Source organism: Trichloromonas sp. (assembly GCF_034006665.1).
GTDB lineage: Bacteria > Desulfobacterota > Desulfuromonadia > Desulfuromonadales > Trichloromonadaceae > Trichloromonas.
On record NZ_JAVESI010000016.1, the window covers coordinates 1 to 57,671 of the forward strand.

At 55.7% G+C, this 57,671-nt stretch carries 51 protein-coding genes (1 of these 51 running past the window's edge); 48 read left to right on the forward strand and 3 right to left on the reverse strand.

Annotated elements, in window-relative coordinates; all coding sequences use genetic code 11:
• The first annotated feature begins 141 nt into the window (after positions 1–141).
• From RBR25_RS08055 to RBR25_RS08290, 48 genes are all read left to right on the forward strand, one after another.
• Entirely contained in the window at positions 142–732 is a 591-nt protein-coding gene (locus RBR25_RS08055) for a toluene tolerance protein (RefSeq protein WP_432819035.1), read from the forward strand.
• Between the two features lie 20 nt (positions 733–752).
• A complete protein-coding gene (locus RBR25_RS08060; RefSeq protein ID WP_432819036.1) occupies positions 753–1,718 on the forward strand; it encodes a hypothetical protein in 966 nt (321 codons plus the stop codon).
• Positions 1,719–1,796: 78 nt separating this feature from the next.
• Positions 1,797–3,269: a bifunctional D-glycero-beta-D-manno-heptose-7-phosphate kinase/D-glycero-beta-D-manno-heptose 1-phosphate adenylyltransferase HldE gene (gene hldE, locus RBR25_RS08065; RefSeq protein WP_432819037.1), complete on the forward strand. Its 1,473-nt coding sequence runs from the start codon at positions 1,797–1,799 to the stop codon at positions 3,267–3,269.
• A gap of 5 nt (positions 3,270–3,274) precedes the next feature.
• Positions 3,275–3,610, forward strand: coding sequence for a nucleotidyltransferase domain-containing protein (locus RBR25_RS08070; RefSeq protein ID WP_432819038.1), 336 nt, complete (start codon positions 3,275–3,277; stop codon positions 3,608–3,610).
• The gene (locus RBR25_RS08075) at positions 3,597–3,746 is read left to right on the forward strand and encodes a hypothetical protein (RefSeq protein WP_432819039.1); all 150 of its coding nucleotides are present in this window, start codon (positions 3,597–3,599) and stop codon (positions 3,744–3,746) included. Before RBR25_RS08070 ends, RBR25_RS08075 begins: the two co-directional genes overlap by 14 nt.
• Entirely contained in the window at positions 3,743–4,090 is a 348-nt protein-coding gene (locus tag RBR25_RS08080; protein ID WP_432819040.1) for a four helix bundle protein, read from the forward strand. The genes RBR25_RS08075 and RBR25_RS08080 overlap by 4 nt, the downstream gene beginning before the upstream one ends.
• Positions 4,091–4,105: 15 nt before the next feature.
• On the forward strand, positions 4,106–4,723 hold the full coding sequence (gmhB, locus tag RBR25_RS08085; RefSeq protein ID WP_432819041.1) for a D-glycero-beta-D-manno-heptose 1,7-bisphosphate 7-phosphatase: 618 nt from the start codon (positions 4,106–4,108) through the stop codon (positions 4,721–4,723).
• Between the two features lie 102 nt (positions 4,724–4,825).
• A complete protein-coding gene (locus tag RBR25_RS08090; protein WP_432819042.1) occupies positions 4,826–5,131 on the forward strand; it encodes a nucleotidyltransferase domain-containing protein in 306 nt (101 codons plus the stop codon).
• Positions 5,128–5,610 carry a hypothetical protein gene (locus tag RBR25_RS08095; protein ID WP_432819043.1) on the forward strand — a complete coding sequence of 161 codons (483 nt, stop codon included), beginning with the start codon at positions 5,128–5,130 and terminating at the stop codon, positions 5,608–5,610. Before RBR25_RS08090 ends, RBR25_RS08095 begins: the two co-directional genes overlap by 4 nt.
• Before the next feature lie 195 nt (positions 5,611–5,805).
• Entirely contained in the window at positions 5,806–7,122 is a 1,317-nt protein-coding gene (locus RBR25_RS08100; RefSeq protein WP_432819044.1) for a nucleotide sugar dehydrogenase, read from the forward strand.
• Between the two features lie 179 nt (positions 7,123–7,301).
• A complete protein-coding gene (gene rfbB / locus RBR25_RS08105; RefSeq protein WP_432819045.1) occupies positions 7,302–8,357 on the forward strand; it encodes a dTDP-glucose 4,6-dehydratase in 1,056 nt (351 codons plus the stop codon).
• Positions 8,358–9,263 carry a dTDP-4-dehydrorhamnose reductase gene (gene rfbD / locus RBR25_RS08110; protein WP_432819046.1) on the forward strand — a complete coding sequence of 302 codons (906 nt, stop codon included), beginning with the start codon at positions 8,358–8,360 and terminating at the stop codon, positions 9,261–9,263.
• A 1-nt stretch (position 9,264) separates the two neighbouring features.
• The gene (gene rfbA, locus RBR25_RS08115; protein WP_432819047.1) at positions 9,265–10,149 is read left to right on the forward strand and encodes a glucose-1-phosphate thymidylyltransferase RfbA; all 885 of its coding nucleotides are present in this window, start codon (positions 9,265–9,267) and stop codon (positions 10,147–10,149) included.
• Positions 10,146–10,694, forward strand: a complete 549-nt coding sequence (gene rfbC, locus RBR25_RS08120; RefSeq protein WP_432819048.1) for a dTDP-4-dehydrorhamnose 3,5-epimerase — start codon at positions 10,146–10,148, stop codon at positions 10,692–10,694. Before rfbA ends, rfbC begins: the two co-directional genes overlap by 4 nt.
• Before the next feature lie 180 nt (positions 10,695–10,874).
• Complete coding sequence (locus RBR25_RS08125) at positions 10,875–12,548, forward strand: type I secretion system permease/ATPase (protein ID WP_432819049.1); 1,674 nt, start codon at positions 10,875–10,877, stop codon at positions 12,546–12,548.
• A gap of 96 nt (positions 12,549–12,644) precedes the next feature.
• A complete protein-coding gene (locus RBR25_RS08130) occupies positions 12,645–14,075 on the forward strand; it encodes an HlyD family type I secretion periplasmic adaptor subunit (protein ID WP_432819050.1) in 1,431 nt (476 codons plus the stop codon).
• Positions 14,076–14,088: 13 nt separating this feature from the next.
• Positions 14,089–15,399, forward strand: coding sequence for a TolC family protein (locus tag RBR25_RS08135; RefSeq protein WP_432819051.1), 1,311 nt, complete (start codon positions 14,089–14,091; stop codon positions 15,397–15,399).
• Positions 15,400–15,423: 24 nt separating this feature from the next.
• On the forward strand, positions 15,424–16,245 hold the full coding sequence (locus tag RBR25_RS08140; RefSeq protein ID WP_432819052.1) for an ABC transporter permease: 822 nt from the start codon (positions 15,424–15,426) through the stop codon (positions 16,243–16,245).
• Positions 16,235–17,476: an ABC transporter ATP-binding protein gene (locus RBR25_RS08145; RefSeq protein ID WP_432819053.1), complete on the forward strand. Its 1,242-nt coding sequence runs from the start codon at positions 16,235–16,237 to the stop codon at positions 17,474–17,476. Before RBR25_RS08140 ends, RBR25_RS08145 begins: the two co-directional genes overlap by 11 nt.
• Positions 17,477–17,481: 5 nt before the next feature.
• Complete coding sequence (locus RBR25_RS08150; RefSeq protein WP_432819054.1) at positions 17,482–18,366, forward strand: hypothetical protein; 885 nt, start codon at positions 17,482–17,484, stop codon at positions 18,364–18,366.
• Between the two features lies 1 nt (position 18,367).
• Complete coding sequence (locus RBR25_RS08155) at positions 18,368–18,961, forward strand: methyltransferase domain-containing protein (protein ID WP_432819055.1); 594 nt, start codon at positions 18,368–18,370, stop codon at positions 18,959–18,961.
• Positions 18,962–19,207: 246 nt separating this feature from the next.
• Complete coding sequence (locus tag RBR25_RS08160) at positions 19,208–20,143, forward strand: methyltransferase domain-containing protein (protein WP_432819056.1); 936 nt, start codon at positions 19,208–19,210, stop codon at positions 20,141–20,143.
• 67 nt (positions 20,144–20,210) lie between these two features.
• Positions 20,211–24,764, forward strand: a complete 4,554-nt coding sequence (locus RBR25_RS08165) for a glycoside hydrolase family 99-like domain-containing protein (RefSeq protein ID WP_432819057.1) — start codon at positions 20,211–20,213, stop codon at positions 24,762–24,764.
• A 161-nt stretch (positions 24,765–24,925) separates the two neighbouring features.
• Complete coding sequence (locus RBR25_RS08170; protein WP_432819058.1) at positions 24,926–25,864, forward strand: ABC transporter substrate-binding protein; 939 nt, start codon at positions 24,926–24,928, stop codon at positions 25,862–25,864.
• Positions 25,861–27,282: a sensor histidine kinase gene (locus RBR25_RS08175; RefSeq protein WP_432819059.1), complete on the forward strand. Its 1,422-nt coding sequence runs from the start codon at positions 25,861–25,863 to the stop codon at positions 27,280–27,282. Before RBR25_RS08170 ends, RBR25_RS08175 begins: the two co-directional genes overlap by 4 nt.
• A 6-nt stretch (positions 27,283–27,288) precedes the next feature.
• Entirely contained in the window at positions 27,289–28,695 is a 1,407-nt protein-coding gene (locus RBR25_RS08180; protein ID WP_432819060.1) for a sigma-54-dependent transcriptional regulator, read from the forward strand.
• The gene (locus RBR25_RS08185) at positions 28,685–30,679 is read left to right on the forward strand and encodes a TonB-dependent receptor plug domain-containing protein (RefSeq protein WP_432819061.1); all 1,995 of its coding nucleotides are present in this window, start codon (positions 28,685–28,687) and stop codon (positions 30,677–30,679) included. The genes RBR25_RS08180 and RBR25_RS08185 overlap by 11 nt, the downstream gene beginning before the upstream one ends.
• Positions 30,680–31,108: 429 nt before the next feature.
• Complete coding sequence (locus RBR25_RS08190) at positions 31,109–31,861, forward strand: CAP domain-containing protein (RefSeq protein WP_432819062.1); 753 nt, start codon at positions 31,109–31,111, stop codon at positions 31,859–31,861.
• A gap of 184 nt (positions 31,862–32,045) precedes the next feature.
• The gene (locus RBR25_RS08195; RefSeq protein WP_432819063.1) at positions 32,046–35,696 is read left to right on the forward strand and encodes a hypothetical protein; all 3,651 of its coding nucleotides are present in this window, start codon (positions 32,046–32,048) and stop codon (positions 35,694–35,696) included.
• A 106-nt stretch (positions 35,697–35,802) separates the two neighbouring features.
• Positions 35,803–39,633, forward strand: coding sequence for a beta strand repeat-containing protein (locus tag RBR25_RS08200; RefSeq protein WP_432819064.1), 3,831 nt, complete (start codon positions 35,803–35,805; stop codon positions 39,631–39,633).
• 188 nt (positions 39,634–39,821) lie between these two features.
• Positions 39,822–40,151: a hypothetical protein gene (locus tag RBR25_RS08205; protein WP_432819065.1), complete on the forward strand. Its 330-nt coding sequence runs from the start codon at positions 39,822–39,824 to the stop codon at positions 40,149–40,151.
• Between the two features lie 200 nt (positions 40,152–40,351).
• A complete protein-coding gene (locus tag RBR25_RS08210) occupies positions 40,352–40,513 on the forward strand; it encodes a hypothetical protein (RefSeq protein WP_432819066.1) in 162 nt (53 codons plus the stop codon).
• A 141-nt stretch (positions 40,514–40,654) separates the two neighbouring features.
• On the forward strand, positions 40,655–40,963 hold the full coding sequence (locus RBR25_RS08215) for a type II toxin-antitoxin system RelE/ParE family toxin (protein WP_432819067.1): 309 nt from the start codon (positions 40,655–40,657) through the stop codon (positions 40,961–40,963).
• Positions 40,947–41,252, forward strand: a complete 306-nt coding sequence (locus tag RBR25_RS08220) for an addiction module antidote protein (RefSeq protein WP_432819068.1) — start codon at positions 40,947–40,949, stop codon at positions 41,250–41,252. Before RBR25_RS08215 ends, RBR25_RS08220 begins: the two co-directional genes overlap by 17 nt.
• Positions 41,253–41,539: 287 nt before the next feature.
• Positions 41,540–41,809 carry a DUF4160 domain-containing protein gene (locus RBR25_RS08225; protein ID WP_432819069.1) on the forward strand — a complete coding sequence of 90 codons (270 nt, stop codon included), beginning with the start codon at positions 41,540–41,542 and terminating at the stop codon, positions 41,807–41,809.
• Positions 41,810–41,817: 8 nt separating this feature from the next.
• Complete coding sequence (locus tag RBR25_RS08230) at positions 41,818–42,099, forward strand: DUF2442 domain-containing protein (protein WP_432819070.1); 282 nt, start codon at positions 41,818–41,820, stop codon at positions 42,097–42,099.
• Between the two features lie 2 nt (positions 42,100–42,101).
• A complete protein-coding gene (locus RBR25_RS08235) occupies positions 42,102–43,142 on the forward strand; it encodes a transposase (protein ID WP_432819071.1) in 1,041 nt (346 codons plus the stop codon).
• A 302-nt stretch (positions 43,143–43,444) separates the two neighbouring features.
• Positions 43,445–44,605, forward strand: coding sequence for a tyrosine-type recombinase/integrase (locus tag RBR25_RS08240; RefSeq protein WP_432819072.1), 1,161 nt, complete (start codon positions 43,445–43,447; stop codon positions 44,603–44,605).
• A gap of 468 nt (positions 44,606–45,073) precedes the next feature.
• Positions 45,074–46,330, forward strand: coding sequence for a MerR family transcriptional regulator (locus RBR25_RS08245; protein WP_432819073.1), 1,257 nt, complete (start codon positions 45,074–45,076; stop codon positions 46,328–46,330).
• 596 nt (positions 46,331–46,926) lie between these two features.
• Positions 46,927–47,202 (forward strand): hypothetical protein, encoded by a 276-nt coding sequence (locus RBR25_RS08250; protein ID WP_432819074.1) that lies wholly within the window; start codon positions 46,927–46,929, stop codon positions 47,200–47,202.
• A 230-nt stretch (positions 47,203–47,432) separates the two neighbouring features.
• Positions 47,433–47,756: a hypothetical protein gene (locus RBR25_RS08255; protein ID WP_432819075.1), complete on the forward strand. Its 324-nt coding sequence runs from the start codon at positions 47,433–47,435 to the stop codon at positions 47,754–47,756.
• Positions 47,753–48,097 carry an HGGxSTG domain-containing protein gene (locus tag RBR25_RS08260; RefSeq protein ID WP_432819076.1) on the forward strand — a complete coding sequence of 115 codons (345 nt, stop codon included), beginning with the start codon at positions 47,753–47,755 and terminating at the stop codon, positions 48,095–48,097. The genes RBR25_RS08255 and RBR25_RS08260 overlap by 4 nt, the downstream gene beginning before the upstream one ends.
• Positions 48,094–48,471 (forward strand): hypothetical protein, encoded by a 378-nt coding sequence (locus RBR25_RS08265; RefSeq protein WP_432819077.1) that lies wholly within the window; start codon positions 48,094–48,096, stop codon positions 48,469–48,471. The genes RBR25_RS08260 and RBR25_RS08265 overlap by 4 nt, the downstream gene beginning before the upstream one ends.
• A 115-nt stretch (positions 48,472–48,586) precedes the next feature.
• Positions 48,587–48,904 (forward strand): hypothetical protein, encoded by a 318-nt coding sequence (locus RBR25_RS08270; RefSeq protein ID WP_432819078.1) that lies wholly within the window; start codon positions 48,587–48,589, stop codon positions 48,902–48,904.
• Positions 48,905–49,520: 616 nt separating this feature from the next.
• Positions 49,521–50,069 carry a hypothetical protein gene (locus tag RBR25_RS08275; protein WP_432819079.1) on the forward strand — a complete coding sequence of 183 codons (549 nt, stop codon included), beginning with the start codon at positions 49,521–49,523 and terminating at the stop codon, positions 50,067–50,069.
• 1 nt (position 50,070) lies between these two features.
• On the forward strand, positions 50,071–51,786 hold the full coding sequence (locus RBR25_RS08280) for a DNA polymerase (protein ID WP_432819080.1): 1,716 nt from the start codon (positions 50,071–50,073) through the stop codon (positions 51,784–51,786).
• Between the two features lie 112 nt (positions 51,787–51,898).
• Positions 51,899–52,246 (forward strand): hypothetical protein, encoded by a 348-nt coding sequence (locus RBR25_RS08285; protein WP_432819081.1) that lies wholly within the window; start codon positions 51,899–51,901, stop codon positions 52,244–52,246.
• A 224-nt stretch (positions 52,247–52,470) separates the two neighbouring features.
• Positions 52,471–53,625, forward strand: coding sequence for a tyrosine-type recombinase/integrase (locus RBR25_RS08290; protein ID WP_432819082.1), 1,155 nt, complete (start codon positions 52,471–52,473; stop codon positions 53,623–53,625).
• A gap of 211 nt (positions 53,626–53,836) precedes the next feature.
• On the opposite strand, the gene RBR25_RS08295 is transcribed toward RBR25_RS08290, so the two are convergent.
• The 3 genes from RBR25_RS08295 to RBR25_RS08305 form a co-directional block, all read right to left on the reverse strand.
• Positions 53,837–55,564 carry a hypothetical protein gene (locus RBR25_RS08295; RefSeq protein ID WP_432819083.1) on the reverse strand — a complete coding sequence of 576 codons (1,728 nt, stop codon included), beginning with the start codon at positions 55,562–55,564 and terminating at the stop codon, positions 53,837–53,839.
• 237 nt (positions 55,565–55,801) lie between these two features.
• Positions 55,802–57,379, reverse strand: coding sequence for an ATP-binding protein (locus tag RBR25_RS08300; RefSeq protein ID WP_432819084.1), 1,578 nt, complete (start codon positions 57,377–57,379; stop codon positions 55,802–55,804).
• Between the two features lie 61 nt (positions 57,380–57,440).
• Positions 57,441–57,671 carry the final stretch of a DUF3150 domain-containing protein gene (locus RBR25_RS08305; protein WP_432819085.1) on the reverse strand. Its footprint extends 720 nt past the window's final position, so the window shows 231 of its 951 coding nt (coding positions 721–951); the start codon falls outside the window, past its right edge — the gene reads right to left on this strand; the stop codon is at positions 57,441–57,443.

The window sequence follows — 57,671 nt, forward strand, 5'->3', positions numbered from 1 at the left end:
GTTTCATAAAATTCACCCGCCAAGTGAGTTTTCGACGGGCTAGATGGTAGCATAAATAACAAAGAAAATCAATAGCTTATCTGCATTCGCTGAAATTCTTCTGATTGTGATCTTACGGATTCAGGCTACGGTGAAAAAGTATTGATTGCCCCTAATGGCCATTACATCAAGATCTTTCGTACCAAGAAGCGTCTGTCGACGGCGGTTCTCCGCCCTTATGCCCTGCGTTTTTGTAAAAATGCCGAAACGCTTGCCCGTCTGGGCATTCCCACAGTCCAGGTTCATTCCGTCTCCTATTGTCCCGAGAATCGCCGCCATCTGGTGACATATCGCCCCCTGCCGGGGGAAACCTTGCGGGGGGCGCTGAAGAAGGGGGAAGGACAGGATGGTTTGCTCGCAGCTTTCGCGCGCTTTCTCGCCAAACTGCATCGGCGCGGGATCTATTTCCGTTCCATCCATTTCGGAAATGTCATCATCCAGCCCGATTCGGACGAACCGGGTTTGATCGACATCGCCGACATGCGTATCCGGCGCCGCCCTTTGGGGGCCGGGGCGCGCGCCCGGAATCTTCGGCATTTTCTCCGCTATCGAGAAGATGTTTGTGCCCTGGAAGCTTTTGGCCTTGCACGTTTTCTGGAAATCTACCTGGAGGCCGCCGATCTTCGCGGCTGGCGGCAAACGCTTTTTCAGCGCCTTGCCGAAAGGATACTGCGGAAGGGTTTACAACGCTGAGCTTTGACGAGGAGGCTGGTTTGGCTCAAAAAAAATATGAACGGATTGCCCTCGACGGCATCCACACCTATTCCATCGCCACCCGCGACAATAAGGTCAACATCCGCGACCATTTTGCCCGCGCCCCCGTAGCAGGGATGAGTTTCGCCGATTTCTATGACAGTCTTCCCCGCCTGCTTGGCGCCGACAGCCTGCGTGGGGTGGTTGATGCCGTGGTTGCGGCACGGGAAAAAGGTCGGCCGGTGGTGTTGGCCATGGGCGGGCATGTGATCAAGTGCGGTTTGCAACCGGTGCTCAAGAAACTCATCGAGGTCGGGGCGATTACCGCTGTGGCCATGAACGGCTCGGTGACGATCCACGATTTCGAGGTGTCCCTGGTCGGCGCTACGTCCGAGGATGTCGGTGCGGTGCTGCATTCGGGGGATTTCGGCTTTTCCGAGGAGACCGGCGGCGGCATGAATCAGGCGCTGGCCGACGGTCTGCCAAAGGGGTACGGTTTCGGCGAGGCGATCGGCCGGCGGATCATCGAAGCGAATCATCCCTTTAAGGACTATAGCCTGCTGGCGGCCTGCGTCGAAAAAGGTATCCCCGTCACCGTTCATGTCGCCATCGGCACCGATATCATCCACCAGCATCCGAAAATGGATGGTGCCGTGACCGGGGAGATGAGTTATCGGGATTTTCGCTTGCTGACTTCGGTGGTGGCTGATCTCGGAGACGGCGGGGTCTGGCTCAATGTCGGTTCGGCGGTTCTTTTGCCCGAAGTCTTCCTCAAGGCTCTCTCCATCGCTCAGAATCTGGGGCATCACGTCGATAATTTCAGCACCGCCAACTTTGACATGACCCAGCATTATCGCCCCCTGCAGAACGTGGTCAAGCGTCCCACCTCCGGCGGAGGCAAGGGTTACACCCTGACCGGTCATCACGAAATCAACATTCCCCTCTTCGCCATGGCGGTGCTCGATCGGCTTGCCGGAAAAGGGTAGATTAGACCTTCCAACGGAGCCTCCGGATGTGGTATAAAACCTCTTTGTTTTGTGCTTTTCTCCGGGGGCTTTCCTTTCATGATCCGCTCCGAAATCGAAAATTTCCTCTCCAGACTGAAGGATATCAACGCCCTGGTTATCGGCGACCTGATGCTCGATGAATACCTGTGGGGCAAGGCCGAGCGCATTTCTCCCGAGGCGCCGGTGCAGGTGGTGGATGTCACCCGCGCGGATCTGCGTCTTGGCGGCGCCGGCAATGTGGTCAACAATCTCGTGGCCTTGGGCTGCCGGGTCGAGGTTGTGAGTGTGTTAGGCGAGGACGACGACGGCCATCTGCTTCGTTCCCTCCTTGTCGATCAGGGGATCGCCGTCGACGGCATCTTCAGCGATCCCGGGCGGGTGACCAGCCGCAAGACCCGGGTGCTGGCCGGTAATCAGCAGATGCTGCGCATCGACCGGGAAAGCAAAGATCCCATTCTTGAGGATCTGGCCCGACGCCTGCTCGATCACGTCCGCGCCGTCGCCGACGGTTTTCAGGTCATCCTTGTTTCCGACTATCTCAAGGGGGTCTTGACCGACTTTCTGCTCCGCGAGCTGATCGCCCTTGGGCGCGAGAAGGGGATTCCGGTGGTGATCGACCCCAAGGGGGACGATTACGGCAAATACCGGGGCGCGACCCTGCTCACCCCCAATCGCAAAGAAGCGCAGACGGCCTCCGGCGTCGCCATCGTCGATGAGGCGTCGTTGCTTAAAGCGGGGCGGGCGCTACGCGAAAGGCTCGAACTCGACGCCTTGGTGCTGACCCGCAGCGAGGAGGGGATGAGCCTCTTCCTGCGCGACGGCCGCGAACTGCACATGCCGACCAAGGCCCGGGAGGTTTTCGACGTTTCCGGCGCTGGCGATACCGTGCTCTCGGTGATCGGTGTCGGGCTGGCGGCGGGGCTGAGCCTCGAACAGGCGGCGACGGTCTCCAATCTGGCGGCCGGAGTCGTCGTCGGCAAGGTTGGCACCTCCACCGTTTCCCCCGAGGAGATCCTCCAAGCGTCCGGCGCCGCGCACGCCGACGGTGATCTCAAGATCAGGAACCGCGAGGCCCTAGCCACCGTGCTGGACCGTGAGCGTCGGCAAGGCAGGCGCATCGTCTTCACCAACGGCTGTTTCGACCTGCTTCACGTCGGCCATGTCAAATATCTGCAAGCGGCTCGCCGCCTTGGCGACCTGCTTGTCCTCGGTCTCAATTCCGATGATTCCATCCGTCGTCTCAAAGGGCCGAACCGTCCGCTCATCTCCCAGGACGAACGCGCCCATATCCTCGCCGCCCTTGACTGCATCAATCATGTGGTCATCTTCGATGAAGATACCCCTCTCGAACTGATTCGCCTGCTGCGCCCGGATATCCTTGTCAAAGGCGGCGACTACACTCCGGAAGGGGTGGTGGGCAAGGATCTGGTCGAAAGCTGGGGCGGGCGGGTCGAGTTGATCCAGTTCGTTGATGGCAAGTCGACCACGGGGATTGTTGAAAAAATACTTCGGCAGTATCGAGAGGAGTGAGTCGTATGCTGTGCGTGGACGAAGAGTTGCTCAAGCGCATGACGGAAACGATCGTCCGGGAGCTTGCTCCGGAAAAGATCGTTTTGTTCGGTTCCCATGCACGAGGAACCGCCGGTCCTGACTCCGACCTCGATTTTCTCGTCGTTGCCGGCAAGCCCTTTTCCCGGCACCACAGCCGCAAGGAAGAAATGATGCGGCTCTATCGTCGTTTCTTCGATTACGATATACCGCTGGATTTTCTGTTGTTTGACCAAGAAGAAGTGAAGCGCTGGCAATCGGTCGAAAATCATGTCATCGCCCAGGCTCTTTCCGGGGGACGGACCTTGTATGAACGCCATTGAGCATGCCGAGCGGCTATTGCTGATGGCGGAAAAAGATCTGCAGGCCTTGCGGTCGTTGGCTTCACCGGAGAGCGCCGCTGATGAAATCTTCGGATTTCATGCGCAGCAGGTCGACTCGGTGAGGAGTGGGGAGTGAGGCGAAAGCATCATGACCTGAGGTTGTGGCAAGAAGCGATGTCTTTGGTTAAGGATATCTACCGTGTCACTGGGGATTTTCCGCGAGAAGAAACCTATGCCTTGACCAGTCAAATGCAACGCGCCGCGATTTCCATACCCAGTAACATAGCCGAGGGAGCGGGTCGGACCGGGGGCAGGGAGTTTTTGCAGTTTTTGTCCATAACGCGCGGTTCCTTGAGCGAATTGGAAACGCAGGTCATCCTGGCTCAGGACCTTGGCTATCTGAAGGATAATCGCCCCCTTCTCGAAAAAATAGATGGAATTTTCGGCCTAATCGGCGGCCTGATGAATTCCCTGCAGTAAAGGCTTGAAAAATAAATGCCCCTCACCCTTCACTCCTCACCCCTCACGGGGAAAAAGGCCGTTTTCCTCGACCGTGACGGGACGATCAACGAGGAGAAAGATTATCTCTATCGCATCGAGGATTTCGCCTTCATCCCCGGCGCGCCCGAGGCGATCCGGCGGCTCAAGGAGGCGGGTTACCGGGTGATCGTGGCGACCAACCAGTCCGGGGTGGCGCGAGGGTATTTTTCCCGTGAAGACGTGGAGCGCCTGCATGCGCACATTCAGCGGGAACTGGCGAAAATCGGGACCACTATCGACGCTTTCTACCTCTGTCCCCACCATCCTGAAAAAGGGCAGGGGGAGTTCAAGGTCGACTGCGATTGCCGTAAAGGTAGGCCGGGGATGTTGTTGCAAGCGGCGGCTGTGCATGGCATCAATCTGGCGGCCTCATGGATGGTTGGCGACAAGCGTGCCGATCTCGAAGCGGGCAGGGCGGCCGGCTGTCGGTCGCTGCTGGTACGCACCGGTTATGGCGACAAGGAACTGGCCACGGGAGCGGGAACTTTGGCCGAGGCGGTGGTTGATGATCTGCCTGCGGCGGCGGATTATATCCTCGGCAACCGACTGCGGAAAGAAATAAAGAAGACATAAAATTCCAGTCCACGGAAGACACGGAAAGCACGGAATTTCAGGATTATTTTCCGTGTCTTCCGTGGACAAAGAAGGTTTTGATTTTTTATCTCGGAATTACTTGTGCGCCTGAATCCCCGGGAAATCGAAGTGCTTAAAGAGGTTGGATCCGAGGTCTTTGGGTCGCAGGCGCGGCTCTTTCTTTTCGGCTCTCGCCTTGACGATGCCCGGCGGGGAGGGGATATCGACCTCTATGTGACCGGATTCGCTCGCTCTGTTGCCGAACAGCTCGATGCCAAGCTGCATTTTCTGGTCAAGGCAAAAGAGCGCTTGGGCGAGCAGCGTATCGATGTCGTGTTCGCTGCCGTACCGGGGGAATCCTTGACGCCGATTCAGCAGATGGCTGAAAAGACAGGAATTCTGCTGTGAACAAGCAGGAAGTGATCGTCTGCAAGTTACAGCCGGCGCTGGCGGAATGTGAACAGCACCAGCGACGTCTCTATTTGGCCTGGGGCGAGGCGAAAACCTTCTCCTATTGGATGAGTGATGGGGAGGAATTGAGTGACGACCAGGTGCGCACCCTTGATCAGCTGCTTTTTCGCTTCGGCAAGCTGCAGGATGCCATCGGCACCCGGTTGCTGCCCGCGACCTTACAACTGGTGGAGGAATGGCAGGAGAACGAACCTTTTCTCGACAAGTTGAACCGGGCAGAAAAGTTGGGGATGCTGCCTTCGGCGCGGCAGTGGCAAATGCTGCGCGAATTACGCAACCAGACGGCCCATGAGTATCCGGATCAGCCCGAACGGGTCAAAGCGAACCTGCGGCGCTTGCTGGAGCAGGTGCCGATCCTTGAAGCCGTTTACCGGCAACTCGCGGACTGGGCACGGGAGCGAATTCAGGCAAAGTAACGATGCGATTTCTTGCGTCATCGCATTCTATGGGCCATAGAAATAAAGGCGAGAAAATCTCAGTCCACGGAAAACACGGAAGACACGGAAAATGATCCTGAACTTCCGTGCTTTCCGTGTCTTCCGTGGACAAAAAGGTTTTGACTTTAACGGTTATAATGCGAACGTCTGGAAATATAACAGGAGGATTTTACGATGGTTACGGCACAGGATATTCAATCGGGTCAAGCGAAGATTGCCTTGGTCGGTCTCGGCTATGTCGGCTTGCCGCTGGCGGCGGCCTTCGGTCGTAAGGCACAGGTGATTGGTTTTGACATCAGCGCCAGAAAGATCGAACAACTGAAAAATGGAATAGACGAGACGGGCGAGCTTGCCGCCGCCGATCTTGCGTCCACCACCATCGACTACACCACCGATGCCGCCCGGCTTAAAGAGGCGGCCTTCATCATCGTCACCGTTCCCACCCCTATCGATGATCACAACAAGCCCGATCTGACCCCGGTCGTTTCCGCCTCCCGGACCATTGGCCGCCATCTGGCGAAGGGGGCGATCATCGTCTATGAATCGACGGTCTATCCGGGTGTGACCGAAGAGGTGTGTGTCCCCCTCCTCGAAGGGGAATCGGGTCTGAAATGCGGCGTCGATTTCAAGGTCGGCTATTCGCCGGAGCGGATCAATCCCGGCGACAAGGTGCACACGGTGGACAAGATCGTCAAGGTGGTTTCCGGCCAAGACGCCGAAACTCTGGAAACGGTCGCCCGCGTCTACGAAATGGTGGTGACCGCCGGGGTACACCGGGCCGCGTCGATCAAGGTCGCCGAGGCCGCTAAGGTCATTGAGAATACCCAGCGCGACCTCAATATCGCCCTGATGAACGAACTTGCCATCATTTTCAACAAAATGGGTATTCCGACCTTGGACGTACTGGCGGCAGCCGGTACCAAGTGGAATTTTCTCAAGTTCACGCCTGGTCTGGTCGGTGGCCACTGCATCGGCGTCGATCCCTACTACCTGACCTACAAGGCCGAGGAGATCGGCTACAATCCCCAAGTCATTCTCGCCGGCCGGCGCATCAACGACGGCATGGGCAAGTACGTCGCCGAAACGACCGTTAAAAAGCTCATCCATGCCGACAAGGCGGTAAAGGGGAGCCGGGTGCTGGTGCTGGGCATGACCTTCAAGGAAAACGTTCCCGATATCCGCAACAGCAAGGTCATCGACATCGTGCAGGAATTGCGGGAATACGGCGTCGAGGTGCTGGTTCATGACCCCATTGCTTCCTTTGATGAAACCCGCCACGAATACGGCCTGGAGCTGGTCGCTCTGGAGCAGGTGGGCACTGTTGATGCCGTAGTCTGGGCAGTGGCGCATGAAGCATTTAAGACGATCAACCCCGCCGAACTGGCGCGGTTGACCGCCGGTGGCAACGGACCCGGAGTGGTGATCGATGTCAAGACCGTGTTGCATCGGAAAGAAGTGGAAACCCTCGGTCTGATTTACTGGAGCTTGTGATATCGGAATCCCTTTTTCGGAAGAAAGGAGGGAGGTGTTATGCAAAACGAGGCCTCTGGAAATTCTCTTGGGCGATATGCGCGGCAAGTGTGATCAATGACTGATCTTGTCTGTTGCCATGCACAGAAAAGCCGACCCCCGATGTCTTGGCTTGATGAGCTTGCGTTTTCGAGGTGAACATGAAGTTGCTTGTTACAGGAGGAGCCGGGTTTATCGGCTCGGCGGTTATAAGGTATATTATTCGAAATACCGCAGACTCCGTCGTCAATGTCGATAAGCTGACCTATGCGGGGAATCTGGAATCCTTGACCGCCGTCAGCGACAGCGCCCGCTATGCCTTTGAGCAGGTTGATATCTGCAATCGTGCCGGATTGGATCGGGTTTTTGCCCAACATCAGCCCGACGCCGTGATGCACCTGGCGGCGGAAAGCCATGTCGACCGTTCCATTGACGGTCCTGCCGCTTTCATCGAAACCAATATCGTCGGTACCTATACCCTGCTCGAAGCGGCGCGGTCCTATTGGCAGAGTCTGGATGACTCCCGCAAGTCCGTCTTCCGTTTTCATCATATTTCCACCGACGAGGTCTATGGCGACTTGGAAGGGCCGGAGGACCTGTTCACCGAACAGACCCCCTATGCGCCGAGTTCCCCTTATTCCGCCAGCAAAGCCAGTTCCGATCATCTGGTCCGCGCTTGGAGAAGAACGTACGGGTTGCCCACTCTCGTCACCAACTGCTCCAACAACTACGGACCCTACCATTTTCCCGAAAAGCTCATCCCCCTGATGATCCTCAACGCCCTCGAAGGAAAGCCGCTTCCCGTTTACGGCAAAGGCAATCAGATACGTGACTGGCTCTATGTCGACGATCATGCCCGCGCCCTTTACAAGGTCGTGACTGAAGGCAAGGTCGGGGAGACCTACAACATCGGCGGTCACAACGAAAAGCAGAATATCGAGGTCGTTCGCACTATTTGTGCGTTGCTTGACGAACTTTCGCCGTCCTCCTTTTCCCCTTATGAATCGCTGATTACCTACGTCCAGGATCGCCCAGGGCATGACCTGCGCTACGCCATTGATGCGAGAAAAATTCAGCGTGAACTGGGCTGGAAGCCCGAAGAAACCTTCGAGTCGGGCATTCGCAAGACCATTCTCTGGTATCTGGAGAATCGCGAGTGGTGTCGCCGTGTGCAGGATGGTTCTTATCAGCGTCAGCGTCTGGGAGTTGCCGGATAGATGAAAGATAAAAATATTGCTCTAATTGGTGCCAACGGCATGCTGGCTTCTGCGGTGAAGCGGTTGCTGCCCGTCGGCTATCAGGTTCATGCTTACGATCTGCCCATGTTTGATTTGACGGATCCTGAGCAGGTTTTTACTCTGAGGGAATTGAATCCCGCGATTATTCTCAACTGCGCCGCCTATACCCAAGTTGATGGTTGTGAGAGCCATCGCGAATTAGCTATGCGGGTCAATGGTGAAGGTCCGGGTTTTTTGGCGCAGTTGGCTTCAGAAATTGATGCCGTTCTGGTGCATATTTCGACGGATTTTGTCTTTGCCGGGGATAAAAAGACGCCCTATCGGGAGGACGACCCCACCGGTCCCCTGTCGGTCTATGGAAAAAGCAAACTTCTTGGTGAGCAGAGAATCATCGAGTCCGGGTTGGAGAAATATTTCATTGTCCGTACCAGCTGGTTATATGGCTTTGGCGGCAACAATTTTGTCGAGACGATGATTCGACTGGCCAAGGAACGCACCGAACTCAAGGTTGTCGATGACCAATGGGGAACGCCGACCTGGACCGATGATCTGGCCGAGGCGATTTTCAAACTTCTGGACTTGGTTGACGCACCTCAGGTCTCACCCCCCACGTCTCCCAGCCCCTACGGCATTTATCATTTCAGCGACGAGGGGGAATGCAACTGGTATCAGTTTGCCGTCGAGATTATCGATCAAGCACGTCATTCCGAAAGTTTGAAGATTGAAAATATTCTGCCGATTCCGACGGAAGGCTATCCATTGCCGGCCAAACGCCCAGCTTACTCGGTGCTGTCGAAAGAGAAGTACAAAGCGGTTACCGGTGCGCGGATCCCGGATTGGCGGGAGAGTTTGAAAAACTACTTTTCTGAGCGTGGGAGAATTTGAGATGGGCGGCATCAAAAAAGGCATCGTTCTCGCCGGTGGCGCCGGTAGTCGTCTTTATCCGCTGACCCTGGTCGCCAGCAAGCAGCTGCAACCGGTCTATGACAAGCCGATGATCTATTATCCGCTCTCGACCCTGATGATGGCCGGCATCCGCGACATTTTGATCATTTCGACGCCGCAGGATACCCCCCGCTTCGAGGCTTTGCTGGGGGACGGTTCGCGTTGGGGAATCTCTTTGTCCTACCGGGTTCAGCCTGAGCCGAAGGGGATCGCCCAGGCCTTTTTGGTCGGCGAGGATTTTATCGGTGGCGACAATGTTTGTTTGATTCTCGGCGACAACATCTTTTACGGCAAAATGGGTCTGGATCGGATCGTCGCCAATTTCAACGGTGGTGCTTGGGTCTTCGGCTATCCGGTGCATGATCCCGAGCGTTACGGCGTAGTCGAGTTCGATGCCCGGGGCAAGGCGATCAGCATCGAGGAAAAGCCTCGCCAACCGAAATCCCGTTACGCTGTTCCCGGCCTCTATCTTTACGATAACAAGGTGGTCGAGATTACCAAACAGATGAAGCCCTCGCCCCGGGGGGAGTTGGAAATCACCGACGTCAACCTTGAATACCTGCATCGGGGGCAATTGATGGTCGAACGTCTCGGACGCGGCATCGCTTGGCTTGACACCGGCACCCATGAAAGCCTGCTCGAGGCTAGCCATTTCATTGGCACCCTCGAAGCTCGACAAGGCTTGAAGATCGCTTGTCTCGAAGAAATTGCCTACCGCAGGGGGTTCCTCAGCCTGAGTCAATTTGAGCAGGTTATTGCGGCCACGCCGAAATCCAGCTATCGCAGCTATCTGGAAATGGTCTTGCGGGACGAGGTGGTGCTGTGAACGTAATAAAAACTGAAATTCCCGACCTCCTCATCATCGAACCAAAAGTGTTTGGTGATGAACGGGGCTTTTTTTACGAAAGTTACAACGAGCGGGCTTTTCAGGAAGCGATCGGACACGATGTTTGGTTTGTTCAGGATAATCATTCCCGTTCGGTAAAAGGCGTTCTGCGTGGACTGCATTACCAGTTGCCGCTGGCCGCCCAAGGAAAGTTGGTGCGCTGTGTGGTCGGTGAAGTGTTTGATGTGGCCGTCGATATCCGCAAAAACTCCCCAACCTTCGGTAAATGGGTGGGGGTACGCCTTTCGGCCGAAAACAAACTGCAATTTTGGATCCCCGAAGGGTTCGCTCACGGTTTTCTGGTCCTCTCCTACTATGCCGAATTCCTCTATAAAACCACAAATTACTATGCGCCGGAGCAGGAACGCTGCATTCTTTGGAACGATCCCATTCTGGGGATCGTTTGGCCATTAAGCGACGCACCGGTACTTTCCCTCAAAGATCAGGCGGGTCGAGGGCTCTCCGAGGTGGAAGTCTTCGTTTGATCGTTAATGACGGTTACCTCCCTTTGGTCCCGAATTTTCTAGGTTGGGCTACGGTCTTCTGTCTCTGGTTTGAGCATCTACAGTGATTCCTGAGACTATTCTCATCTCCGAATCTTTTCTTGCTCTTTGCCCTTGTTTTTGTAATGATACCAGCTTGACAAAAAACAGGGGAGCTTTTTCATGAAAAATTTCTTCAAGCAGTGGCGCCCTTATCTGGTTTATGGGGCCCTGTTCAGCATGTTTATTAACATTTTGCAACTGACATTCCCTATTTACATGCTGCAGATTTATGACCGGGTATTGTCCAGCTATAGCTTGCCCACTTTGTATGCCATTACAGTTGCTGCTGTTGTCTCTTTGGTGGTTATGGCGGCTCTCGAATTTGTTCGTTCGCGACTTTTAGTTCGGTGCGGTGTTGCCATCGATCAAGTTTTGAGCAGGGATGTTCTGGAAAGTGTTTTAAAAGAGGCTGCTTTGACAGGGGCCTCGCCTAATCAGGCGACTTTGAGGGATGTTAATTTATTGCGGAATTTTTTCGGCGGGAACGCTATTTTTACCCTGTTTGATATTCCGTGGACGCCTCTCTTTCTTACGGTTATTTACATCCTCCATCCTTTGTTGGGGCTGGTAGCTACTGGTGGGGCGGTTCTTCTGGTTGTTTTCGCGCTGATCAATGAGAAGGTAACTCGCAAACCGCTGGATGCCGCTAATACCGTGAGCGGATTTTCCATGAAATTTGTCGAAGCGGCGCGCCGAAATGCTCAAACTGTCCATAGCATGGGGATGGTCAATGGCGTGGCCTCCCGCTGGTCGGGTTTCAACGATACCGTCACCAAACTCCAGACACAGGCCAGCAGACAGGCTGGTTTGGTTCAGTCGCTTTCGAGCTGGTTACGCCAATCCATGCAGGTTTTTATATACGGCGTGGGGGCTTGGCTGACACTCAATGGCGAGGCTACGGCGGGCTGTATGATCGCAGCATCCATCATCATGGGGAAGGCCCTCGCTCCCGTGCAGTTAGGGATTGGTTCCTGGAAAAGCATGGTGGAAGCCCGTGGTGCCTGGCGTCGCTTGGATGCCCTGTTCAGCCAAGTCAAGTCGGTGGAAGGAATGGATTTGCCCGAGCCAAAAGGACAACTTGCCGCCGAGCATGTCAGTTTCGCCATTCAGGGAAACTTTATTCTTCGCGACATCAACTTTTCCTTGGAGCCAGGGGAGTCTCTTGGCCTGATTGGTCCTTCGGGAGCGGGTAAGTCGACGCTATGTCGGCTTTTGTTGGGAATCTGGCCGCCAAGTGGGGGGAAGGTACGTTTGGATGGAGCGGATATTTTCAGTTGGCAACAGGAGAAGTTAGGGCCGTATCTGGGATATTTGTCTCAGGATATTGAGTTGTTTAGCGGCACGGTGGCCGAAAACATCGCCCGCTTGGGCGAGGTGGATTCAGAAAAAGTCATTGCCGCCGCCAAGCAGGCTGGGGTGCATGATCTTATATTGAATCTGCCAAAAGGGTACGATACCCGAATTGGTGAAGGTGGTCAGGTTTTGTCCGGTGGTCAGCGCCAACGGATCGGGTTGGCACGCGCCCTGTACAAACAGCCGCGACTTGTCATTCTGGATGAGCCGAACTCGAATCTCGATGAAGAAGGGGAAGCGGCCCTTGTTCGCTCTTTTTCCGAACTTAAAAAACAAGGGACGACACTGGTAATTGTTTCTCATAAGCCGGCATTGCTTGCTGGTGTCGATAAGGTTCTGATGCTTAAAAATGGTCAACTGGCTCTTTTTGGGCCACGTAATGCGGTTTTTTCTAAGTTAATGGAAAGCCAAGGCCAAGGGCGGCAGCAGGTGGCAGGGTAAGGGAAAAAATATCCTAAGAGCTTTTAGCTGAATGATGATAGTTGCTTAGGCTCTCCCCAACGAAGTTCTTCCCTAATCTATCACGAAAGTAAGTGGATGACCGATAACGATCGAAAAGCTGTTCTGGACCAAGAAAAAAAAGTGGGATTCTGGAATAGAATACTGCGTCGAAAACGTATCAGTGACGAGGACTATGTACGGATAGAAGATGAAACTACGGCTCCCCCTGATTTGCCTATCCATTATACCGACAGTCGCCGAATCATTTTTTCCGGTCTTTTGATTGTCGGAGTGTTTTTCGGGTTGGGCGGATTATGGATCAGTCTGGCGGAAATTAGCGGTGCTGTCATTGCCAATGGTGAAGTAAGGGTCGATACCGAACGGAAAACGGTGCAGCATCTGGAAGGGGGGATTGTTCGGGAGATTTTGGTGCGTAATGGTGACGTGGTTGACGCTGGGCAGCCCTTGATCATTTTGGACAGTTCTCGCGTAGTCGCAGCAACTGATCAATTGCGTTTGCAGATTATGGCCACACGCCTGGATGAAGCTCGGCTTCAGGCGGAAAAAGAATTGTCTGCTGCGGTTTCTTGGCCCGCTGCGATTGAGGGGGTTTCAAAAGAGCAATACGACGATCTTCTGGATAGCGTTAAAAAGGTATTCAGCAGCGGTCGTCAGGCTTTAGTTACCCAGACGGATCTGCTAAGGAAACAGATCGACCAGTTGACTGAACAGGATCGCAGTCTGGCGGCTCGCCAACAGGCGGAGGAGCAGATTATTGCGACCCTGCAAGAAGAACTGGATGCCAAAATGGTGCTCTTTGAGGAACAATATATTGACAAGACTCGCATCTTGGAACTTCGGCGGGCGATTGCTGAACATCAGGGGTTGAAGGCCCAGTTGCAGGGGAGCCAGGCCGAACTACGCGAAAAAGTTGCCGAGTTTCAGTTGCGCATCAGTGGTCTGGAAACGGAATACCGTCAAAAAGCCAGCGCCCAACAATCAGAAGTGCAGCAGCGGTTTTTTGATTTGCAACAGCAGTTAATGCCGTTGGTCGATGCCAGGGAACGGTTGTCGGTCACTGCACCTGTCGCTGGTGAAGTCGTTGCACTCCAGGTTCATTCACGCGGCGGTGTCATCAGCCCCGGTCAGCCGCTGCTGGATATCGTTCCTAAGGACAGTCCGCTAATTGTCGAGTGCCAGATTATGGTGAAGGATATCACGCATCTCTATAAAGGGCAGCCGGCCGATGTGCAACTTCTTGCTTTCAATCAGCGGACAACGCCTAAAGTTGAAGGTAAGGTCGTCTATATATCAGCGGATCGGCTTTTGCAAAAAACACCTTATGGCGAACAGCCTGCATATATCGTACATATTGAACTCGATAAGCAGCAGCTTTATGACAATGATCTCTACCTGACGGCGGGAATGCCTGCCGCTGTCTTTATCCGGACCGAACCTAGGACGGTATTAGATTACGTTATTGAGCCCCTGAAAGAAAATTTTGATCGGGCACTCCGGGAAAATTGAGAGAAGTTGGATAATGGTAAAAAAGTCGATTATTTTTCTGCTTGGTTTCATGTTTCTAGTCCAAGAACCCTCCTGGTCATCCAGTTCGATGGAAACCATGACATTGGAAGATTGTATCCGTTATGGTTTGGACCACAACCCCGAAGTGAAGGCTTATACCTTAGCCGTTGATGAAGCGAAGTTAGGAGTCAGTGAAGCCAAAGGCGCCTTTTTCCCAACTTTAACCTTGGGTTATAACTATAATCAGTTGTCCAGCGGCAACAGTAATGATCGAGATACCGATTATCTTGACCAGAACAGCGACAGCTACTCCGTTCGTCTCAGCCAGCCCCTCTTTGCCGGTTTTTCCAGCGTGGCCGGACTTAACCGAGCTCGTCAATCTCGCGCGTACCGAGAAGCGGAACTCGTTTACATGCGTCAGCAGCTGGTAAAGGAAGTTCGCACCAGTTTTTATAATTATATACAATCAAATCAACGTGCTCATGAGTGGCAAGCTTCTGTTGAGCGACTTGAGCGTCAGAAAGACATTGCCGCAGCTTGGGTCAAACAGCAGTTGGCCCCCCGTTTACGCTTGCTTGAAACTGAAGTCGAATTGTCCAATGCTCGTCATCAGCTAATTCGGGCACAATCCGAAGAGCGAATTGCTGCCGCACAGCTTCGTCAATGGCTGGCCTTGGAAGCCGATGCCCCTTTGAATCTAAGCGGTGCTTTTGATGAAAGTCTCACGATACCTTGTATCGATCTGCCTCAGTGTCTCTCCTTGGGGTTGGAACGCCGTCCCGACTTGCAGTTGGCAAAGCTTAATATCGACATGGCCCGTGAAGATGCCCGTGTCATTCTGGCTCGCAATCTTCCCCAGGTACAACTGGAGGGGGGATATACGGATTATCAACGCGATTATGACGACAGTCGTTATGGAGAAGATAAACGCGATTATTTCAGTGTGACCCTGAATCTGAGCATGAAACCTTTTCAGGGGGGACGTAATATTGCCGCCTGGCGAAAACAGCGCATCGCCGTCAATCGTTATGAACAACAGCTGAATGCGGCTCGCCTGCAAGTCACGAGTGATGTGGAAACCCGTTTTCAGCAACTCGATGAAGCCCGGGCGCGAATTGCCAATGCTCACGATACGATCAAAGAAGCCCGGGCCGCCTACGAAGTTGCCAGCCGTTCCGCCGAATTGGGTGTGGTCTCCCTGGATGATCTCCTCAACGCTGAGTTGCGCCTGACCCGCGCCGAAATCAACCTGATCGATTCCCGCGCCGCTGAAGCTTTGGCCCGCGTTGCCCTCGACTATGCGATTGGGGTACCCACTCCGTAACTTCCCGTTTTACAGGCACTCCTTATGCAGCACTTTTCCATCCACCCTGGGCAGATCTCCAGAAGTTTCTGGCGTCATCGACAGCTTATTTTCAGCCTAATCCGCCAGGAGGTGCTGGTACGCTACCGCGGTTCCATTCTTGGGCTGCTCTGGTCCTTCTTTAACCCGGTGTTCATGTTACTGGTCTATACCTTCGTTTTCAGTGTGGTGTTCCAGGCACGTTGGGATCAGTCCATCGGTGGCTCGAAGGCTGAGTTTGCCCTGGTTTTGTTTGTTGGTCTGTTGCTGTTCAATCTGCTGGCGGAATGTTTTACCCGGGCTCCTTCTCTGATTCTGCAGAATCCCTCCTATGTCAAACGGGTCGTCTTCCCCCTGGAGGTTTTGCCTCTGGTTGCATTCGGTTCGGCTCTGTTTCATGCCGGCATCAGTCTGCTGGTGTTGCTGTTGTTTTCCTGTTTCGTTTTCGGCCTGCCGCCGATGACCGCTTTTCTTTTCCCCCTGTTGTTGCTGCCTCTGGCTGCCATCGCTCTGGCGGGGGGCTGGCTGCTCAGCTCGTTGGGAGTCTATCTGCGAGATGTCGCTCAGGTGGTGGGCTTGTTGGTGGCTGCCTGGATGTTTCTGACGCCGATTTTTTATCCTGTCAGCATTATTCCGGCGGAATACCAGGTTTGGATGCATCTTAATCCTCTAAGTTTTTTGGTGGATCAGGCACGAGGTCTGCTTTTGTTCGGGCGCGTTCTTGACTGGTTCAGTTTTTTCTGGCTCACACTGGCGAGCTATGCCCTTGCTTGGCTTGCTTTTGTCTGGTTCCAGAAAACACGTCGAGGATTCGCTGATGTCCTTTAGTCCAGTCATTGCTCTCGATAACGTCGGCAAGTGCTATCAGATCTACGACAAGCCGCGGGATCGGTTGTTGCAAATGTTTTGGCGCCGGCGTCGTCGGCTGTATCGTGAATTCTGGGCCCTGCGCGATCTGAATTTGCAGGTGCGTCCCGGCGAGGTTGTTGGTGTTATCGGCGCTAATGGTGCCGGTAAATCTACCCTGCTGCAGCTTGTTTGCGGTACGTTGGCGCCCAGTTGTGGCCATTTGCAGGTCAATGGTCGCGTTGCTGCGTTGCTCGAACTGGGGGCAGGTTTCAATCCGGAATTTACCGGTCGGGAAAATGTTTTTCTCAGTGCGGCAGTGATGGGGATGACCCATGATGAAATCTCTGCTCGTTTTGAGGAAATCGTTGCCTTTTCCGGCATCGCGCCGTTTATCGACCAACCGGTAAAAACCTATTCCAGTGGCATGTATGTTCGCTTGGCCTTTGCCGTCGCCATTCATGTCGATCCCGATATCTTGGTGATCGATGAGGCCCTCTCGGTAGGGGATGGCGAATTTGCCCGCAAATCGTTTGACCGGATCATGAGTCTGAAGGATGCCGGCAAAACCATCCTGTTTTGTTCCCATGCTCTCTATCAGGTGGAAGCTCTGTGCAACCGGGCCATCTGGCTCGATCAGGGGCAGGTACGGCAGATTGGATCTGCTCAGACCGTCATTGCTTCCTATTCGCGATTTCTTGAGGGGCTTTCTTCTGCTGAATCAATCATGGTCTCGCCGACCACTCCTGGACAGACTGGAGCCACAGCGGCCATGGTTATTGATGAGAAGGACGCCCCTCTGCACAGGATTAGTACGGTGATGGTGCAGAAAAATAGGGAGGATCCAGGAAAACGCATTGACATCTCAAGTCAGAAGGACATGGTGACCATCCATGTGGCATTTTTTTCGCGCATCCCAGAACCTCCCGTGCATGTCGGCATTGTGCTGACGGATACCAACGAACGTATCATCACCAGTTTTTCGACTTTTGAAGACCATGTGCCCACACTGGTAGACAGTATGGGCCTGCGTCAAGTTAGGGTTCGTATTCCTGCCTGTCCTCTACTCAAAGGTCAGTATCTGGTGTATGTTTTTTTACTCTGTGACCGCGCCATTTGCGTCCATGATCATGCGCATGCTGTGGCTGAGATCCATGTTTCGCAGGATAATTGGCTTCAGGGTGTTGTTGTTATTCCTCATGAGTGGGTCTGACTCCGATGTTGGAATTCAGTTATCATATTATCTTTCCGTTGTTGGCCAGAATGCCGTCATGGCTGGCCTACCGGCTGTTGCGTGTGCCTGCGCTGGTGCAGGCACTAGTGAACAGGTCAGGACGCAGGATTTTTGTGCAGGGCTATACCACGATCTTGCCTCATAGCAGTCGTTGGCAGTGCTGGTGCCAGTGGATTTGTACTTGTCTGATGCATAACCAGGAGATTCTTGATGTCTATTATCTGCCGCGCATCCATGACCTGAGCAGCAGTCCGATTCCCATTTCGGTTTTCGGGATTGATGCGTTGCATACCAACCGCAAGGCAGGTCACGGCACAATAATTGCCATGGGACACTATGGCCGTCTGCCGTTGTTCAGCACTGGAGTGGCCCTTGCTGGAGTCCCCGTCGGGTTTGTGATTCAGCGCATTGATGAACGCAATGAACATCTTAACATTGCTGAACGGGCCTATCTGCAAAAAAAAGTTGATGCTATGTGTCGTATTGCGGGGGGGCGTTGCATAATGGTCGGTGATGCAATGACGTCTCTCTACCGTGGACTTAAAAATGGTGAGTGCATCATCATTCTCTTCGATTTACCACAACCACTGGAGGCGCAAATCACTTTGTGCCGCTACATGGAAGGGCAATTGCGCGTACCCAACAGCATTGTCCGTATTGCATCTAAGACTGGAGCGAACATCGTCTATGGTTCTGTCCACAACCAGAAACATGGTGTGCAGGTTACCCTGCGCCAGTTGCAGGGAACTGCACAACAGGCTCTTCATGAGGCGGTTGCAGAACTGGAAAAGGATGTACGCCAGAGTCCGTGGCAGTGGTGGCAGTGGCCTTTGGTTCCCCACCTCTGGTCATCAAAAGAAAAGGATTGATATGCATCATAGTTCTTATCGACACATGGAGCGCCTGCTTGATCAGCATGCAGCCAAGTATGTATCGGCAAGCATCTTTGATCTGGGCAGCTTTGACGTGAACGGCAGCTACCGACCGCTGTTTGATCGTCCAGGCTGGGTCTATCGGGGAATTGATCTCGAAGCCGGACCCAATGTCGATATTGTTCTGCGTGATGCGTACCGGTTACCCCTACCGGTTGATTCCGCCGATATTTTCCTTTCAGGTCAGGCATTCGAGCATATCCCATACTTCTGGATTACCTTTCTGGAAGTCGCCCGCGTTTTGAAGCCGGGGGGTCTCTTTTTCCTCATCGCCCCTTCGCGTGGTCCTGAGCACCGTTATCCCGTCGATTGTTGGCGTTTTTATCCCGATGGTTACCAAGCCCTGGCGCGTTATGCTGGTCTGGAGGTTGTCGAGGCGCAGACCGACTGGCAACCTGATTCCGCCCCCGACAGTGCGCCTTGGGGCGATACGGTCGGCGTGTTCCGGAAGCCACAACAAGCCTTTTGGCACAGGGCTCTTATGCGGTTACGTTGTCGTTGCCATCGTTTCGGGTTGCCTCCTTTTGCCTGAACCCTTCTCTCGTCCCTAGGCGGGCATATTCCGTTGGTTTTTTTCTGGCCAGCCCCAGTGCTTGGTGAAATGGGAACACATACGGGCAATCCCTATTTCGTTTTTTCCCAGGCTGTTTACGCTGTGCGCCTTTCTACGTGGTGCTATACTGTTGATAATTGGCAGAAAAATACATTTCTGATAACAACTGACCGAGAGGCAGTAATAAAATTAAGCGCATTATTATAATAAGGCAACGATTCTACAATGATAAAAGAGTTCACAACTAATTTTATTATAAAAAAAATAGGTAATCATTGGACCGCTCAGCGGAAAGTTACGCGCCCTGCTCGTACGCGATGGTGGGAGTCCCCACTGGTAGTGCAGCATTATAATGCGCAGATATGTGGATATGATATATCAGGGACTTCTCAAGGAATTGTTTCTGCCATCAGGCAACGTTGCGGTTCCAGGCTGCCATTCAAGCATGGTATATCTGTTGGCGGCTCGAACGGATGGAAGGAGCGAATACTTATAAATGAAGGTATTGTCGAACATTTTACAGTAACCGAATATTCTGAAGAGCTTATCAATGAAGGCATTGATTTATCTGAACAGCAAAAACTTAAAAATAAAATTGATTTTTATTTAGGAGATGCTTTCGAAAAATATTCAGATCCATCATCTTTTGACTTCGTATATTGGGATAATTCTTTGCATCATATGTTTGATGTTAATTCGGCTGTTTCTTGGAGCAGACATGTGCTGAATAGTAATGGTATTTTTGTAATGAATGATTTTGTTGGGCCTAATCGAATGCAATACTCCGACAGATCTATTAAATACGCATCGTTAGGCCGTGCCTTTTTGCCTAAAAAATATTTATCAGATCCCTACAATGAAGGTTCTTATCTTGATCGGGAAATTAAGCGATGTAATCCTATCGCTCTAGCTGTCTCTGACCCTTCTGAGTGTGCTGACAGTGGTCGTATTATTGATGCGGTCAAAGAGCATTTTCCTGACGCAAGTATCACGTTCACTGGTGGAACTATCTATAATTCATCTTTGAATGATATTTTGGCTAATTTTGATGAGGAAAATGAAACAGATCGATGTATTTTGCTCCTTTTGCTTCAGCTGGATAAAGAATGTGCTTTTTCTGGAGAGTCGCATTATGCTTTTGCTATGGCCGAAAAAAACTAGTTTATTTTTTAACTTATGATCAGATAGTTTTTTTAGTCGATATTACATATCTATACGACATTAAGTGATGAATAAATATCCTTTTTTAACTGATATTTCTCTGATGGTGCCAGCTCGGCTAAAGACACCGGAATCATGGGCTGGACATATCCCCTTCGCTTTTTTTTTGGTTGAACAAAGCCGACCTGATTCTTTAGTGGAACTTGGGACTCATACCGGTAATTCTTATTTCGCATTTTGTCAGGCAGTTCGAGCAGCTGGTTTGTCGACTCGTTGTTTCGCAGTAGACACTTGGGAAGGTGATTCTCAGGCAGGCTACTATGGCAATGAAATCTACGTAGACGTTAGTGACTATAATGCTCGTCATTATGCTGACTTTTCTCAGCTGCTAAGACTTCCTTTTGATCAGGCTGTTACTCATTTCGATGATGGTTCTATCGATTTTCTTCATATCGATGGTCTTCATACTTATCAAGCTGTTCGTCACGATTTCGAGTCTTGGTTGCCAAAACTGTCTTCCAGGGCTCTTGTTTTATTTCATGATACTGCAGTTCATCGTGACGACTTTGGCGTTTGGCGCCTTTGGCAGGAGCTTTCTTGCCGTTACCCCCACCTCCATTTTGAGCACTGCAACGGACTTGGTGTTCTCGCGATAGGGAAGGATCTCCCAGCCAATATTCAGGCGCTATTTCATGCTTGGACTTTTCCGGAACAGCGCGTGAGATTCGCCCAGCTGTTTGATCGTCTTGGGTTGGCTCTGATGCTGCAGATTCGACTGCATGAATGGCAACTTGAGGCCAGGAATCTGCAGCAGATTGCGGAGAATCTGAAACAGGCGGAGCAGATTGCCAGCACTCGCCTTGCTGAACGTGATCACCAGTTGCTGGAATTGACATCCACTCACGACCGTGAAATGGCTGAGCTGCTGGCCACTCATGAGGGTCGTTTGTCCGATCTGGTCGCCAGCCATGACCGTGAAATGGCTGAGCTGCTGGCCACCCATGAGCGTCAGTCAGCCCAATATGACCGCCATCTGGCTGAACAGCTTCGCCATATCGAAACCTTGCGCCATCGTATTGATGCTCTGCTGACCAGCCGCAGTTGGCGCCTGACTGCGCCCCTGCGCTACCTGACCACTAATGGGCGTGTGACCGGTCAGCGCCTGCTTTGGTTTCGCCAGCAGATCCATGCTCGTGGTGGTTGGCTGTCTGTTGCTGTCAAGACTCATGCTCTTTGGCGCCGTGAGGGACTGGCTGGCCTGCGTCAGCGCATGCGCCGGCTTCAACAGGGAAACCTTCAGCCCCAGTTGACGCCAACCGCACAGGAATCAAACGACAGCGCCACCATACAGAGGGACGCCGCTCCGGCGAGTCGCCCTTACTACCTTGATCCCGCAGCCACCGTCACCATTGCGCCATATCTCCGAATCGCGGTGCATCTGCATCTGTACTATCCGCAGATGCTGGATGAATTCACCAGTCGCCTGCAGGCCATGCCGGTTGATTTCGATCTTTATGTCTCCGTGCGACAGAATAGCGACACGACTGTCTTGACCGAACAACTGCGGCGTCAGTTGCCCCGTCTAGGCCAACTGGTGATCGAAGCCGTGCCCAACCGGGGCCGCGATATCGCCCCTTTTATTGTCCAGTTCGGCCAGCGCCTGCTTCAATACGACCTCATCGCCCATTTCCACAGCAAGCAGAGTCCGCACAGCGCCGAGCTGTCCCATTGGTGCGCCGATATTCTCAATCTCCTTCTGGGTACGGCTGAAACAGCCGCCGCAACTCAAAGCCAGATTCTGCACCTGCTGCAGCAGGACGCCAAACTGGTGTATCCCGAAGGCCAACGTCAGATTCTCAAGGATCGCAGCGGCTGGGGTGCCAATCAATCCATCGCCGAAGAACTGTTGCGACGTTATACTGATGTCTCAATAGCCGATTATCCTGTCGTTGAATTCCCCGAAGGTGCCATGTTCTGGGCGCGAGCCGAGGCCCTGCGCCCCTTTCTGACGCTGCCGCTGAACTGGCAGGACTTCCCGGCCGAGCCCATTCCCGCCGACGGTACCCTGGCACATGCCCTGGAGCGTCTCATCCTGATTCTCGCCAACCGCACACCCGGCCGTTTTTATCGCCTGCATCGTGGTGATTCCATTGCCGATTACCGCTATTACGAACCCCAGCAGGATTTTTCCGCTCAGATTTGTGATGACATCCGGGTGCTCAGCTATTATCTGCCACAGTTTCATCCTATTCCGGAAAATGATGACTGGCACGGTAAGGGCTTCACCGAATGGACCAAGGTGCGTGCCGCCAACCCGCTGTTTGTTGGTCATTACCAGCAGCACATTCCCCATCACGATCTCGGTTATTATCGGCTCGACTCCCCCGCACCCCTGATGCGGCAGGCCCATATGATGCAGAAGGCCGGCATCCATGGTCAGGTGTTCTACCATTACTGGTTTACGGGCAAGCTGATTCTCGAACAACCAGCCCGTCTGCTACTGGAAAACCCCGATATCCCCATGCCGTTCTGCTTCTGCTGGGCCAACGAAAACTGGACCCGCCGCTGGGATGGCAACGAAGATGCCGTACTTCTTCAGCAAAACTATTCTGCGGCTGATGCCGAAGCTTTTATTCATTACCTGCTGCCCTTTTTCCGCGATTCCCGTTATGTGCGTATCGACAACCGGCCGCTGCTGTTCGTTTACCGACCCGCTTCACTGCCCGATCCCCAGCAGTATCTTGCCGTCTGGTCCCAGCAGTGCCAAGCTGCCGGACTCGAACCTCCTTACGTTGTTGCCGTGTTGACCCGCGGTGCTAATGATCCGCGCACATTTGGCATGGATGCAGGCGTTGAACGTACTCTGCATGACTGGACCGGCGGTGCTGTTCCCGATATCCGCGACCAGTTACAGCCATATCAACCCCTGCACGGCAGCGTGCTCGATTATGATCAGGTTGCCAGTTTCTATGCCGAACAGCAGCAGGCCAAGCCCTACACCTGGTTCCGTTCCCTCGTGCCGATCTGGGACAACAGCGCCCGCTATGGCGCTGAGGCCCTGTTGGTGCATGGCAGCACCCCCGCGAGTTTTTCCCATTGGCTCGAGCGCCTCATCAACTACAGCCGCGCCAACCTGCCGGCCGACCGGCGGTTTATCTTGGTCAATGCCTGGAACGAATGGGCCGAAGGTGCGCACCTTGAACCGGACAGCCGCTATGGCTATGCCTATCTCAATGCTGTTGGTCGCACCCTCGCCGGGTTGCCCTACGGCATTGATCGTACCATTCGCTGTAAACTGCTGCCGGATACTGTCGTTCGTATAGACCTGCTGCCTGATGTCTGGTCCAGTTTGCAAGCAGATACCCGCCTACATGATCGCTTCGTTGCTGCTTTGACTCAATCGAGCCTGTTTGACCTCTGCAGAATAAGTTTTGCTCAGCCTGAACTTGAGGCTGCTGTTCAGGCGGCCAGAGCTATTCGACAAAGCCCTCAAGCGGCAAGAAAGACATCGCCTCCCGAGTCTGCGCCCGACTATCTTTTTCAGTTTCGTCGGCTGGCCTTGGTCTTGCCCGACACCCTCGAAAACATGCTGTATACGGCTATGCATCTGCCCGGCCAGATCCTGTTGTCCAACGCCTACGATCCTTTTGGGTCCCTGCCGCAGCCCACCGAAAACGGCTCCGTCGACAGCGCCACCGCCGAGCAGGCTCCGTTGCTGTTGTTTCCCGTCGCAGCTGCTCCCTGCGATTATAAAAATTACCGCCTGCGGACAGATGCTCACAGTTTTGTCACCCGGCCAGACAGCCGGCCCGTCGCCGAGTTGCCCCAAGTGACCACCATCCTGCGCTTCCACCGCCAGGGCGATCTGGCCCTGTTGCAGCAGGCGCTCTACAGCCTCGCGGCCATGCACGATTGCCAAGTCATTCCGCTGCTCGCTGTGCAGGATCTCTCGCCCGAGCAGACCCAAACACTTGATGCCCTGGTTGCCCGGTTACCTTGGCCGGCTGGCAGGCTGGCCCGTATCCTGCATTTTCACTCCGACAATGGTCAGGGGGATTTGCGTGCCCGGATGCTCAATCAGGCCCTGCAGTCGGTCACTACCCGTTATGCCGCCTTTCTTGATTACGATGATCGTCTGTTCTGCCATGCCTACGCCTGGCTGCTCGACCGCCTGCGCCAGACCGGCAAGGCCGTCACCTTCGGCCGGGTTTATTCCACCAGCTTTGATCCCAACACCGGTCAGCTGACCGGCCGTAAGCGCGAGTTTACCCACGGTCGCTGCTATGAGGATTTTGTCAGCTGCAATCCCGCGCCACTGCATAGCTTCCTGCTTGATCTCGATCAGCTCGACCTTTCGTGTCTGGTCTGGCATGATGAACAGCGTTATCTCGAAGATTATTATCTCACCCTGCAACTGATCACGTGCGACAACACCGACTGGCACAGCCTTGAACTTGATCACTACATTGGTGACTATCTTCATGGCACCTCCGGCGGCAATACCCTTGCCGTCGATTCCTCCGCTAACCGTGCTGATATCATTTCCAGTCCACTGTACCGGGAGTGCCAGGAACGGATCGATCAATTACGCGTCCAACGGGTTGCGGTCAGTTCTCGATGAATCTTAAAGCCATCCGATTGGCCCAAGCCCGGCCGACCGATCAATAAAGATTAGTTGGAGATAAAATTTCCCGTATTTTCCAGCGCACGATTACCGATTTTTGTCTGACGCTGGTACGCTGCCCGATGATTCGAATCTGAACCGGCAAGGACAGCTTCGGCATGAAATCAGACTTATTTACCAGCCTTCTTGGAAATGCCTCTGCTCGACGGCAGAGTTGCGTTCTGTTGCTGGTTTTGGCTCTCATACTGCTATTTTCCAACCCTGCGTCGGCTACACAATCGCTTGGCGTCGCCATCCTTCTGTCTCGCGAGATCGCCCCTTATATTGAAATGGTTGAAGGGCTTGAAGAGGGTCTTCCCGGTTTGCATCTTCAGCGCTTCTTTCTTGATGAAAGGGGGATCCCCTATAGCCTGGCCGGTCAGTCTCCCTTTTTGGAGCCCCGGTCGTTTGCCGCCATGGTCGCTGTCGGCCCCGAATCGCTGCGTTATCTTGCCCCCCGTTCCAGATCCACCCCCCTGATTTACGGCATGGTGCTCAATCCCGAAGCGATCTTCTCCGGTTCCCCTGCGGCCCGTTGCGGCGTCGATCTTAACCTGCCCATTGCCGCGCAGATCAAAGCCCTGCGCCAAGAGTTGCCGAACCTGAAAAGCCTTGGCGTTCTTTTCGACCCCGCCAACAACCAGGACTGGTTTGACCAGGCCGTCCCCTTGGCCGAAGCGCAAGGTCTGAATCTTTTGGCGTTGCCGGTCAGCCGTAAGTCAGGTGGGCTCGATATCCCCACCGGCCAAAAACGGCCGGACGCCATTCTTTTCATTCCCGATCGCACCATCATCTCCCGCGCCTTCATCCAGCATGTCATCAAAGAAGCGGCCTTGCGGCGGATACCGGTGGTGGGTTTTAACAGCTTTTTTCTCGATTCCGGCGCGGCCCTGGCCTTTGTCATCGATTATCGGCAGGTCGGGCGGCAGGTCGCTTCCCAGGTCACGGCGCTTCTGTCCGGGGGGGGCTGCCGAATTGAATCACCGGAATTCAGTGTCCAGCGCAACCCTCAGGTCTGGCGATCCCTCGGATTGCCGGGAGGGGAGGGGACACCGTGAAACTCCCTTATTACAGAAACCTCGGTCTCCATTCCATCCAGGGGAGGTTGACCGCCATCGCTTTCTTTTTTATCATTGCCACCGCCTTCAGCATGGGGATTGTGGGCTACCGCCTTACCGTTTCCTTTGAAAAACAACGGTTTCACGACCACTTCAGCCTCTTGGCCGGATATCTGGCGAGCAATGCCGAACTTGGAGTCCTGCTGGAAAACGAACAGATCCTGGCCAGTCTTACCGACACCATGCTGGCCGTCAGTGACGTCTGCAAGGTCGAAATCGTCGACACTTCCGGTCGGCCCATCATCGTGCGTACCCAACGTACAATCCCCGAGAGCTTTGCGACCGTTAGCGCTCCGGTATTCAGCCACAGCCTTGGTGGCGAAGAGGCCCTTTTTCTTGAGGGCCGCCCCCAGAACGAGCGCCTCGGCGAGGTGCGCCTCGGTTTTTCCCTCGCCAGTCTCGACCAGCTCAAAAGTCGGCTGGCCTTGCGTTATGTCCTGATTTCGCTGTTTCTGTCCTTTGCCCCTATCGGCATGTACTGGACCCTGTCCCGCGCTATCAATGCTCCCCTCAAAAACCTGCTGACCGTGGCCCGACAGGTTTCGCGCGGCCAGATGGAAGGCCGTGCCGACGGCGGTCGGCTGCACGAAACCCGCACCCTGGCCCACGCCTTCAACGAAATGCTCAAGGCGCTGGAGTCGCAGCGGCGCGAAATCGCCGCCGCCCATGCGGCCATCGCCCGGCAGCAGGTGCTGGCCGAGGTCGGAAAGTTCTCTCTGACCGTGGCCCATGAAATCAAGAATCCCCTCGCCATCATCAAGGGGAGTATCGGCATCTTGCGCAAAGAGGGGCCGATCGCGCCGGAGGTCAAGGTGCGGATGATCGGATTTCTGGATGAGGAGATTGAGCGTATCAACAAACTGGTGGAGGATTTTCTTCTTTTTGCCCGCCCGCGTCCGCCGGCTTTCAAGGAAATGCCGACCTTCGAACTGGTTGCCAGCCTTGAGCAACGGATCCGGCTCATGGATGAGCGGGTGCAAATTGACAGCCAGATTCCCGATGACCGTGCCCTGACCTTGGTCTGTGATCCCGCGCTCCTTGAGCGAGCCGTGCTCAACGTCGTTCGCAATGCCCTCGATGTGGCCGAAAATGTCACACTTCAGATTGCTTCTCTCGATGACTTTCTGTTGTTGCGGGTTGTCGATGATGGTCCCGGTTTTGGGGATGTCGATCCCCAGTCCCTGTTCGAGCCGTTTTTTACCACCAAGGCTAAAGGAACCGGTCTGGGGCTCGCGATTACCCGGGAGATTGTCGCCGCCCACCAGGGGACGGTCAGCGCCCTGGCCCATCAGCCGCACGGAGCCTGTTTTGATTTGCAGATCCCCTTGCACCCCGAACTTTTCAGTAAGGAGAACTGATTGCCCATGGCCCGGATTTTGATCGTTGACGACGAAGAAAAAATCAGAGCTATTCTCTCTATTATCCTGATCGGCGCCGGTCACCAGACCGCCGAGGCCGGCAATGGGCGGTTGGCTCTCGAAACCCTCGGCCGGGAACCTTTCGATCTGGTCATATCGGATATGCGCATGGATGAGATGGACGGACTCGAACTTCTCGCCGCCATTCGTGAACGGGAACTCGGTTGCCCGGTGGTCTTCGTGACCGCCTACGCCAATCTCGAATCCGCTGTCGAGGCCCTGCGTCTGGGTGCCGCCGACTTTCTGGTCAAGCCCTTCGAGGAAGAGGCCGTGCTGCTCGCCGTCGAACGTGCCCTGGGCGTCCGCCGTCTGCTCTCGGAAAACCTTCGTCTCAAGCAGCAGGTCGCCGATCATCGGCCCGAGGGGATTTTTACCTCCGAGTCCATGCAAAAGGTGCGGGATCTGGCCCAGCGGGTTGCCGTGAGTGACGCCACGGTGCTTATTACCGGCGAGTCCGGCACCGGCAAGGAAGTCGTGGCCCGCCTGGTGCACAACAGCAGCCCCCGGGCGAAAGAGCGTTTCGTCGCGGTCAACTGTGCGGCGATCGCTCCCAATCTCATCGAAGCCGAACTTTTCGGCCACGAGCGGGGCGCGTTTACCGGTGCCGATAAGATGCGTCTCGGTAAGTTTGAATTCGCCGCCGGCGGCACCCTTTTCCTCGATGAAATCGGCGAGCTCCCCCCCGAGGCCCAGGCCAAGCTGTTGCGGACCTTGCAAGAAAAGACCATCCAGCGGGTCGGCGGCAATGAAGAGCTCCCCGTTACCTGCCGACTGGTCTGCGCGACGAACCGCGACCTCGCCGCCCTCGTTCGTCAGGGGCTTTTTCGGGAAGATTTGTACTATCGCCTCGAGGTCTTTCCCATTCATTTGCCCCCCTTGCGCGACCGGCGCGAGGATATCGATGCTTTGGTCGGCTACTGTGTCGAGAAACTCAGCGGAGCGCCTCCCCGCGGGGAACTGCTCACGCCCGCCGCGCAGCGTTTGCTGCACGAATATCCCTGGCCCGGGAACGTGCGTGAGCTCTTCAATGCAGTCGAGCGCGCCTGCATCCTCAAGGGCGGTTCCGGTCCATTCAATTCCGACGATTTCCCCCAACTGGAAGCGGCCAGGCAGCCGCCCGCCCTGGCGGGAGAGCTCTTCCAGTTGCCGCCGGCGGGGATCGATTACGAAGAACTGCAGCGGGTGATCGTTCGCCAATCGCTGGAAATGACCGGCAACAACCAGAGCGCCGCAGCCCGCCTGCTGCGGGTCAGCCGGGCGCGCTTCCGCACCCTGCTCGGTCTGCTCGACGGCGCCGCAAACAGCAAAACCATCCATGTTCAGGTTCGCTACAGGGGGAAACGTGAGGAATAACCTCCTTCTCCGGCTTAGCCGCCATCTCTTCATTTCGGGGCTGTTTATGGCCTTTGCCTGGTCCCAGGGTTGGGCACTGGAATTGGCCGGCGACGAAGAAACCATGCTGATGTTTGTCGGTGAAGCCGAGCAGAAAGTGACCGTCGCTTCCCGAGCGCCCGAATCCCCGGCGACCGCACCCGCGATCGTCAATCTCGTTTCCCGCGAGGAGATCGAGCGCCATGGCTATCGTACCCTGGCTGAACTTCTTGGCGCTCAGCCGGGATTTTTCATGATCGGCGCCGGGCGTGGCAGCGTCCCGTATTTGCGTGGGCTGCGCGACGCCGTTCTTTTCCTTTACGACGGGGTGCCCCTGACCACCGATGTCAGCAAGACCTTTGCTCCCCTCGATGAGGACATGTCCCTGCACAATATTGAACGGGTCGAAATCATCTATGGTCCCGGTTCGGTCCTCTGGGGACCTGACGCCTTTGCCGGTGTGGTCAACGTCGTTCCACGTCGGGGCGGCGATCTGGGGGGGAGTGTGTCGCTTCACGGCGGCAACCATGAATCGCGCGGCGCCGATCTCGGCGTTCAGGGGCAGGCCGCCGGCTGGCGGGCGCGGCTTGATTATGCGGACAGCCGCCGGCTCTTCCAGGAATCCGAGGTCACCACGAAACAGGACGCCGGGGAAATCGCCCCCTCCCGCTATCGGCAAGGGGCGGCCACCTTGGATTATGGCGACAGCTTTCAGTTGACCCTGCGCGGCAGCGATTTCACCCGCCGCTACACCCAGACCAACCCCGATGAAAGCCTGCGTTGGCGTGGCGAAAAGGAAACCCCCATCAATCTGGTCAAGGCCACCTTCAGTCATGTCGTCGGTGCCAGTCATTACACCCTGAGCGGGTATTATTTGCAAAGCCGCTATGAGGTTCTTGACAGCGATATCGAGCGGAGCCAGCGCAACGATGTCGGCCATGTGGAACTGCTCTGGGATCGCCGCCTCTTCGGCAAGGGCTTGCTCACTCTCGGCGGATCCTGGCGGGAAACGCGGGTGCGCGACGCTCTGGTCAGGGATGGATTCCTCCCCGACTTTCTGGAAACGGAACAGCCTCTCTTTACGCCGGAAATCGGGCAGGCGGACTACAGCAACCGCCTTTTTTCCCTTTTCGGGCAGATGCGCTGGCAATGGCGCGAAACCCACTTCTGGCTCGGCGCGCGCGTCGACGACCACAACCAATATGAAAGCACCTGCAGTTACAGCCTGGGGTTCACCCGCGCCCTCGGCAAGCGGGTCAACCTCAAAGGGAACTACGGCACCGCCTATCGCAGCCCCTACTCGCGGCAACTCTTCGAGAACCAGGATTTCGATCCCGAAGGCATCTCCACCGCCAGTCTGCAGCTCGAGTGGAGCACGCCGGGCGGGGCGAATGCGCAGGCGACCCTCTTTCACAGCCGGGTGCGGGATCATCGCAGCGAAGACCCCTACGGCGGGCTCTCCGTTCCCCAGTATCTGGAAATCTACGGCGGAGAAATTGCCTTGCGCACTCCCAGGATTTACGACATGCAATTTTATGGCGGTTTCGGCATTCACGACTATCGGGGGGACGATACCCGCTTCCATGCCTTGCGCTTCGTCTATGTCCGTCCCGACGGCAGCCAGGTGCCGGTCTACGACGACTGGCGCGAACCCGTCGACCAGGGACCGGGCTGGCAGGCCTACGCCGGACTCTCCTGGCGGCCGTCCAATCGTTACGATCTGGATATCTCGGGCCAGTATGCCGACGACATCGCTTACAGTTATTCCAAAGACAGTGTCGGCGGGCATTATTCGCAAGAAGTTGTCGTGCACTTGACTGCGCGGATGGCCGGTTTTTTCGAGGATGACCGTTTCACCCTGCGGGTTCGAGATCTTTTCGACCGGGGGAGTCGTCAACCCGATCTCTACGGTCCGGTCGATCCGCCCGGTCGGCAGGTCGAAGTCTTCTGGAATTATGCCTGGTAGCGACGAGCTCAGGTAAATCCCTGAAAACGCTTCAGGGTTTTCCCCTGTTTCACCCACCCCAAAAATTTTCATCCGCTGCAATGAGTCTGGTTGAATCAAACCAGCGCTGGTTGGATTCAACCAGCGTTGACGTAAGCCTTTTTGTAAAATGCCGTAATATATATGAAGTTTTCTCTTGGCATGGACATTGCTATAAGGCAAAGTCATGTATGACCGGATGTCATGTATACAGTCCACAAGTAAAGGCGAAAGACGCAAATGATGAATCTCACGTTTTCAGAAAGAATGACGCGCTGTGTAGTTGGTTTTCCGGTAGCCGGTCGGTTTGTCGCTTGCCTTTTGCTTGTGCTGATGGGCTTAGCCGCGGTTCCGGCGCATGCGGAAGATGCTGCAGTCGAAAAGCAAGCGCTCCTTCGCGTGCAGGCACGGATGGTTTGGGCCCGGATCAATGAGGCCCGTGTCGACTTGCGCGCAACTGTCGAGCGTCTGGGGTTGGATGTCGAGCAGGTGGCGACGTCTCTGGGGGAACGAGCCTGGATCCTTGATGCCGGTCTGCCCCCCCTGGCCTGGAGCGACGGATTGATGGCTTCGGCCGACGCCCACGGTCGCGATATGGCGACGCAGCTTTATTACAGCTATCAGTCTCTTGACGGCCGTACGGTCGCCGACCGGGCTGCGGAAGCCGGCTATGCCGCCGCCGAGGTCGATGAAGCTTTGGCCATTCTGGCTTTTTCCAACTATGTTGAGTTGGATGAGGCGGTGGGTTTTATGGTTGACAATTTGCTGCGTGATGAACTGCTTTCCCTTCCCGCCGGCAAGCTGACGTTGCTCAACCCCTTGTTGCGCGAAGCGGGTGTCGCCCTTTTCGCCGAAAACCTGCAACTGGTCATGGGCCAGCAATATGTTTATCTTCTCGTCATTGACGCTGCAATACCGTTGGATTTGCGCCCTTGGTTGATCGGTCAAGCGGCCTTTGGCAGCCGACTCTTTCTGCGCGATGAATTTACCGGTTTTTTGTCGACCTTGCCGGTTGATGACGCAGGGGGCTTCCAGGCTGAGTTGCCGCTTGGCGGCTCTGTCGAACTCTATGAGTTGCAGTCCGATGGGTTGATGCGCTATCTGACGACCGTCTATGCCGATTTGGGGGACAATCAGTTCATCAATCTGTCTGACGAGGAGTGATGCCGGTTTTTTGCCGATTCAGTGAAATCTTTGCTGTACATTGAAGTTAAAATGTCATATCTATACTTGTTTAAAAATCTAAACTTTTTTAATCGCGGAATGTCCGTGACAGCGTGTGGCACGCCATGGGGGTGTTGCCATGCAAATGATGTAAAATCAGAGGAAAAAAGAGGAGAAATTATCGATGGTAACTCCAGAACAGCAAAATGAAATCTATCTCTACACCGTTGGTTTGTTCAAGGCTGCCCCTGGTGCCTACTATGAAGGCCTGGTGGGTTTCGTCGAGAGCGGCTACAGCACCCAGGACATGGCCCTGGCTCTGGCCAATTCGCCTGTCTTCAACGGTCTGTACAACACCGATTCCGACGACGCATTCGTTTCGGCGTTTCTGAACAATCTGGTTGGTGACACCCTCGATGCCGCGACCATGCAGGCTGCCGTTGCCGGCATGAACAGCCTGGTCGCCGACCAGGGCCGGGCCCAGGCCGCCGTCGCCATTATTGACCTGCTGGCCGACCAGAGCCCTTCCGATCCCACCTTCGGCGAGGCCCGTCAGTTGCTGCAGGGCCGTGTGGATGCCGCCAAAGGTTACCAGGCTTTCCCCGGTGCTAAAGGCCTCTCCGCCAATATCGCTACCCTCCAGAACGTTGTCGAGGCAACCGATACCGCCCAGTACCTGACCGATGGCATCGATAATCTGCTTGGTGGTATCGGCAACGATCTGTTCCAGGCTTACATCTACGACAACAGCAACAGCCTTGAGTCCGGTGACATCATCAACGGCGGCGCCGGCACCGACGTCCTGCGCGCTGAAGTGGGTTCTTCGCAGGACTTCGCCATCTCGGCCAAGACCGTTTCCGTTGAGAACATGTTCTTCACCGCCCAGAACCTGGCGTGGGACAATGCCGACAACACCATCGGTGATCGTCTTGGCTTCGACACCACCATCGATGCCGGTGAGTTCGCCGGTGTGCGCCAGCTGTGGTCCGACGACAGCCGCGCCAGCCTGGTCATCGAAGACGTCAGCGAAGACAGCCACCTCACCACCATCGGTATGCGTGATACCGATTCGGCGGTTAACTACGAAGTTTACTTCGATCAGCAGAATGTGACCGACATCGGTTCCCAGGAGTCCGGCGGCTCGTTGATTCTGACCATCGCCGACCTCGATCGCATGGATCAGGGCCTGTCGCCGTTGAGCGATGCCTTCCCTTACGATATCCTCACCGTCCACTTCGAAGGCGTTTCCTATGAGCTGGACATCGATTACACCGACGTAGAAGACCATGACGACCTGGTTGCCGCCATCAATAACGCTCTGGCCGCCGACGGCGTGACCCAGTTCGAGGCCGTCAAGCAGGGCAGCGTCAACGTTGTTCACCCCGATACCAGCAATCCTCTCGTTGTCGATCAGGTCGTTATCCAGAAGGTTGATGCGACCATGGAAGGCAATTTCGACGCCGCCATGTCGACCTGGGACAACTCCGGCATCATCCCCGGCGACACCGCTTACCTCACCCGCGTTCAGGACGAGCAGGCTGTTGCCCAGCCGTCCCTGACTCAGGTAGATGTCGTCGTTGATAACGTCGGCCGCGGTTGCGTTGGTGGCGATCTGGTGATCGGCGCTATGGCCGAGTGCCTTGGCATCGAGCAGTTCAATGTGCAGGTCGATCGTGACAGCTGGCTGAGCACTCTGCGTTCGAACAACGAACTGTCTCATGGCGCTCTTGAAGTCGTTAACGTCGTCAACATCAGCGAGAACGATGCCGAAGGCAACGGCAATCTGCGTATCGACGCCCTGAACGACGTCCGCGTTTTCGATGCTTCCGAGATGGCCGGTAATGTCACCCTTACCGCAACTCTCAGCAATGAAATTGTCGCCAAGTACTTCAGCCTGACGGACAGCCATCAGGACAATACCCAGGACGACAGCGACCCCGTCGACTACCTGGATGTTGTGGACACCTATTTCAGCTACGATTTCGGTGCCGGCAGCGACAGCCTCAACCTGACCCTCAGCGCCGATAATTTCCAAGATGCCGGCAGCGCGGCTTTCGAAGATTTCCAGCTTGAAGTCAACGGTAACGACGGCAATGACCGTCTCACGGTCCGTTTCGACGACGCCACTGCCAACGATGCCGACTTCTGGTACTTCAATCAGTCCGTCAACCAGGCCAACAACAGCTCCATCGTCATCAACGGCGGCGCCGGTAACGACACCATCAGCACCCCGGGCGCCGGCAACATGACCATCAACGCCGGCAGCGGCAACGATGTGGTCTTCTCCGACAATACCGGCGCCAAGGCCCAGTGGGTCATCAACGCCGCCAACCTCGATCTTAACGACCTCGACGGTAACGGTCCCGGCGCCACGGGTCTGCTCTACGGTGCGCAACTCACCCTGACCTTCGCCGCCGCCAACCTGACCTTGCCTGCCGGCATGACCCAGCCGAATGCCGATGCCTACGATGTCGGTTTCGAGTCGACCGTACGGGTTACCACCAACGATCTGGGCAACCAGGCCACCGTCAACCAGGCCATCAAGAACGCCATCAATAACGATGCCGTTCTGAGCAAACTCCTCCTGGCTGAAGACGGCCCGGAAAACACCCTGGTGATCACTTCCAAGATCGATGGTCAGTTCTCCAGCAACGATATCCTTATCGATGTGGAAGCGATCGATCTGGCAGACCAGTCCACGGCTACCCAGGATGACCTGCAGGACGCTTACGAACTGCTCATGCGTGATTCCGATGCCGTGCTGACCCAGGCTATTCTTGACGGCTATGCCAATGCCTACGACGGCAACATCGCCACTCTGGCCGTGCAGGGCAGCGACAGCGTTTACACCAGCGACAACCGCATCAATGTGGGTTCCGGCGATGACCTGGTGGTTCTCGGCACCGGCGCTAACAGCAACGACACCCTGGTCTTCACCGGGACCGATCTGGGCAAGGTAACGGTCGTCAATTTCGATGACGCCGTCGGCTCCGCTTCGATGGATTCCCTCAACTTCGGCAGCTACCTGATCGGTAAGACCTCGGCGTCCGAGAGCGTCAGCTCCGAGCGCGGCATCGCCGACACCTACGACTTCCTCAATGTTTCCGGGGTAGGTGGTACCGCGGGTGCCGATGAGATCATCGTCATCAACGATTTCGCCGCCGTAGCAGGCGAAACCTGGGCGACCATGACCGCTTCCGACTTCCTGACCGCTATTCAGGATGAGGCGGGGACCGAGATCGGCTACGGCAACATCGACAGCAATGATATCGATGTGGCTGCCGCTCCGGCCAATTATGTCGGCGATACCATGCACCACGTCTTCATGGTAGAGAATGACCTGAATGCCGGTGAGTACAAGGCCTTCTACGTCACCTCCGAAATCGATGCCGACGGCAACGAGTTCAATAGCGCCAGCCTGATCAGCATTATCGACTTCGGCGCCAGCTTCGACCTCGCTGACGATGGCGGCGCCGGTCCTGGGCCGGTCCAGGTCGATCAGGTCGTAGCCGACCTGATCACTTACGATGCCAGCACCGACGATTTCAATTTCATCCTTGATTTCGCTGCTGCGGGCGTCAAACTGGCCAATATCAATGGCTTCGACGACGGCGACACCGTGACCCTGCTCAACGCTCCGGCCGGTTCCGCAGTTGACTTCGATAGCGGCGCTGCCGACTCCATCGATTTCGTTGCCGGTGATTTGGTTGGTTTCACCAACGCCTGGGCCGTCACCTTCGGCGCTCAGGATCCTGTCGAAGTGGCCGATTTTGTCGCCGCCGCCGATGAGTTTGCCGCGACTCAGGCCATTTGGGGTGACTGGCTGGTCGCCTAGTTTTACCCTTTTGCTTCACTAGATCCATACCGTGGCTTGTGCAAGATAGAGCGGGCAGGTTCGCCTGCCCGCTCTAACCAACCAGAAACACAAGGAGACATATATCATGGCAGTAGTCACAGGCACTAACCTGCTTCAAGAGATTCTCGACGCTCAGGGGATTACGCTTTCGCCGTTGATGGAAGCTGCTCTTGCTGCTCGTCTGCAGCAGGCGATCGACGCCGGAACCGACAGCAATTTTCAGATTGCCGCCGTTCTGGCCAGTAACCCGACTATCAATGCTTCCGTCCCCGAAGGGGAAGTCCCGCTCACCTTTATCGCCGATGTCGTAGGGGATGCCAAAACGACGATCATCGACGAGCCGGTTGAGCCGATTGAAACTACCTATACCATTACCTCCGACGTCGACTCGGTGGACGAAGGCGGTACCGTCACCTTCACCGTAACGGCGGATGAAGCCGTTGTCGAAGATACCGAAGTGGCCTATACCCTCAGCGGCGTCGACGCCGCCGATGTGGATGGCGAGCTGACCGGTACGGTGACGATTCTGGCCGGTGAAACCGCCGCCACTTTTGCCGTCACTCTGCTCGAAGATGCGGCTACTGAAGGGGATGAAACCCTGACCGCGACCCTGGAAGACGGCGCTGCCGCCGATGTGGCCGTGGCCGACACCAGCATGGCCCCTGCCCAGGTTCTGAGCATCGAACCGGCATCGACGACGATCGTCGAGGGCAATGAGCTCGTCTTCACCGTGACGATGGACCGCGCGGTTGACGAAGATACCGTCATCCGCTATCAGGTTCAGGGCGTTGCCACCGACATCGCCGCTGCCGCTACGCCGGTTGACGACCTGGGCGTCATCAATGGTGAGGTGCTCATCGCGGCTGATGGCGATAACCCGATGATCGGTACTTTTTCGATCACCCCTTCATCCGACGGCGTAACCGAAGGTTTTGAAGCCTTCAAGGTTGTGCTGCTCAATGACGACAATACCGCCGGCTTGTCTACGGCCAATATCGTCATTACCGATCCCGCCAATGCCGGCCAGTCCTTCACGCTCACTACAAGTGTGGATGATTTCACCGGTGGCGCCGGCGATGATACCTTCACGGCGACCGACACAACCCTGACCGCGCTGGACGCCCTCGATGGGGGTGATGGAGCGGATGTTCTGAAATATACCGACGTTGCAGGGGGCAAGGGCATTCCTGGAGGTGTTTCCATCAGCAACATTGAAACGATCACGGTGCGCTCTTCAGGCGCTGCCACCATCGACTTGGCTGCTGCGGCAGGTGTGACGGGCGTGTCAACACTGAAATCGACTCAGTCTGCTGCAGCCACCCTGACCGCTGCCGACACCACCGACATCGTTGTCTCGGGCGCTACCGGCGCCATCACGATCAACGGTGGTAACAACGTTCAGGTTGCCGACGCGACTGCAGACATGGCGATTAAAGTTGGCGCGGCTACCGCTAACGCCGGTACCATCACCGTGACCGACAGCAATCAGGGCACCGGTACGATCGACGTCGACGGCGGCACGGATGTATCCGTTACCGCGACCACCAACGCTACGGCAGCAGTGGTCGGCGGCACCGTTAAGATCGGTGTTGTCACCCCCGCCACCGGCACCGTAACGCTGGAACAAAACCTGAACCACAACGGCGAAGGCGGCAATCTTGCCGGCGGCGCGATCACGGTCGTCGGTGGCACCAGCGTTGATGTCACTGTCAACGCGACCAGCACCGCCAAGAACGACGACTCCGACAACGACATCGCCATCGGTGCTGTGGACGTGACCGGCGACGGTACGACCTCCGAAGTGACCGTGACGCAGAATGCCACCACGACCGTTGTCACCACGGCCGCTGTGCCGGCGATTGCAGAAACTGACACGGTTACTTTCAAATCTATGGCCGCAGGCGATACCCTGACCACGGCCGGCAGCGGCACCCTGGTTTTTAAGGCTGTTGCTGCTATGACGGCTGAAGAAGTTGCAGCAGCCTTCACCAACCTGATCAACTCTGACACCCAATCTGCTGGCGGACCCACTGCTAAAGGCTACTTCACTGGAGCTTTCTCGCCGGTCTGGTCCAGCGCTGAAGCCTCCGGGGCCTCGGTGATCTTCACTGCCAATAGTGACGCTGAGACCAACGTTACCTGGACCCACAGTGTCGTCGCCAACAACCCGACGATCGTCAATACCCCCGGCACGGCCGCCGTTGCCGGTGACGCTTCCACCAACGCCGTGACCTACGGCGCAGTGACGATTGCCGATGACGCGACCGCCGCCATCAAGACCGTCACGGTCGATGGCTATGCGACGGCCTCGGCTATCAACGGCACCACCGTTCTGGATACTCTGAACCTGTCTAACGCCGCTGCTACGGTTGCCATGACCGTGGCCGACACCGCCGATACTTTGGCGTTGAACCTTTCGGCCATGGGCAAAACCGGCGATGGCAATGAAGCCGTTCTGACCTTCACCGCCGCCCCGCTGACCCTGAATGTCACTAGCACGGGCGATAACTACGTCGACCTGACCGCCGCCGCGACCAAGACCCTCAATGTCTCCGGTACCGGCCTGCTGGATGTCGCCGACATCGACTTGGCCGCTTTGCAGACCGTCAAAGTCAGCGGTACGGCCGGCCTGTCGTTGTACGCAGGCGTCGCTGATACCGTGACTTCGGTAGACACTACCGGCACAACTGGCACCGTCACCGCCAGCATTCAAGGCGATAAGGCCACCTACGCCGGCGGCGCCGGTGTCGACAACGTCACCGTCACCAACGCCGACACGGCCATCAGCAAGGCACTCGATCTGGGTGCAAGCAACGACACCCTGACCCTGGTCGGCGCCACCGTGGCCGTGCCCACCGTCGTCCTCAAAGGCGGCGATGGCACCGACACCTTGTCGATCGACACGGCCAGCGCAGCGGCTCTCGATGGCGCAACAACGTTCGCCGCTCAACTCGATAGCTTCGAGCACCTGTTCATCAATGATGCGGGAATAGGTGGCGAAAATATTCTCCTTGATAATCTCGGCTTCACTCAACTGGTCTCCGTGGCCGGCTCTGGCGCTACCCTGACCCTGAGCAACCTGGCCAACAACGGCACCGTAAACGTGGTAGCCGCTCCCACAACCGGCCTGACCGTGGTAGTCAAAGATGCCGATACCGGTATCGCTGACGTATTGAACGTCGGTCTGAGTGCCGATACAGGCGTACTGACCGCCGCTAACGTTGAAACCGTCAACCTGACGGTGGACGCCGATGTGACCGCTACCCTGACCGCCGACAAGGCCACCACGGTGACCCTGGCCGGCGATAGCGATCTGGTCCTGACTGACCTGAAAGCGGACGGTAGCACTCTGGTCGAACTGGTGGACGGCTCGGCCGGCTACTCGGGAGATCTCACCATGACGGCTGATCTGGCTGACTTGGTGGTAAAAGGCGGTTCGGGTGACGACTTCCTGATCGCAGACGCTAACGACGTCGCCCTGTATGGTGGCGACGGCGATGACATCCTGGTAGTGGATAGCGGTCTGCGTGTAAACCTCTACGGTGGTGAGGGCGCAGATACTTTTGAAATCAATGGAAGCCTCACTCTGGATGCTTACGCTGTCATCAACGGCGTCACTTCCGGCGACGTCATCCAGATGAACGGTGCAAACACCTTCATGAGCAGCAAGATCGCTCTTAGCGTCGGTGCCGACGAAACCCTGCTCAACTACGCCAACCAGGCGGTCGATACGCTTGCTGAAGGTGAAATGGGCTGGTTCCAGCGCGGTGGCAACACTTTCATCGTTCAGGACGTCCTTGGTACTGATAGCACCGAATTTATTGCCGGCGAAGACATGATCATCATGCTTACCGGTCTGGTAGACCTCGGTGCGGTTGCGTCGTACAACACCAATAACAGCCTGGAAATCGCCTAACCCCCTAACCCCACAATCCACCGTGGGCTAGCGTAACACCCAAACACCCCCGTCCTTCGCAAGAGGGGCGGGGGTATTTTTTTTCGAAAGAATCAATGGTTTCTTTTTTTGCTAGCGGCAGGCATGTTACAACTGAACCTATGTGACGACTTTTACTTCAAGCAGAAACACTACTGAAGGAGAATGCCGTGCTCAAACCCTGCCTTGCCCAACTTCTTATGGCTTCTGGTTACACCACCTTTACCCCAGAACTGATCCGCCGCGCCTCGGCATCGCTGTACGGCAATATAGGTGCCGGACTCGACTGTCGCGACTGGGACACCATCATGGCCTCAGACAATCCTCTGCAAGCCTCAGAAGATGCCCTTATCGCAATATATCAAGGAAGTAGTTGCTTGCTCGACAATGCCGATCATCTACAGGATAAAGGCTACAGCGCCAATATGATCGAGTGGACAATACGCCAGCTGCACCAACGCTTGGGGGTAAAAATTATGGGACAGGCACTTTGTACTTGACCTGTGTTTTGCCTTGGGGTAGGGTGGTGGTGTAGTCAGGGTCGCCAGGTTTTGTGTGGTCGACGTAAATCCCCTTTATGCTATCCCAAAGCCCTCATCACCCTTCAATCGGTGGTGGGGTTTTTTCATTCCCCAAACCCATCAACTTAAGCCTCTCTCGGTTACGACCCTGAGGGGCTTTTCTCGTGAAAGGAGCCCCTATGCGTGAGTATCACTGTGTCAACGACCTGCTCGACCTCTCGGAAGAGGCCCCCGTCCTCTGGCGGGAAATGTACGGGTATATGCAGGTGTGCCTGTATGAAGATGACGAAGTTGACCTGCGATTCCTGATGGCCACCGAAGACGACCTGCCCGCGATTTAAGCTCTGGGCACCCCCGAAGAAACCGGCATCCTGGCCGTATCACGCGAAGACGCGCAGAAGGGCTCAGAGCAGCGCTAATGTCAGGATGTGCTAGACACGATCACACTTGCTTTTTCGTATCCTCAAGGCTACAATAAGCCCATGTACCAGATCACTGAAACCGAAGAATTCAGTCAATGGTTGCGTGGGCTGAAAGATGCCGAAACGCGGCTGCGGCTGATTAAACGTCTACGCAGAGCCAGCCTGGGTAATCTGGGTGACGTGCGATCCGTAGGTGATGGCATATTCGAGATGCGTGAATTCTTCGGGCCAGGCTGGCGCATGTATTACCTGCAGAAAGACCGGATGCTGGTTCTCATGCTTGGAGGTGGTGAGAAATCAACCCAGTCACGAGACATCCAGCGCGTAAAGGTTCTGGCACGGGAGGTATTGGATGAAAACGAAAGCTAAAACAACGCTCAGACCCTTCGATGCAGCAAATTACCTGCAAACAGAAGAAGACATCGCCATGTACTTGGATACCGTCCTGGAAGATGACGATCCAGCACTGCTGGCTGCTGCCCTTGGAGATATTGCCAGAGCCCGAGGGATGACTTCTTTGGCGCAGGCCACCGGATTGTCACGCGAGAGTCTATACAAAAGCCTTTCCGGCGAGCGTATCCCAACCACGGAAACCCTCTTCAAGGTGATTCACGCGCTGGGATTCAAGTTGTCGGTCTCTGTGCGGAACGCATCGTAGTCTGACGCTAAGCCATGATTGGCGGGATCGTCATTATGTTCGCGTTACCGGCGAACCGTATGTCCATGATCCTGTCAGATACATCGCGCCAAACTCACCTACCCAGGGTAAAATTATAGGACAGGCACTTTATTCTTGCCCTGTCGTTTGCCCTGGGGTAGTGTGGCGCTGTAATAGGGTGAGAAGGTCTTGTTGACATAATTTCTCTTTGTGCGTCAGTTAAATTGCTGTGATTCCTTCCGGGTGTTATGCTGAGAAAGTTGGAGTGTACAGATTCTGGAGGGCGAATGCCGACGATCAGTATGTTTTATGGAATAGTCATTTGCCTCTACTTTTTTGATGATGAGAGGTACAAGCTTCCGCATATTCACGCAAAGTTTCAGGGTCAGGAAGCCTCCTTTTCAATTCTTGATGGTTCTCTTCTTGCTGGTGAAATACCTCAAACAAAAAGTAAGTTGGTTCAGGCTTGGATAGAAATACACCGTGATTCCCTGTTGGCCAACTGGGAGTTGGCCGTTAATGGACTTCCGCCTTATTCGATCGAGCCATTGCGTTAGGAGGATGTATGGAATCCGTAATTCGTGTAAATGCAAAAGAGAATTATTGTCTGGAGCTCTGGTTTGATACGGGTGAGCATCGACTGTTTGATGTAAAGCCTTACCTTGGGCGAGGGGTGTTTACACGGCTTCAAGATGTTCATTTGTTCGAACGGGCATTTGTGGCTATGGATACGGTTTGCTGGCCGGGTGATCTCGATATAGCCCCGGAGACTCTGTACGACCGTTCCGTGCCCATCTCCGACGTAAACGGCGTGTGTCCCACACCCGCTCATGCAGAAAACGCCTGATCATGGCCCAGCCCCGTTACGCCCAGCTCGATCTCAATGAAACGCCCTGGTATCACGTCGTTTCCCGCTGCGTGCGCCGTGCCTATTTGTGTGGTGTTGATCAGATTACCGGCCAGAGCTACGAACATCGCCGCGACTGGCTGGAACGCCGCATTCAGCAGTTGGCGGCGATCTTCACTATTGATATCGCCTCTTACGCCATCATGCACAACCATTACCACATTGTTGTGCGTGTGGATAATGAGCGGGTTGCCGATCTATCCACCGAAGAGGTGATCCAGCGCTGGTCGCAGCTTTATGCCGGCCCGTTGATTGTTCGTCGCTATCTGTCCGATCAACGTGAGCAGATGAGTCAGGGGGAGCTGCTGCAGGTGGATAAGTTGGCCGATGGTTATCGACAGCGGCTTTGCGATCTGTCTTGGTTTATGAAAAACCTCAATGAGTTTATCTCCCGCAAGGCCAACGCCGAAGAGAATGTCAAAGGTCATTTCTGGGAAAGCCGCTATAAGTGTCAGGCGTTGCTCGACGAACCGGCCCTGCTGGCCGCCATGGCTTATGTTGACCTCAACCCCGTGCGTGCCGCCATGAGCGATACCCCGGAAACCAGCGACCATACGGCCATCAAGCGCCGGCTGGAGGAGAGTCACAACCTCACGCAGGAACCAGCGAAACAATCGGCTACCCAGACCGATCTCGATATTCTCAATTTGCCCGAAGCTCCTTTGCTTCCCTTTGACCCGACGGAAACCTTCACGACCGGCATCCCTTTTGCTTTTTCGGACTATTTGGAACTGATCGACATCGTTGGTCGCGCCGTTCACCCGAACAAGCGCGGATTTATCCCTGACAAAACTCCTGCCATTTTGCACCGGCTAAACATCAGCACCGAGGCCTTTATCCTGAACGCCGACCAGTTTTTGCATCGTTTCGGCGCCGCAGTCGGCCATCCGAGCAAGTTGACCGACCTGGCCGCTGCCCGCAACGTCCGTTATCTGCGGGGCATGGCCAAGTCGAAAGCGCTGTTTACTACGGCCGCGGCCTGATAGACCCCATAGCAAAGAACAACGACACGATCTGGAATTGTCCGCCGGATTTTCTCGTCACGCCGTTGACGAGATCGGCTTCCATATCTCCTCCCTGTTGCCCGAACACCCTCCAGGCCATACCCAGGCTGCACCAGAAATAGATCGTTCACCACAGGCGCCTTTACAGCCCTCTGGGGCCTATGTCACGTTTCTTGCCCGGCATCAGCCCTTAAAAACCCCGCCGCCTCCTTGTTAAAAGAGACAAAGGGACACCGCAGCAGCGTCCTGTCGACTCTCTTCACTCCCAAGGAGGTCCACCCATGCCCCGACTCAACCTGCGCCAGGCCTTCGCCGACAATCCGCCACTACCTACCACCAGCGCCAAGACCGATTACTACGACACCCAGCTTACCGGCTTTCTTCTCGAAGTGCGCAAAAACGGCAAAGCCGCCTACTATCTGCGCTACCGCGACAAAGCCGGCCGTCAGCGCCAGACCCGACTCGGCGATCCCACCACCCTGACCCTCGATGAAGCCCGTGAACGTGCCCGTATTCTCAAAAGCAAGATCCTCATGGGCTTCGATGTCAAGGAACATGTTGAGAAGATCAAGCAGATCCCCACCTTCGCCGAGTTCGTCCGCAACCAGTACCTGCCCTACGCCCGCAACACCAAACGCACCTGGAACTACGACAAAGCCTGCATCGAAAACAAGATGCTGCGACTCTGGGGCCACCGGCCCCTGGATGACTTTAACCCCACCGACCTGCTGCAGTTCCAGAATCAGCTGCTGACGCAGAATCTCAAGCCCGGCACCGTCAACCGCATCATGGCCCTAGTCAAACACCTCTTTCACCTGGCCGAGCGCTGGCAGATCATCGACCAGGCCCCCACCAAAAACATCCCACCCTTAGCCGACAACGGCGCCCGCGAACGCTATCTCAGCGTGCAGGAACTCGATCAGCTCCTGGCCGCCCTCAAGCAGTGCCACAGCCCCATCGTGCCCGACATCATCCGCCTGCTGATCCTCACCGGCGCCAGACGCTCCGAAGTCACCCAGCTGCCCTGGAGCGAACTCGATCTGGACAAAGGTCTCTGGACCCTGCCCGCCGAACGCAACAAAAGCAAACGCCAAAAGGTGCTGCCCCTCTCCGGCGCCGCCCTAAAACTGCTCCGCTCCCGCCAGAACAACGGCAGCCCCTATGTCTTTCCCAACCCCGCCACCGGCAAGCCCCTCATCAGCATCCACGATACCTGGAACCGCATACGCATTCAGGCCAACCTGCCCGAACTGCGCATCCATGACCTGCGCCACAGCTTCGCCTCCTTCCTCGTCAACGCCGGTCACAGCCTCTACGAGATCCAGAAGCTCCTCGGCCATACCAGCATCACCACCACCCAGCGCTACGCCCACCTGGAGCAATCCACCCTCAAAACCGCCACCCAGACCATCGAAAAACTGCTCCGGATCGGCGGCAAATAGCTGTCATCCGGTCGGTATTTGATGGGTGAAAATCAAGGTCTAACGCAGCGAAATCCTTCAGCTTAGCCTGCGGTCGAGGCTTGTCATCCGGTCGGTATTTGCTGGGTGAAACCGCTTCTGGTGGGTGAAAAGATTTCAAAACCTCGAAAGGTCAAGCACTTACCAGGCAACCGGTGAAAGTGCGGTTGGTAGGTGATGGGTGGGTGACCTGCCAGGCTTGGACCGACAGCCAACCGATGCCGGCGGCAGGGGAGCGACACCGCCTGATACCGGTCCGCAGCCGCAAAAAGTGTCAACCAGTGACAACGCCGTGACAGCCATAGCCGCTTCGACACCTAAACTGCGCCTTAAGTATCCGTGCCGGTATTGCCATCGGTGACAACGACAGGGCACAGGATGGCACCGACCGCTACCAAGACGGTGCCGGAACCGATAACAGAAACCGCTTTCAAGACAGGAGATAGGACAATGACCCAGAGGATAACGACTGAAGAAACCCTGGTGACGCTGCGAGAGATTGCGGAGGAGCTGGGGGTTAACTACAAAACACTTCTGAGTTGCAAGGCCCGTTACGAGGCCTTCGTGCCGGGACAGGCATTAGGTCGACAGGCACGCTATCGTGCCGATCTAGTGGACTTCTTCCGGTTAATCTTTGCTCTGCAGGATGAGGGTTACCGGACGGATCAGATCATCGGATTACTAAAGCAGGGAACTGTGCGTGAAGAAGATCAGTTCGTCAAGGACTGGATCGAAGACTGGCGACAGCGGTTGAGGCTGACTGGCCCGCCGACTGGCCCACTGGCTGACGGACTGACTGACCCACTGACTGACCCACTGACTGACCCACTGACTGACCCACCGACTGACCCACCGACTGACCCACCGACTGACCCACTGGCTGACCCACTGGCTGACCCACTGGCTGACCCACTGGCTGGCCCACTGGCTGACGGACTGGCTGACGGACTGGCTGACGGACTGGCTGACGGACTGGCTGACCGCCAACTACATGACCTCATCTGCGCGACTGTAGCAGCCACCACACCCATCCTCACCGCCTTGGCCACCCACGCCAACCAGCTGCAGGAGTCCATTGCCCATCAGCAGGGACAGCTGACCCACCTGAACGACAGGCTCAGCCTGCTGGAACAGGAACTGGGCTTGGCTATCGATCCGGTACCGGCTCTGCCCGCCATCACAACCGCCAACTCCCTCGACCTTGCCAGGCTACTGCAACCCCTGCAGGATGTGACCCACGGCATCGAAGCCGACGAACAAGCGAGAGGCTTGCACCCTGAACAGGTCCAGAGTGGCCCGGCAGAGAACCCTGCCGGCAGCACAACTCCTGCAGGCAACGTCACAGAGCCGGCCACGGCCGATTCCGATCAGAGCCCTGCGCCGTCTTCTCCCCGCTACCCGCCTTCCAAAAGCCTCGCAGCCCAGCAGGTCAGCGAGCGCGTTGCCTCGGCCATCGACAGCCTGGTCAGCGTAAAAGCCGGCGTCACCAACGGTAAGCCCGACAAGCAAACCTTGCTGGAGTGGATCACACAGCAGCGGCAGCAGCATCCCAGCCTGAGCTACACCGCCATGGCCTCACTGCTGGACCAGGCGGATATCCCCACCCTGGGTGGCCGGCAAGGCTGGCACCGGGGCTCCGTCCGCAATCTGGTGGCCAAGGAACAACAACCCCGAACAGAGAGCGACTCGGCCCAGGAGCCGGAGTAAAAAAGCAGGGTAGGGCGGGCGATCGTCTGGCGGAGGATTGGCAGGGGGCTACGGAGAAGCCAGATAAAGACGAGAAGGCGCCAGTTACCGGGCGCCTTCTCGTGGCAGGGGTGGGAATGTTTTAGATGAAGCCGCGAAATCCCCAGATCAGCAGGGGCAGGGCAGGAGAGTCGATGAAAGAGACAGGTTAGAGGTTGCCGGCAGGTTATCTGCCGTTTAGGCCTTTTGCGAGACCCTGCCTATAAGATCGTCTAACAAAGAAGGTAAGTTTGAAAGTTGATCTACATTTCCAATGGCTTATTTAGTCAATCGCCATGTCTCTCCCCTGAATGGTCTGCGCTATTAAAAAATCCATAAATTTCAATTTTTCTCTTTTTTCCTTAACTGACCTCCTGAACCGAACCAATCGTTATGTAGGAGCATAGAGATGCCCTCTAGCGCACCTGTTTTTTCCTTTTACCCAGGAGGTTTTATGGAAATCTTTTTTTTCTCTTTTTTTTTCCTTAACTGATCTCCTGAACCGAACCAAGGTTTGTATAGGAGCAGAGAGATGTTCTCTAGCGCACCTGTTTTTTCCCTTTTACTCAGGAGGTTTTATGGAAATCACCAGCATCACCACCCTCTCAGTCACCCAGTTACAGTCGCGTCTAGCTCAGACCCTGCGCTGGGCTTCCAGGACCAGGCAGGCCATTCTGTTGACCCATTGGCATCAGCCGACGCATGTAATTCTGCCATTGGCGCACCTGCCCGCGTCGATCAGACAGCTGCTTGAGCAGTTGCCGCAGGAGGCTGACGAGATGGCGCAGGAAACGCTTTGCCCGATGGGAGGCTGTGGCAACGGTCTGCATACGGCGCATCGGGGTGCCTTATGATGTCGCCGCTAGCTGCGAATGATCCAGCTCATTGCCGACAGGCAACCAAGCCAGAGATTGAGCTTTTGACAGATTTGGAAAATCCCGAGGTCTGTGCGGCTCAGTGCGACGACAGATGCGCATCGGCGGCGGCGAGGTGTTCTCCCCTCCCAAGCCAGGAGATTCGCCATCAGATTTTTCTGTTGGCCTGCCGGTGCGGCGCCCTTGAACCTCAGGACGATCCGGACCGGATGATCGACACCATCGCCTGGCTGTACCAGGATCTGGCGCCGAAGGGGGCCATGCAGACGCTTTTGGCTTCGCAGATTATCGCGACCTATCTGGTTCTGATGCGCCAACTGCATAAAACCACGCAGGAGGCGTCACTGGCGGCGAACAATATGCGCGTCAATATGGCCACCAAGCTGATGCGGGCGTTGAATTTACAGCTGGGACTACTGGCGACGCTTCAGGGCGTGAAGATGCAGAGCATCAAGGTGGAGCATCTGAATGTGTCGGGTAATTCGGTGATCGGCATTGGTGGCCGGGTGGACCAGGGGAGGTCGTCGCAATGAGGTCTTATACGGAGAAACAAGCCCATGCGCTCGATCTGGCGCGGACAACGCCGCGCTGTGGGGCCAAGACGCGACGGGGCAAACCCTGCCAGGCGCCCTGTGTTGCCAAGCCGGAAGGTGGGTACAAGTCACGTTGCCGCATGCACGGCGGGGCGGCGGGGTCCGGAGCGCCCAAGGGCAACCAAAATGCGCTGAAACACGGCTTTTATACGGCCAAGGCCAAACAGCAGCGGCTCCTGATACGCCGGTTTTTCAAGGAGTTGCAAACATCCACTACGGTGTCCGACGAGGTGCTCTTCTCCCTTGTGGACGCTCTTTCCCCAGGAGATTTAACCACATGACCAGCTATGACGCAAACCATCCCATCTATGACGAGGCCACCTGCACCGGAGAAAGGGGCTCACAGGAGGTCGCGCCAGCGAAATACGCCGCAGAGCAGCCTGAGCCGCAGCTTTCAGGGCAGTCTCAAATACCGGAAGGCGCGGACCCGCCTCTGTGCGGCGGCTGCCCGGACTATTGCTATCTCTCGGCTCCCGACAGTGATCCGGAGAATCCGCCACCGGGTTATGCGCCCTGCCTGCACGCCTATGACAACGATCCCTGGCTGGGCCTGGATACCGAGTGTGACTTTGATCCGGAGGAAGACGAAATGGATCTTGCCATGGCGTCAGAAATCGCCGAACGAGAGGACTTTGACTGGACGCATTATCTGTAAACGGGGGCCGTGGCCCGATAGCAGCTGGCCGGAAAGTCAGCACGACCGGCCGTTTGATCTAAACCCGAACCTTGGACATGTCTCTTAAACCTCTTAAACAGAAAGGATTTTCATCATGGGCTATTCATACCCCGAGCACGCGAAACTTCTGCCCTTCTGCCAGGGCGCACCGAGATCTCCCCATCCGGACGCCTGGCTGGTGGGGATTACCCAGATTGCTCATCATTTAGGCACAAACACCCGCCAGGCCCGCAAAAAGATTGCCTGCGGCGAGGTCTTTGCCATCGAGGTAAACGGTGTTCTTTACGGCAACCGCACCTGGTGCCCGAACACCTGGTATGCCAGCTGTGCGGCGGACCCGAATGATCCGGGTTTTCCTCTCTCTCGTGCGGTGGCACCACCGAACCGGATACCCTGGCATTGGCGGTACTGACACCCAACAGGAAGGGTCTTCCGCCGTCTGGGGCGAGAAAGGGGGGTTGGATGGTGCCGATATGATCTGGGTATGACGTCGTACAGGGTAGGCAGGTGGGTAGAATCATCAAGGATTACATCTGTTTACAGCATTTATGCTAGTCACTAAGTGAACGGAGATAAACCGAATATGAAAAAGTCAAAAAAAGGTATGGGTTGCTCAGTTATCGAACAGCAGTTTTCTGATTCGGGATGTTTGAATGGGAACTCTGTTCAGGATCGGCGAAATCACAGTACACAAACTTAAAAATCGTGAGGGCTATCAGAGGCTATATCGTTGCTCCGGCCCGACCTGCTCGGCCTGCAAGGGAAAAGCTAAGCGGACGGTGGGTGAGATTCAGTTTTGTTACGACGTTGGCCGGCGTGGGATAGGCTACTTCGTCGTGGAGCAAAACTCCAAGCCCGGAAGCCTGTCCTACGAACTCGTGTTTCAAGGAAAACCCTGGCCAATCTTGCCTCAAAGGGGGCATCGGTTCCTGTCGCAATGCGTATTGGCAACAAAGTCGCTTACGATGTCGTCGAGTTGATCGATTGGCTACGTCAGCACCTTACTAACGAGAAGAAAGGAAATTAAGATGACTTTTAATATTGAGACGTTGGCCCTTCCGCAAGACTTTCAAAATATGTCTGGCGCGAAAAAACTATGGACCACAATCCCGGTGCGCAAACCCGGTAAAACAGAATTTTTCCGGGTCCTGGACGATGATGCCTATACCCTTCGGACTGCCATCATCGAATTGAAGGAAGAGAGCGAAACCTACCTTGTCGATGGTGCTCTTCTGAGTGACCTGTCAGAGTTTATCGTTCCGGTACAGGTTGTTGTCGCCCTCACACGGATGGGCTCATTGATGGTTTGGCCGCTTAAACTACCGCAGGAGCGGCACAATGCCTGGCACGCTACCGCGCTCCAAGCAGCCGAGCTCGCCAAGAAAAAATGGATCTGTATGCGGGCCAATATGTCTGCCGGCTGTTATGACATCCTGGAAGCAACTGCTGCCCTGCCGGAGCCGGAGTTCCCGACAGCGGAACTGTCTTTTGAGCGGATGCTGGAACTGGCCTTCGCGAACTATTACGTCAACAGCCTCAATCACCCGCTTATTCGGCGGCTGACCGGCCAAGTGTAGTATGGGACTGAATAATTACTCTAACATCTGGTGCCTGGACTTTGAGTTCCGGGCACCAGACGGAGAGCGCCCTGCGGTTCGCTGTCTGGTGGCCATTGAATATCATTCTGGGCAGACGATCAGACGCTGGTGCGATGAATTGGGTGAGACGCCACCGTTCCTGATCGATGAGTCGACCCTGATCGTTGCCTATTACGCCTCGGCTGAAATGGGCTGCTTCTTATCATTGGGGTGGGATCTGCCGCCAAATCTCCTCGATCTGTATGTCGAGTTCAGGCGGAAGCATAACGGACTTTTTCTCAAGGCCGGATCGGACCTTAACGGTGCGCTTATCCAATATGGCCTGAGTGTGATCCCGGATAAGCAGGAGATGCGCGAACTTGCCATGCGCGAAGGAGACGTTTACTCAGAGCAGGAAAAGTCTGACTTGGTCGCGTACTGTCAGGCTGATGTTGAAGCTCTCATCCACCTCCTTCCCAAGATGGAGGAGAGCATCGACTGGCCTCGGGCCTTAGTGCGCGGCAGCTATATGAAGGCCGTCGCGGTCATGGAGTACAATGGGGTGCCGATCGATACCGAAATCCTCGAACGACTCCGTGACCGCTGGAACGATATCCGGCAGGATTTGATTGCTGAAATCGACCAGGATTACGGCGTGTACGAAGGAAGCGTCTTCAAGGCCGACAGATTTGAACAGTGGCTGACGCAACAAGGGATCGCCTGGCCGCGACTTGAATCCGGTAAGCTTGATCTTAAAAGTGATACCTTCCGTGACATCGCAAAAGGTCACCCCGAACTTGAACCACTAAAAGAGCTGCGCTATTCCCTTTCAGAGCTGCGCCTGAATAAGTTGGCTGTGGGACGGGATGGCCGCAACCGTTGCCTGCTTTCTCCCTTCCGGGCAAAAACCAGCCGCAATCAACCCAGTAACAGCAAATTTATTTTCGGTCCTTCGGCCTGGTTGAGAGCGCTGATAAGGCCGGCCGTCGGCTATGGTCTTGCTTATATTGATTGGAGTCAGCAGGAGTTTGCCATCGCTGCGGTCCTAAGCGGCGACGCGGATATGCAGCAGGCGTATACCTCTGGCGATCCCTATCTGGAATTTGCAAAGCTCGCCGGGGCCGTTCCCCCAGAGGGAACCAAAGACAGCCATCCTAAGGAGCGCAAGCTTTTTAAGAACTGTATCTTAGGTGTCCAGTACGGCATGGGTCCCGAGTCTCTGGCCCAGCGTATCGGGGAGCCGGTGATTAAAGGCCGCGAGCTGATCCAACTCCATAAAGAGATATTTCCCGATTATTGGAAATGGTCACAGGCTGTTGTCGACTATGCCCTGACCAGCGGAACTCTCTTCTCGACCCTGGGCTGGTCACTATCCATCAATAGTCAAGCAAATCCTCGATCCCTGGCAAACTGGCCCGTCCAGACCAATGGAGCCGAAATCCTGCGATTGGCGGTGATTCTCATCGTCGAGACTGGGATCGCGGTCTGCTGCCCTGTCCATGACGCGATCCTGATCGAAGCCCCACTGGAGCGGCTGGACGAAGATATCCGCACGGCCCAGCAGCTGATGCAACAAGCAGGGGAAATGATCCTTGGCGGGTTCAAGCTCCGCACGGACGTCGACCGTGTCTGTTATCCCGAGCGGTACATCGATGAGCGAGGGGAGAAGATGTGGGAAAAGATGATGAAATTGTTGAGTGCGTTCGACTCCGAATGACAGGGTATGCAGGCCTGCAATGCCAGGTATGCAGGCCTGCTTGACCCGGTCCCATTATATGAATAGTTATTAGAGTTAACAATATAAGACAGATGTCTCAGGAGGATTCCCGATGGGGAAGACGATGATTGTCGATGACATTGAATGTGAACAAGTTGAGTTTGGAACCAGAAAAAGGGAACCCCGACAATTGTATGCCACCATCCCCCTCGACTGGATCAAAGATTTACCAGGAGAAAGCAGGAAGGTCAAGCTCATCACAATTCTCTGGTGTTACAGCAGCTTAAAAGGTGGTGGGTGGTTCTCCTGCGGGAATAAAGTGTGTGAACGGTATGGGATTTCGCCGAGCCAAAAATCTCGAATTCTGGCATCACTTGAAAAGTCAGGCCATCTCGAACTGAAGCTTAGCCCAGGGAAAGCCGTTCAAGTGAAACTCACTAAACCATTAGGGTGGAAGTAATTTGGCTTATATATAGCGGCGTCATTGGTGCGTTTTTTGGTAAAAGTGAACAGGACAATGTGCTCGTCTTAAGACGTACCTTCAGCGCCAGCCTGGGATTTGATTCCACCGACGAATGGATACTTATACCTATCGATGTGAGCGTACCTCCGGATGCGTGGAGTGAGCTCATGTCCCGATACTTTGAACTTTTACATGCCTTTATGGCTAAGAGGAGATATCTCATGTCCGTACAGAATTTAACCACCGCGTTTCTCTCCACCCTGGATTCCTGCCCAGCCGCAGCCGGCCGTATCGAATACTGTGATACCGAGCTGCCGGGCTTCTTTCTGGAGTATCGGACCAAAGGAAAGGGGACCTATTACTTCCGTTACCGCAATCGCGGCAGCAGAGCTCGCCAGATGCGCTTGGGGAAACTCGGCGAAATCTCTCTTGCAGACGCCCGTGCCAAGGCGTACCGGCTGCATCAGCAGGTCAGTGCCGGAGAGAATCCGCAGCACCAGGGTTCCGGCGAAATGCCCAGTCTGGCACAGTTTGTCCGGGAACATTACCTGCCTTACGCCAAAGACCACAAACGCAGCTGGTCCACCGATGAAACCCTGCTGCGCCTGCATCTGCTGCCGGTTTTCGGCGAAAAGCCCCTCGATCAGATCCAGCGACAGGAGATCGCTACTCTCCATCGGCGCCTGAAACAGCAAGGCTATGCTGCCGGAACCTGCAACCGGATTCTGGTGCTGCTGCGCTTTCTCTTCAACTGTGCCCGACGCTGGGATATTTTGCCGGCAACGACCACCAATCCCTGTAGCGGCATTCCCGCCTTTGCCGATCGTGGTGCTCGCGAGCGCTACCTCAGTGATGCCGAGGTCAAACGGCTGCTGACCCAACTCGACAAAAGCCGCCATCAACAGGTCGCCCGCATCGTCAAACTGTTGCTCTACACCGGGGCTCGCCGCTCCGAGATCGTCAACGCCCGCTGGGAGTACATCGATCTGGAACAGCAGGTGCTGACCGTTCCTCTGTCCAAGTCCGGCAAGCCCCGGCATATCGCCCTGCCCGATGCCGCCGTCAAACTGCTGCGCGAGATCCCCCGCCAGGCCGATGTGCCTTGGGTCTTCCACAACCCCAAAACCGGCAAGCCGCTTGTCTCCTTCTACTGCGCCTGGAATAGCCTGCGCAAGGCCGCAGCCATTCCCGATGTGCGCCTGCACGATCTGCGTCATTCCTTTGCCAGTTTTCTGGTGCGCTCCGGCCGCTCCCTCTACGAGGTGCAGAAACTGCTGGGCCACTATGACCCGAAGGTCACCATGCGTTATGCCCATCTCTCCCCCCGTTCCCTGGTGGACGCCGCCAACATCGCGGCCCAGATCATCGGCGGGTAGGGTGGTGACTGCCGCTATCCTGACCCCATCTACGGCAACACCCCTTGCCTGCGGCCTTCTCATCGGGTTCTGTCACGGCCGAAGAGAGAGCGGCCCAAGAGATCCTCCGCAGGACCAGAGCCCCTGACAAACAACCAGCAAGGCAACGCCGGGGACTCTGGTCATCGGTTCCTCTGGGTCGAAGGATGCGGGGAGCGGCTGCAGCGCCGTTTTAGCCCGTCCGGCCCAAGGCGGGGTTCAGCAGAAATCCCTCCAGCAGACCAAACAGCGCCGCTGGCAAATCGTCAACCCGGTCAATCACGCAGTGCTTTGGCCAGAGCCGTTTCACCGCGTCGGTCTGCAGACCAATGGCGCCAATCTCAATGCCGTCGCGTTGCAGCCGCCGTGTCGCGGTACCCGCAGACTCCACATCGTCCGGGTATCCATCGGTGATCAGCAGAAGCAATTTGCGCGGCTGCGGCTGGCCCAACAGTGCTGCCCGGGCAAGCCACAGGCCCGTCGCGGTCGGGGTGCTGCCTGAGGCCCTGAACGCAAACCACGGCGCCTCAGGTCTCTCCCCGAAATCAGCCAGCAAGCGCAGACGGTCGTCTTCCCTGCCGGCAAAGACGGCCGAAGCGGCGCTCACCCCCGCCAGGTGGTACAGCGTCCGGTGCAGGGCGAAGGCACTGGCGTTGGCCACGGCGCTGAGGCTCTCTCCCTGCGGTGTTCGGGTCAACATGCTGCCCGAGCCATCGATCAGCACAAACACAGCGGTGTTGAGCGCGCTGACCTCCTCCTTCTTCCGAAAAATACGTGGGTCACCCAGGGACAGGCGAACCAGCCGCCGGGTATCCATCCGCCGACCCGACTTTGCCGCACTCTGGGCACGGCGCTGCTGAGCCTGCAGCAGGGTCAGCAACCTCGACCGCAGGCGCGAACAGACCCGTAAGGCTTGCGCTTCATCCACCGGCTTGACAAAGGGTTCCGGCCCACTGACCCGTTCCGCTGCCGGCAGTAGGGGAATCACGGCACAGAGCTTCTGAGGCGTTCGTGCCGAGAGATCATTCAGATCTTGCAACAGCGCGGCGCTGCGATCCCCGTAGCCACCCGGACGACCACTGCCGCCGACAAGCATCTGCTCCAGCTCTTCAGGGCCTAAAGTCGACCGCTGCAAATGGGCCTCCCCGTCAGAACACTGACAATCTGCAGCCTGCTGTCCGCCGGGAGAGGGACTCCCGTCAAGAGTTTTGAAGATGGGCGAGGGCTGGGCCGCCGCTGACGCGCCGGCGAACTCTGTCTGGGAGACCTCTTTTGCTGCAGACGAAGGCGGTAACTCACCCGCCGCCGTTTCCTGCGGCTTCTCCTGCGCCACCTGCTTGAGGCGCTCAAGAATCCGCTCGGCCAGCGACCGGGCCTCTTGGGTCGATGTCAGGGCGGCAAAACCCGGCTGCAGCAAAGACTCAAGATCGACCATAAAGGCCTGGCCCAGCTCCTGCTCCAGCAGGGTGCGGCAGCGATCCTTTAGCGGCGTCACCCCGGGGTAGAGCAGGATTTCTCCATAGCCGTAGGTCAGAACCCAGCCGAGCAGGGCCGTTGCTTTATCCCTGGGCAGCAGATCGTCTTTGGCAAGATAATGACGGGTTACCGCCTCCAGGTCATAGCGGGTCCCGGGCCGCTCCTTCAAGGTCAAGGCCTCGACCCGCACATCCTCGATAATGTTGGTCAGTTCACCCACCAGGCCGGCAGGACACTCCCCCCGGGTGTATTTCTTGTGCGCCACCTCGTGAAACACCAGGCCCGTCATCAGCATCCGGCCAAGGGGCGTGGTCGGCATCCGGGCGATGTTGATGCGGCGGCCATCACTACTGCAGTAGGAAGTCTCACCACTCACGGTGAGGGTGAGATCGGTATCCTTCCCCAGGGTCCGGGCCAGCCCGGCCAGTTCGGTATCGCGAAGCATAAGCGTATCCTTTCAGGGTAGCGGCGCATCCAGCGCCAGGATTGAAGGTTGGGGAGTAAGGGAGGTTAAAAACGGTTGCCGGGGCCGGCTGAGCTGCCGAGCCTCATGGCAAGCACAAAAAAAGCCCCGCAACCAGCAGGCTGCGGTGGCAGCGAACGGGTGCGGGGCTTCAGAGGTCGTTTAGGGTCAGAGCAGAGCAGGGCGGGGCGGTCTTAAGCCCTTTGCCGCCTGAGGGTGTTAGGTGCGCGACAAGAACTCCCCGGCGTTCGAGGCCGGTTCCACAGCTTCCCAAGCAAAACCTGTAACATTTCGGCTGGCCGAATCAAAATCAATGCCGATCAGGAGAATCTTTTTCCCCTCGGCCAAGTATTTTTGCTGGTAGTTGCGCTCCTTGATCTGCGCGAGCGCATCACCACTGCCGTCAACCTTGAACTCCAGAATGTAGATGACGTCGCTCAAATGGATGGTCAGGTCAATGCGGCCGGTGCTGGTAACATCTTCGGCGACAAGATCGAGGCCCAAGCTGGCCAGATAGGCGTAGATGACGCTGGCGTAATAACCCTCGTAGCTGCCGATGGTGTTGTTGACGTAGTTGTTGTAGGGAATCGCAGCGAACAGGGAGGTAAGGGTCTGTTTGAATCTAACAATCTCTTGTTTTTTAAGATCTGTTAAGAGCTGATTCTTGATCGGTAGAACGTTGCTGTTGCCGGTAAGATAGCTGACGACCACATTATTGAAGGTGATGATAACTTCTCGGTTTGGAAATCCCAAAGAATAAGTCATGCCAAAATCAGTTTGTCTTGCCGCCTTGACAGTCAAGTACCCCGCTTGAAACAAAATCGGCTCCAGCTGGATGTTATCGATATCATAACTGTCGATCAGCTCCTCACTTACGTCAAGCTTGTCCAGTTGCGGAATATAGTAATTGTTCTGCTGAATCAGGGTAATCAGGAAGGTCGGCGTGCCGGTGGCAAACCAGTAGTTTTTGAATTGCTGGCCATTGTCAATAAACAGCAGAATGTCAAAGGGGTTGTAAACGGGTTCACCGAGAAAATTATAGCCGTTATACCAGCGGCGAACCTCGTCCCGGTCAGCCCCTTCTAGGTGCGCAGCGAAGGTGGTATCCAGATCCCGTTCGGTGTAACCGCAAATAGTGGCGTAGGTTGGATTCAGGCTGATATCCTTGAGGTTGTTCAGGCCGCTGAAGACCGACATCTTGCTGAACTTGCTCACCCCGGTGAGCAGCGTGAACCGGATATAGGCATCGCTGCTCTTGATGATCGAATAAAGATCGCGCAACACGTCACGGCCCTGCCGCGCGACCTCGATCTGATCCAGGTTATCGACAATGAACTTGTCGTATTCATCGACCAGGATGACGACTTTCTGGCCATATTTCTGGTAAGTATTCCAGATCAGCTGTTTGAAGCAGCCCCCCAGGTTGCGGGAGTTGTCACAGGTGACTCCCAGCCGCTGCTGATTAAAGGTGAGCAGATCGCTGACGTCCTCCTGCATATCCTCTAGACTGCGCGCGACTCCGCTGAAGTCCAAAGCGATCACCGGGTAAACCGTATCCCAGTCCCACTTGTCCTCAATAGACAGCCCCTTGAAGAATTCCCGGCGCCCCTCGAACAGAGCCTGCAGGGTCGAGACCAGCAGGCTCTTGCCAAAGCGGCGCGGCCGGGCAAGAAAGTAGTATTTACCTTCAGTGACCAGCCGATGGAGTAGCGGAGTCTTATCCACATAGGCATAGCCCTCCGAGCGGATTTCACTGAAGGTCTGAATACCGATGGGCAGTTTTGCCAGTTTCGTCATGGATTTTCTCCTGGATTTTCTTCTGACAGTCCCCGATTGATGGCGCCGCAAAGGTTTTCCTCTAAAAATCCCATTGCAAAGCCGTGGCCGGTTGGCGGGGATTTTGCGTCCCAGAGGCAGCTAGTGTCACCGTACAAGTATTCATTATATCACCGGAGTCGCCAAAGCCCAAGGGATCCTCTTCCTCAATCTGCTGATCCACCGGCAAACCCATCCGCATCAGTTGGCGGCTGAGCAGGCCCGCCAGCAGATTGAGATCGTTTCCGGCGATGGGACCCGAACTGGGCAGGTG

What these genes read in the sequence shown, in the direction of transcription:
- RBR25_RS08275 (WP_432819079.1), top strand. Translation starts at nt 49,521, where the DNA reads ATGACTTTTAATATTGAGACGTTGGCCCTTCCGCAAGACTTTCAAAAT.
- RBR25_RS08295 (WP_432819083.1), bottom strand. Translation starts at nt 55,564, where the DNA reads ATGCTTCGCGATACCGAACTGGCCGGGCTGGCCCGGACCCTGGGGAAG.
- RBR25_RS08220 (WP_432819068.1), top strand. Translation starts at nt 40,947, where the DNA reads ATGAAAACGAAAGCTAAAACAACGCTCAGACCCTTCGATGCAGCAAAT.
- RBR25_RS08285 (WP_432819081.1), top strand. Translation starts at nt 51,899, where the DNA reads ATGGGGAAGACGATGATTGTCGATGACATTGAATGTGAACAAGTTGAG.
- RBR25_RS08260 (WP_432819076.1), top strand. Translation starts at nt 47,753, where the DNA reads ATGAGGTCTTATACGGAGAAACAAGCCCATGCGCTCGATCTGGCGCGG.
- RBR25_RS08190 (WP_432819062.1), top strand. Translation starts at nt 31,109, where the DNA reads ATGGTTTGGGCCCGGATCAATGAGGCCCGTGTCGACTTGCGCGCAACT.
- RBR25_RS08255 (WP_432819075.1), top strand. Translation starts at nt 47,433, where the DNA reads ATGATCGACACCATCGCCTGGCTGTACCAGGATCTGGCGCCGAAGGGG.
- RBR25_RS08290 (WP_432819082.1), top strand. Translation starts at nt 52,471, where the DNA reads ATGTCCGTACAGAATTTAACCACCGCGTTTCTCTCCACCCTGGATTCC.
- RBR25_RS08170 (WP_432819058.1), top strand. Translation starts at nt 24,926, where the DNA reads ATGAAATCAGACTTATTTACCAGCCTTCTTGGAAATGCCTCTGCTCGA.
- rfbA (WP_432819047.1), top strand. Translation starts at nt 9,265, where the DNA reads ATGGGCGGCATCAAAAAAGGCATCGTTCTCGCCGGTGGCGCCGGTAGT.
- RBR25_RS08215 (WP_432819067.1), top strand. Translation starts at nt 40,655, where the DNA reads ATGTACCAGATCACTGAAACCGAAGAATTCAGTCAATGGTTGCGTGGG.
- RBR25_RS08240 (WP_432819072.1), top strand. Translation starts at nt 43,445, where the DNA reads ATGCCCCGACTCAACCTGCGCCAGGCCTTCGCCGACAATCCGCCACTA.
- RBR25_RS08195 (WP_432819063.1), top strand. Translation starts at nt 32,046, where the DNA reads ATGGTAACTCCAGAACAGCAAAATGAAATCTATCTCTACACCGTTGGT.
- RBR25_RS08250 (WP_432819074.1), top strand. Translation starts at nt 46,927, where the DNA reads ATGGAAATCACCAGCATCACCACCCTCTCAGTCACCCAGTTACAGTCG.
- RBR25_RS08075 (WP_432819039.1), top strand. Translation starts at nt 3,597, where the DNA reads ATGAACGCCATTGAGCATGCCGAGCGGCTATTGCTGATGGCGGAAAAA.
- RBR25_RS08230 (WP_432819070.1), top strand. Translation starts at nt 41,818, where the DNA reads ATGGAATCCGTAATTCGTGTAAATGCAAAAGAGAATTATTGTCTGGAG.
- rfbB (WP_432819045.1), top strand. Translation starts at nt 7,302, where the DNA reads ATGAAGTTGCTTGTTACAGGAGGAGCCGGGTTTATCGGCTCGGCGGTT.
- RBR25_RS08300 (WP_432819084.1), bottom strand. Translation starts at nt 57,379, where the DNA reads ATGACGAAACTGGCAAAACTGCCCATCGGTATTCAGACCTTCAGTGAA.
- RBR25_RS08140 (WP_432819052.1), top strand. Translation starts at nt 15,424, where the DNA reads ATGCAGCACTTTTCCATCCACCCTGGGCAGATCTCCAGAAGTTTCTGG.
- RBR25_RS08225 (WP_432819069.1), top strand. Translation starts at nt 41,540, where the DNA reads ATGCCGACGATCAGTATGTTTTATGGAATAGTCATTTGCCTCTACTTT.
- gmhB (WP_432819041.1), top strand. Translation starts at nt 4,106, where the DNA reads ATGCCCCTCACCCTTCACTCCTCACCCCTCACGGGGAAAAAGGCCGTT.
- RBR25_RS08070 (WP_432819038.1), top strand. Translation starts at nt 3,275, where the DNA reads ATGCTGTGCGTGGACGAAGAGTTGCTCAAGCGCATGACGGAAACGATC.
- RBR25_RS08270 (WP_432819078.1), top strand. Translation starts at nt 48,587, where the DNA reads ATGGGCTATTCATACCCCGAGCACGCGAAACTTCTGCCCTTCTGCCAG.
- RBR25_RS08155 (WP_432819055.1), top strand. Translation starts at nt 18,368, where the DNA reads ATGCATCATAGTTCTTATCGACACATGGAGCGCCTGCTTGATCAGCAT.
- RBR25_RS08200 (WP_432819064.1), top strand. Translation starts at nt 35,803, where the DNA reads ATGGCAGTAGTCACAGGCACTAACCTGCTTCAAGAGATTCTCGACGCT.
- RBR25_RS08280 (WP_432819080.1), top strand. Translation starts at nt 50,071, where the DNA reads ATGGGACTGAATAATTACTCTAACATCTGGTGCCTGGACTTTGAGTTC.
- RBR25_RS08210 (WP_432819066.1), top strand. Translation starts at nt 40,352, where the DNA reads ATGCGTGAGTATCACTGTGTCAACGACCTGCTCGACCTCTCGGAAGAG.
- rfbD (WP_432819046.1), top strand. Translation starts at nt 8,358, where the DNA reads ATGAAAGATAAAAATATTGCTCTAATTGGTGCCAACGGCATGCTGGCT.
- RBR25_RS08135 (WP_432819051.1), top strand. Translation starts at nt 14,089, where the DNA reads ATGGTAAAAAAGTCGATTATTTTTCTGCTTGGTTTCATGTTTCTAGTC.
- RBR25_RS08245 (WP_432819073.1), top strand. Translation starts at nt 45,074, where the DNA reads ATGACCCAGAGGATAACGACTGAAGAAACCCTGGTGACGCTGCGAGAG.
- RBR25_RS08125 (WP_432819049.1), top strand. Translation starts at nt 10,875, where the DNA reads ATGAAAAATTTCTTCAAGCAGTGGCGCCCTTATCTGGTTTATGGGGCC.
- RBR25_RS08150 (WP_432819054.1), top strand. Translation starts at nt 17,482, where the DNA reads ATGTTGGAATTCAGTTATCATATTATCTTTCCGTTGTTGGCCAGAATG.
- RBR25_RS08145 (WP_432819053.1), top strand. Translation starts at nt 16,235, where the DNA reads ATGTCCTTTAGTCCAGTCATTGCTCTCGATAACGTCGGCAAGTGCTAT.
- RBR25_RS08165 (WP_432819057.1), top strand. Translation starts at nt 20,211, where the DNA reads ATGAATAAATATCCTTTTTTAACTGATATTTCTCTGATGGTGCCAGCT.
- RBR25_RS08100 (WP_432819044.1), top strand. Translation starts at nt 5,806, where the DNA reads ATGGTTACGGCACAGGATATTCAATCGGGTCAAGCGAAGATTGCCTTG.
- RBR25_RS08180 (WP_432819060.1), top strand. Translation starts at nt 27,289, where the DNA reads ATGGCCCGGATTTTGATCGTTGACGACGAAGAAAAAATCAGAGCTATT.
- hldE (WP_432819037.1), top strand. Translation starts at nt 1,797, where the DNA reads ATGATCCGCTCCGAAATCGAAAATTTCCTCTCCAGACTGAAGGATATC.
- RBR25_RS08130 (WP_432819050.1), top strand. Translation starts at nt 12,645, where the DNA reads ATGACCGATAACGATCGAAAAGCTGTTCTGGACCAAGAAAAAAAAGTG.
- RBR25_RS08160 (WP_432819056.1), top strand. Translation starts at nt 19,208, where the DNA reads ATGATAAAAGAGTTCACAACTAATTTTATTATAAAAAAAATAGGTAAT.
- RBR25_RS08235 (WP_432819071.1), top strand. Translation starts at nt 42,102, where the DNA reads ATGGCCCAGCCCCGTTACGCCCAGCTCGATCTCAATGAAACGCCCTGG.
- RBR25_RS08265 (WP_432819077.1), top strand. Translation starts at nt 48,094, where the DNA reads ATGACCAGCTATGACGCAAACCATCCCATCTATGACGAGGCCACCTGC.